Genomic DNA, 56597 nt, shown 5'->3' with positions numbered 1-56597 from the left:
ACCTGCTATGGATGTGGAAGCCATTCGAAATGGTGATTTTTCGAGCATCGAAGGAGATTGGGTGTCTGACAGTGGTCATGTTGTGACTATTACAAAATCTGGCCTCACAAAGTCTGAGGAGACGGGAAGCACTGATGGTAAGACTGTTATTAAGGATTTCAAAGGTCAACCCATGTTCTATTTTGCGGACAATAGTCCAGGTCATGGGGTTAATCCCTTTGTCCCTGTGCCAGCCAACCAAGCGGCACCGTCTCCGGACAATTCTGTCAAAGACACAGATCGTTTGGTTCAAATTCCAGAGTTCGCTGGACCAGGAGTGGTTTACACGTCCTATTACAGAGTGAAAAGCAAGAGCCAATCTAGCCAGAATAGCCCAACCAATACAACTGCCCTTTGGAATAGTGACAAGGCTGCCAAGCTTGCTAGTTATATGGTAGAGTTTGGCCACAAGATGAATCAAGAAAGTTATAGAAGGTTAACACCAAACGGAAGTGACGATTTCTATGGTGCCATGAGTTTTGCTAAAAATAACCGCATCACTGTAGGAGAAAAGACCGAACAGAATGCCCCAATGACCAACCAACAAAAGGTAGATGTTGCCTTCTCAGACGACGGTACAGGGACAGCGGACTATATCATCGTAGACAGTTACGGTTATGCAGGCTCAGCCATGATTCTCTACCATTTCACCATCCATAAAGGTCAACCAGTAGTCCTAGTTTCCATGCAAAATCAAGGTAATCCCGAAAACATGTATTACATGTATCCAACTAATAACAAGGACATTCAAGAAGCCTTCGCCAATATTGTGAATGACAAGTGAAGGTCTGAGAGACTAGAAAAGAAAAATTTGAAAAAGTGAAGAAAGTCTTGGTAACGAGGCTTTTTTCTTGTGGAGGAGCGTTTTGAGAAGGAGGAGTCCACAAAATCTGATATAATGAAGCCAAGGAGGCGCCTATGAAAATTTTGAAAAAACAGACGCTAATTCTTTTAACTATCTCTAACCTGCTACTTATTGGTCTAGCAGTTTTTGCACATATCCACAAAAAGGAGGAGCAGCCAAGCTACTCCAACCTTAATAGTAAGGCCAGTATTAGTGAGGTGCGTTCTATTCTCTCGAAACATTTGGACGAGGGGAGTGTGGATAGCTTTATCAATCTGGTCAAGGATTATAATGACACCGTTGGTTCTGTTGGTTTAACTGAAGATTTTAAACCATTTACTAAAACCGACTATGATGTGGAAAAAATCAGTAGCCTGTGGACAGCCAAGCATGGTGACTTTATCGGTACCAACTGCCGTATTAACACTTACATGCTACTGAAAGGAAAAATAAAGATTCCTCAAGTCAAAAGTGATAGTGAGCTCCTTTTCCAAGATAAGGATGCCATTGACAAGGGCAAGATTTTTGATGCCAAGGAGCAGGCAAACTTTGAAATTCTCTTTTCAAGGGTTAAGACTGAACCTACCCAAGATGTCAAGGTTCACGCCAAACATATGGAAGATTACTACAAGCAGTTCACCTTTGATGACAAGGCATGTATGCTGTCGGTTGTTGTCCATGATAATCTGGACGGAGATTCTCTTTTTGTTGGTCATGTTGGCGTCTTAGTTCCAACGACGGATGGCTACTTATTTGTTGAAAAGTTGACCTTCGAAGAGCCCTACCAAGCCATTAAATTTGCTAGCAAGAAGGACTGCTACAAGTATCTCACAACCAAGTACAAGGACTACACCGGACCGGGTCTAGCCAAACCCTTTATCATGGACAATGGCAAATGGGTGGATATGGACTAGGTTAACGTGCAACGAAAGTTTGAGTAGGGTAGAAACATGACACATGAGCTAGTCAATCCCTTGTCTCATCAGTCCCAATCAGTTGTATAATCTCATGTAAGAGTGTAAAATCTACTATATAAAGATTAAGAGGAATTAGTAATGAAATTAAAAGATTTTACTGAAAAAGAACAAGAACAAATCAACCAAGGGTTGAGTACAGCTGAGATTTCTGACAAGGAAGCTGCGAAGAAGTTGCTTGACTTGGTACCGCTAGAATGGATTAAACGCATTCCTTTCTTTGTAAGAGGCCATGCGACGACTAAGACAGTAGAGCGTGTAGCCAAGCAATATCCTGAGCTCTATGCAGTGGCTAAGCGCCAAGGGGACCTTCCTGAAAAAGAGAGAGAAGAGTTGCGTAAAATCATGACAGCTATTTTTGAAGAAAAAATGAACAAACACAAAATTAAGTAATGTTTTACCAAAAAAGGTATAAGTCTGCAAACTTATACCTTTTTCTTATCTTTACTTCCTATTTGACTTGGATAGACTAATGGCAACCACTGTCGCACCCAGATAAAATGCAGCTAGCAAACCTTTTGTAGTTATAAAAGGTTTGTCGAAGATAATATAATTATATACAGAAAATCCGAGTCCAATAAGAGTTACACTAATTGATAAAAGAATAGCGTCAACCATAATTGTCTTTGGGTCATCATCAGCCTCCTGTTTGTATCCGTTTTCTTTCTTGCAATAGTAAAACATAAAAAACTTAGCTAAATCAAGAGAGTGGTTTGGCTAAGGTATATGATATTATTTTGTTAAGATAATGGTATCATCTGAATCACGATCATCATCTTCAATAGTCAGCTGATTTCCGTCGAGTTTATAGTATTTGATATCATCCCCAATCGTTAGACTTTGATTGGCAGGGTTAACTGTTACAGACTTGCTATCCTTCTCGCCATCTGCTTCGTCCTCTTCCCAAGTACCAGTATTTCCAGAGATAGTAAGAGTAATACGATCGCTTTCATCAGTTCCTTTATAGGTGCCATCTAGCCCGTTAGTCTGTTTAGAAGCTTCAGAACTTTGTGAAGGTGAAACCTTACTTGAACTTTGTTGGGTACTAGCAGAGCTTTCAGGTGTTTGAGCTTTCTGGTTTGAGCAGGCTGCTAAAAGACCAAGAACTGCCATAGAGGCAAGAGAAAGTGTGAGTTTTTTGGACAATGTCATAGGCTTTGTCTCCTTTCTTTGATACCTTAAGTATAGCAAACGCTTATACATAAACCAAGCAAAACCCTTTTTCTGAAAATAGATACAACTATCCCTAGCAAATGACTCCCCACTAGCAAGATCATACTCTATTATCCCCATTTAAACTATGCTATGATGATAAAAAGTTATTAAGGAAGGTCCCTAATGACAACAAGAAATCCACGTCGCCAGTGAGAGCGACTTTGGGCAGTAAATAAGTACCTGGTGTTCAGTCATTCAAACAAGATTTACTTAGAAATCCGGAACTATCTCAAGAATGATGAGGTTAGTTTGGATTAGGCTCAAGCTTATATTAATCAAGCACTTGACCTTCCTGAAAATCCTGGTCAAGTCGTCAATTCCTTCCAACATATCTGCAGCTATTTTAAGAAAAGGGCGACTGCCAGCGAAAAGGAAATGTTTATGGTCCAGATGGATAGCTATAAGGTTGTAAGGGAAACTAGGATTCTAGGGGCTAATCTCGTCCAGTCTCTATTATTTGGGCTCATCCATGCGCTTATGTTTATCCAACTAATTGGCGCCCTAAAAGCTATGGCTACTTTTTACCTTCTCACTCATTGAGATAAATATAGCAGAAAATTATCATGGATGAATTAAAAGAAATCAAACTTAAAAACTATTAGTACTTAAATGAGGTCGCCATCAAGGGAGAGATATTCTTCACTGGCTTCTCTCTCATGGAGCTTTTTCCCATTTGTGAAATTGCTAGGAGTAGAGGTATTGACGATATCATCTATAATGGAGGCATCAGTGGTTTGAATACGGATGAATTTCTCCAGCATATCCTTCCCCTGATTTTGGATTTGCAACCGGCCAAGCTTTTCATCAGTATGGGTACTAATGTTATGACCTAGGAGACTTATGGAGACCATTGGTTACACCATATGATGGCAAATATCGGACAAATTCTGGAGCAACTACTAGCTATATTGCTAAATACCAAGATTTACCTGATAGCTTTTTCTCCAGCAAATCTTCATCTGCCTTGTCAGACCCGGGCATCTATCCAGTGGATGAAACTGCGGACCCCTGAAAACCTTGACCGTTCTAATAAGACTCCTGAGGAAATCGCCAAAACCTATGGTTGCCACTTCATTAATTGTAATGCTGAGCCGGTCGATGATATAAAAGAGCAGAAAGCAGAGCGTACCTATGACGGCGTTCACCTATATGCCAATGCTTACTGAAAGGTCTATGAAGCTCTTGAGCCCTACCTCTTGGATTAAGAAAATATGAGAGAATTTCCAGTTCTTACTCGCTTTTTTCCCTTGATTCCAGTACAATAGACGTCAAAAGTGAAAAATTGAAATGGGGTATCCCTATGTGGAAGTGGTTTAAACGATTCATTGTCCTTGTCATTGTGCTCTTTTTTGCAATGGTGGCTCTACTTATTCCGGATAAGATTGACAGTCAAGACCAATTAAAAAATGTACCAACACAAACATCTCTTGTTGATTTAGTCCAGGCTGGTATTGGTGGGACATCACTATCATCAGGGAGCCTTTCAACCGAGATTAATCTGGATAGTAATCAGTTTCGTCAAGTCCTAAAAGAAAGCATAGCTGAATCTAATGATGAGACCCTGCAAAACAGTACCGTAGAGTTGAATGATTCCTATCTAACAGCTAAGGTTCCCGTATCTCTTGGTCCTATCGAATCAACATTTAGCCTTGATTTTACGGTCAGCACTAACAAGGAAGTCATCCTACTAGATTTGGCAGGTGCCCACCTGGGTCGCCTTCCAGTTCCAAAATCACTGGTTCTGCCTTACCTCAAGAAGAGCATTGCCCAGTCCAGCAGTGGTGTTCGCGTGGTTAACAACCAGATTCAGCTCAAGCTTCCTGAAATCGGCTACGAAATTGAGCAAGCCACTATTAACAATAGCAAGATGAAGGTGAAGCTTAACATTCCGATTTCCTTGCCAACAAGTTGGTAATTTAAACTCCTTTGTTCAAAAATGAAATCCAAGACCAAGTCCAAGTTGACTTGGCTTTTTACATGAGCAAAGTCGTTAAAGGGAGTAGTATTTATATTTTTTCTAGATTTCGGAATGAAGTGAATAAAGTTGTTTAGATAAAAATAATATTAAATTGATTTTTTAAAACATAGATTATAGCGTTTACAAACACGGTTGTGAATTTTCAGATATTATTGTAAAATATTAGAAAAAAGCATAAGGAGATTCTTAAATGAGCGACTTAGTTTTAGGACTTGATATCGGTATAGGTTCTGTTGGTGTAGGTATCCTTAATAAAGTGACGGGAGAAATTATCCATAAGAATTCACGCATTTTCCCAGCAGCCCAAGCGGAAAATAATGTAGAACGTAGAACAAATCGTCAAGGAAGACGATTGACACGACGTAAAAAACATCGTAGAGTTCGTTTAAATCATCTATTTGAGGAAAGTGGATTAATCACCGATTTTACGAAGGTTTCAATCAATCTTAACCCATATCAATTACGGGTTAAGGGCTTGATCGATGAATTGTCTAATGAAGAATTGTTTATCGCTCTTAAAAATATGGTGAAACACCGTGGGATTAGTTATCTCGATGATGCCAGTGATGACGGAAATTCATCAGTAGGAGACTATGCACAAATTGTTAAGGAAAATAGTAAACAATTAGAAACTAAGACACCGGGACAGATTCAGTTGGAACGCTACCAAAAATATGGTCAATTACGTGGTGATTTTACTGTTGAGGAAGATGGAAAAAAACATCGCTTAATTAATGTCTTTCCTACATCAGCTTATCGTTCAGAAGCCTTAAGGATACTGCAAACCCAAAAAGAATTTAATCCACAGATTACAGATGAATTTATTAATCGTTATCTCGAAATTTTAACTGGAAAACGGAAATATTATCACGGACCAGGTAATGAAAAGTCTCGGACTGATTATGGAAGGTATACTACTAAGAAAGATTCTGAAAATGAGTACATAACTTTAGACAATATTTTTGGTATCCTAATCGGGAAATGTACATTTTATCCAGAAGAGTATAGAGCAGCAAAAGCATCCTACACGGCTCAAGAATTCAATTTGCTAAATGATTTGAACAATCTAACAGTTCCTACTGAAACCAAGAAGTTGAGCGAAGAACAGAAGAATCAAATCATTAATTATGTCAAAAATGAAAAGGCAATGGGGCCAGCGAAACTCTTTAAATATATCGCTAAACTACTTTCTTGCGATGTTGCGGATATCAAGGGATACCGTATCGACAAATCAGATAAGGCTGAGATTCATACTTTCGAAGCCTATCGAAAGATGAAGACGCTTGAAACCATTGATTTTGAGAAAATGTCAAGAGACCAACTTGATAAGTTAGCCTATGTCTTGACATTAAACACTGAGAGGGAAGGTATTCAAGAAGCCTTAGATCATGAGTTTGCTGATGGTAACTTTAGCCAGGAGCAAATTGACGAATTGGTTCAATTCCGCAAAGCAAATAGTTCCATTTTTGGCAAAGGATGGCATAATTTTTCTGTCAAACTGATGATGGAGTTAATCCCAGAATTGTATGCGACGTCAGAAGAGCAAATGACTATCCTGACACGACTTGGGAAACAAAAAACAACTTCGTCTTCAAATAAAACAAAATATATAGATGAAAAACTATTAACTGAAGAAATCTATAATCCTGTTGTTGCTAAGTCTGTTCGCCAAGCTATAAAAATAGTAAATGCAGCAATCAAAGAGTATGGAGACTTTGACAATATTGTCATCGAAATGGCTCGTGAAACAAATGAAGATGATGAAAAGAAAGCTATTCAAAAGATTCAAAAAGCAAACAAAGATGAAAAAGATGCAGCAATGCTTAAGGCTGCCAACCAATATAATGGAAGGGCTGAATTACCACATAGCGTTTTCCACGGTCATAAGCAATTAGCGACTAAAATTCGCCTTTGGCATCAGCAAGGAGAACGTTGCCTTTATACTGGTAAAACAATTTCGATCCATGATTTGATAAATAATCCTAATCAATTTGAAATAGATCATATTTTACCTCTTTCTATCACCTTCGATGACAGTCTTGCTAATAAGGTTTTGGTTTATGCAACTGCTAACCAAGAAAAAGGACAACGAACACCTTATCAGGCTTTAGATAGCATGGATGATGCATGGTCTTTCCGTGAATTAAAAGCTTTTGTACGTGAGTCAAAATCACTTTCAAACAAGAAAAAAGAATACCTTCTTACAGAAGAGGACATTTCAAGATTTGATGTTCGCAAGAAATTTATCGAACGAAATCTTGTAGATACAAGATACGCTTCAAGAGTTGTCCTCAATGCCCTTCAAGAACACTTTAGAGCTCACAAGACTGATACAAAAGTTTCCGTGGTTCGTGGTCAATTCACATCTCAATTGAGACGCCATTGGGGAATTGAGAAGACTCGTGATACTTATCATCACCATGCCGTAGATGCACTGATTATTGCTGCTTCAAGTCAGTTGAATTTGTGGAAAAAACAAAAGAATACCCTTGTAAATTATTCAGAAAACCAACTACTTGATATTGAAACTGGTGAACTTATTAGTGATGATGAGTACAAGGAATCTGTGTTCAAAGCCCCTTACCAACATTTTGTTGATACATTGAAGAGTAAAGAATTTGAAGACAGTATCTTATTCTCATATCAAGTGGATTCTAAGTTTAATCGTAAAATATCAGATGCCACCATTTATGCAACAAGACAGGCTAAAGTAGGAAAAGATAAGAAGGATGAAACTTATGTCTTAGGGAAAATCAAAGATATCTATAGCCAGACTGGCTATGATGCCTTTATAAAGATTTATCAGAAGGATAAGTCAAAATTCCTCATGTATCGTCACGACCCACAAACCTTTGAGAAAGTTATCGAGCCAATTTTAGAGAACTATCCTAATAAGGAAATGAATGAAAAAGGGAAAGAAGTACCATGTAATCCTTTCCTAAAATATAAAGAAGAACATGGCGACTATATTCGTAAATATAGTAAAAAAGGCAATGGTCCTGAAATCAAGAGTCTTAAATACTATGATAGTAAGTTAGGTAATCATATTGATATCACTCCCAAAGATAGTAACAATAAAGTTGTCTTGCAGTCAGTTTCTCCATGGAGAGCGGATGTCTATTTCAATAAGACTACTGGAAAATACGAAATCCTTGGATTAAAATATGCTGATCTACAATTTGAGAAAGGGACAGGAACATATAAGATTTCTCAGGAAAAATACAATGTCATTAAGAAGAAAGAGGGTGTAGATTCTGATTCAGAATTCAAGTTTACACTTTATAAAAACGATTTGTTGCTTATCAAAGATACGGAAACAAAAGAACAGCAGCTATTCCGTTTCTTATCTCGTACTAAACCTAATGTTAAACACTATGTAGAATTAAAACCTTATGATAAACAGAAATTTGAAGGAAATGAATCGTTAATAAATGTACTAGGAGCTGTAGCTAAAGGTGGTCAATGTCAAAAGGGAATAAACAAACCCAATATTTCTATTTACAAAGTAAGAACGGATGTTCTAGGAAATCAGCATATCATCAAAAATGAGGGTGATAAGCCTAAGCTAGATTTTTAATATTAATTGTTAAAAAGTGTTGCAATTATAGTTGTCATATACTATAATAATCGTGTAAGGGACGCCTTACACAGTTACTTAAATCTTGCAGAAGCTACAAAGATAAGGCTTCATGCCGAAATCAACACCCTGTCATTTTATGGCAGGGTGTTTTCGTTATTTAAAAAGGAGAAGAAATGACTTGGAGAGTTGTACATGTCAGTCAAAGTGAGAAGATGCGCTTAAAGCTTGATAACTTATTAGTGCAAAAGATGGGACAAGAGTTTACGGTGCCACTTAGTGATATTTCGATAATAGTTGCAGAAGGTGGAGATACCATTGTTACACTTAGATTATTAAGCGCCCTAAGTAAATATAATATTGCCTTAGTCGTTTGTGATAACGAACATTTACCAACAGGAATTTATCACTCACAAAATGGGCACTTTAGAGCTTACAAACGCTTGAAAGAACAGATGGATTGGTCTCAGAAACAAAAGGACAAGGCATGGCAGATTGTAACTTATTATAAAATCAATAACCAAGAGGATGTCCTAGCCATGTTTGAAAAAAGTCTAGATAACATTAGACTACTTTCAGACTATAAAGAGCAGATAGAACCTGGTGATAGAACGAATAGAGAGGGACATGCTGCCAAGGTCTACTTTAATGAGCTCTTTGGTAAACAATTTGTCAGAGTAACTCAGCAAGAAGCTGATGTCATCAATGCTGGCTTAAACTATGGCTATGCTATTATGAGGGCTCAGATGGCTAGAATAGTGGCGGGTTATGGTTTAAATGGTCTATTAGGGATCTTCCATAAAAATGAATACAATCAGTTTAATTTGGTTGATGACTTGATGGAGCCATTTAGACAGATTGTAGATGTTTGGGTTTATGATAATTTACGAGATCAAGAATTCCTTAAGTATGAGTATAGGTTGGGATTGACAGATTTACTCAATGCTAAAATCAAATATGGCAAAGAGACTTGCTCAGTGACAGTTGCTATGGATAAATATGTCAAAGGCTTTATCAAATATATTTCGGAAAAAGATAGTAGTAAATTTCACTGTCCGGTGGTATCAAGTTTAGAGTGGAGAAAATAAGATGAGGTATGAAGCATTGAGATTATTATGTTTTTTTGATTTGCCCATGGAATCCAAGGATGAAAAAAGAATCTATCGTAATTTTCGTAAAGAATTAATTTCAAATGGGTTTGAAATGTTACAATTTTCGGTCTACTATCGCACTTGTCCTAATAGAAGTTTTGCAAATAAATTTTATAAGAAGTTAAAGATGAGTAATCTACCTGCTGGAAATGTGAGACTTTTGGCGGTTACTGAAAAGCAATTTTCAGAAATGACGTTAATCATAGGTGGCAAAACTAAGCAAGAAGAAATCGTCAGTGATAATAAGTTGGTGGTTATATGAAATTTTTTGTACAACATCCTTACAAAGAACGTATTGAATTGAATATTGGGGTAATCACACAAATTGTTGGTCAGAATAATGAACTCAAATATTATACTTGGCAGATTTTGAGTTGGTATTTTGGTGGAAGAAAATACTCAAGTGAGGACTTAAGTATTTTTGATTATGAAGAGCCTACTATACTTGATGAGACTGGAGAAATAGTGAAGCGAAGTAGCTATCACTATATCGACATTTCAAGTTTTAAGGATTTACTTGAACAGATGGAATATAAGAAAGGCACACTTGCTCACGATTACCTTAGTAAAGTTGTCAATCAAGTGGATATAGTAGCCCATTTGGAGAGAATTAATGAACAAGTAGAGCTTATAGAAGAAACCATGAATCGGCATATAAACTTAAACTGTGGTCAGGTGGAATACCATTTAGAGAATCGCCCTCTAACACTAGACCAACTACTCACAAAAAATTTTAGTCCATTTTTTACCATTGAGAATATGAATCTATCTTTCGAATGGGTTTCAAATACTGATAAACTATCCCTCTTTTTAGAAATGTTAGACCGTCTTCTGTCACAAACAACAGAGAAATATCTCATCCTGCTAAAAAATATTGATAGTTTTATTTCAGAGGACTCATATGATAGTTTTTATAAGCAAATTGATCAGCTAGTCAAAAAGTATCCAAACCTAACCTTTATTTTATTTCCAAGTGACCAAGGCTATCTAAAGATTGATGAGGAAAATAGCAAGTTCGTCAATATTTTATCTGACCAGGTGGAGCATTTGTATGATGTTGAGTTTATGTATGAAAGTGTAGCGAAACATTATCCAAGTAATAATTTTCCAACGAGAGAGGATTTTAGGATATCCTTAGAGACCGTAACGCCTTATTTATTGACAAAAATGCTGAGACAACCTAGTCTCTCACTTGTTGATTCAGTAATATTGAATATCCTAAATCAGTTGTTTCATTTTAGTTACCGTATAAGATATTCCCAAACATCTGATGAAAAACTTTTACAGAAATTTTTAGAAAGTAAGGATTGACAAGGACAGTTATTGTTTTTATAATCACTATGTGGGTATAAAAACATCAAAATTTCATTTGAGGTTTTTGTACTCTCAAGATTTAAGTAACTGTACAACGTACTTCAAAGGTTCTAACTACATAACACAGTTTTTGTACTCTCAAGATTTAAGTAACTGTACAACTAAAACCAGATGGTGGTTCTTCTGATACTAGTTTTTGTACTCTCAAGATTTAAGTAACTGTACAACCATTTTCTTCAGTCAATTCGTTCTCAAGCGGTTTTTGTACTCTCAAGATTTAAGTAACTGTACAACAAAGGACGGGGGCAATGAACAAACGACAACGTTTTTGTACTCTCAAGATTTAAGTAACTGTACAACTAATATCATTGATAGCTTCATCAAAGGCTGTTTTTGTACTCTCAAGATTTAAGTAACTGTACAACTAAATTGTTCCTTGACTCCGAACTGCCCTGTTTTTGTACTCTCAAGATTTAAGTAACTGTACAACAAACAATCGTTTATCTATCCTCAAAGGATGGTTTTTGTACTCTCAAGATTTAAGTAACTGTACAACATAAAAAAACGCCTCAAAAACCGAGACAACGTTTTTGTACTCTCAAGATTTAAGTAACTGTACAACATAAAAAAACGCCTCAAAAACCGAGACAACGTTTTTGTACTCTCAAGATTTAAGTAACTGTACAGTTTGATTCAACTTAAAAAGCCAGTTCAATTGAACTTGGCTTTTTAAAATACGCGATAGACATAAGGATTGTCAGGCTGTCCGACCTCTTTAACTTCAGTCAAATTGAGGATAGGTAGGCTCTGTTTGAGATTTTGATAGTAATCCACAGTGATGGTACCAGTGACTTTTATCCAGGTATTATCCTTGAAGGTTTGGTCACTTCCTCTCGTCGCCAGTCCGTAAACACCTGAATCGGCGATACAGTGGATAATACCAAAACGGAAGATAAACTGATAACCTTTGGTTTGTGGGTCATTGTAAACAAAACCTGTATAGGTGACCTTCTTGCCTACGAAATCGTTAGGATAGAGGTAGATGAGCTCCATAACTTCCATGTAATTTTCTGTGGTAATCTGGATGGTCTCACGTCCCTTGTACTTGGCGAGCTCTCTGGTCATTTCCTTCTCATAAGCTGAGGAGGTGAAGTAGGAGCTGGTGTCTGGCTTCAAGTACTGAATAGTCGTTCCCTCTTGGTCGGCCTGATTAGGATCGCTCCCTGCCGCCAGTGGAAAATGGTAACCCTTAGCTGACACGGTATTGGCATCCAAGGTTACTGTTGGCACCAAGAGACCCGTGAGGACTGGAAAGGCCAATAGAACAATGCTGGCTACCTTGGCTACTCGACCTGACAAATGTGAGTGAACCTTCATTTGTTTCATCCAAACAATGAGTTGAACCACAGCGAGGATAAAGGAAAGTACCATGGAAATGTAGGCCAAGTAGGAGTAGTGGATGTTAATGTACTGGTTGAGCTTGCCGGAAACTTGTAAGTACATGACCAGCTCAAAATACCCAGATAAGATGAGAAAACGTAACATTAAATCACCCCCAATAGCAGACAATAAATGATTGTCACCAGACTTGCGGTTCCGACGAAGAGACCAACAAAGCGTGTCTTAAACTGGTGTTTCATCATAATCAAGTTCTTGATATCAACCATAGGACCAATGATGAGAAAGGCAACTGTTGGTGCCACTCCGAAACTAGAGAGTAGCGAAGCCCCGATAAAGGCATCCGCCTCCGAACAAAGTGAGAGGATAAAGGCCAGGAGCATCATGATGAGGATGGCTGTCACCGAATTATGACCGATAGTCGTTAGGATTCGGGTAGGTAGGTAGGTCTGCATCCCTGCAGCCACCAAGCTCCCGAAAATCAGATAACGCCCAGTGTCGAAAAATTCATCGACAGCATGAACTAGGGCTTGAAAAACTTTCTTACCAGCTGACAAACCACTAGAGTCGTGAACATGACTGGTCTTACGATTGTCCTTGAGAATCTGGTCATCCACCACAAAGCCAAGTAAGATTCCCAAAATCATGGCAATCAAGAAAGCCCCGAGGAAACGTAAAATCACGTAGTACCAAGAGTTCCCAAAGGCAGTATAGGTCGCAAAGAGAACGACTGGATTGATGATAGGAGCAGTTGCCATGAACGGAATAGCTGTGTAGCTAGGCACTTTTTTCTCTAAAAAGCGCGTGATAATGGGAACAATCCCACACTCACAAGAGGGGAAAATAAAACCAACCAGAGTTCCAAAGAGAATAGCCAGGACCTTATTTTTAGGGAGGAAGTTTTGGACCTTTTCAGGAGTCACGAAGACTTCGATAAAGCCAGACAGAATACTCCCCAGTAAAACAAAGGGCAGGGCTTCGATAATAATAGATAGAAAAACTGCCAGAAGCTGCAAAACGCTATCTGGTAGTTGATGAAAAATAGCCATAAAAATTATTTCTTCTTATCTTCTTGAAGACGTTTGTCCTTCTTAGGATCAGTTCCCGCCTTTTCAAAATCAGGGATAGCCGCAAAAGATGCCATCATGCTTTCAAGTTCATTTGTTTTTTTCTGAATAACTGCCATAAAAATCCTCCGAGTTAAAATAAGATACTAAGGGCGTCATTTCTAAGAGAAAATTAGGGCATCGGCCGAAGAAGCTCTGCTTCTAGGAAGATGTATCTATTTTCCGAAAGAAATAGCCCGAGTTCAGTTGCAATAAGATACTAAGGGCGACATTTCTGTTAGAAATAGCCCCTAACAATAGGTTTACTTTTCTATTATACTACCTCTTGCTTAAAAATTCTCGCTTCAGCTACAAGGTTTTCTGCCCAAGCAAATCTCCTCTCGTGGTATAATAGAGTTTATGGAAAATCGTAATTTAGAGATATTGGCTCAGGAATTGGGCCTAAAAAAACAACAAGTTGAAACTGTTTTGGAATTGACCGCAGAAGGCAATACCATTCCCTTCATTGCCCGTTACCGTAAGGAAAAAACCGGCAATCTGGATGAAACGCAAATCAAGGCCATCATTGATATGGACAAGTCCTTGACTGCTCTTCAAGACCGCAAGGAAACAGTTCTGGCCAAGATTGAGGCTCAGGGTAAATTGACTGACCAGCTCAAGGCAGCCATTGAAGCGGCTGAGAAGTTGGCGGACGTGGAAGAACTCTACCTCCCCTATAAGGAAAAACGTCGCACCAAGGCGACTATTGCCCGTGAAGCAGGCCTTTTCCCATTGGCTCGTCTTATCTTGCAAAGTAGTCCCAACCTCAAGGCTGAAGCTGAAAAGTTGACATCTGAAGCCTTTCCAACAGCTGATAAGGCTCTTGCGGGTGCTGTGGATATTTTGGTTGAGGCCTTTTCTGAGGACAATAGCTTGCGCTCTTGGACCTACAACGAAATCTGGAACAATAGTGACATCACTTCAACCCTCAAGGATCAATCTTTGGATGAAAAAGAAACTTTCAAAATCTACTATGATTTTGAGGACAAGGTGTCTAAACTTCAAGGTTACCGTACATTAGCCCTTAACCGTGGGGAGAAACTAGGCGTTGTCAAGGTAGCCTTTAAGCACAATCTTGAGAAAATGCACCGTTTTTACAGTGCCCGTTTCAAACAAAAAAATGACTATATCGAGGAAGTCATCAACCAATCTCTCAAGAAGAAAATCATTCCAGCTATGGAGCGTCGTATCCGTAGCGAGTTGACTGAAGCAGCAGAAGATGGTGCGATTCAACTTTTCTCTCAAAACCTTCGAAGCCTTCTCCTAGTCTCACCACTTAAAGGTAAGATGGTTCTTGGGTTTGACCCAGCCTTTCGTACAGGGGCTAAGTTGGCCGTGGTTGACCAAACTGGTAAGCTCATTACAACGCAAGTTATCTATCCAGTGGCTCCAGCCAGTCAGGCCAAGATTGCCCAAGCTAAGAAAGACTTGGCTGACCTCATTAAAAAGCATGCCATTGAGATTATCGCTATCGGTAATGGAACAGCCAGTCGTGAAAGTGAAGCTTTTGTGGCAGAAGTTCTCAAGGATTTTCCAGAGACTTCCTATGTCATTGTCAATGAGAGTGGTGCCTCTGTTTACTCTGCATCAGAGTTGGCCCGCCATGAGTTCCCAGACTTAACGGTCGAAAAACGCTCTGCCATTTCCATTGCCCGTCGTCTTCAAGACCCATTGGCTGAGTTGGTTAAGATTGACCCTAAATCAATCGGAGTAGGCCAATACCAGCATGATGTTAGTCAGAAGAAACTTTCTGAAAATCTTGACTTCGTAGTTGATACCGTGGTTAACCAGGTTGGTGTCAATGTCAATACGGCAAGTAGTACCCTCTTGTCACATGTCTCAGGTCTCAACAAGACTATCTCTGAAAATATCGTTGCCTACCGTGAGGAAAATGGTGAGATTGCATCGCGTGCTGAAATCAAAAAGGTCCCACGTCTCGGTGCCAAAGCCTTCGAACAAGCAGCTGGTTTCCTCCGTATCCCAAATGCTAAGAATATCTTGGATAATACAGGGGTCCATCCGGAGTCCTACCCAGCGGTAAAAGCCCTCTTCAAGCAGTTGGCTATCACAGACTTGGACGACTCTGCCAAAGCAAAATTGAAGGCTCTTAATCTTAAAGAAACAGCGGAAGGATTGGGACTTGGACAGGAAACCCTCAAAGATATCATTGCTGACCTCTTGAAACCAGGTCGTGACCTCCGTGATGATTTTGAAGCACCGGTGCTTCGTCAGGATGTTCTTGAACTCAAAGACTTGTCAGTCGGACAAAAACTTGAAGGGACAGTCCGAAATGTTGTGGACTTTGGTGCCTTTGTGGATATTGGTGTCCATGAGGATGGCCTTATCCATATCTCTGAGATGAGCAAGAGCTTCGTTAACCACCCAAGCCAGGTCGTTTCTGTTGGGGATTTGGTTACCGTATGGGTATCAAAAGTTGATTTAGAGCATGAAAAACTCAATCTTTCCTTGGTGAATCCACGTGAATCTAACTGATTATGTTAAGACTGTTTCTATAGAAGATTTTGGCTGGGAATTTAAGCACCAAGCCCTATGGAACAAGCGTCTCCGGACCACTGGAGGGCGGTTCTTTCCCAAGGATGGACACTTGGATTTCAACCCAAAACTCTATGAGGAACATGGTCTTGAAACCTTTCGAAAAATCGTCCGCCACGAACTCTGTCATTATCACCTTTACTTTCAAGGGAAGGGCTACAAGCATGCTGATAGAGATTTTAAGGACTTACTAGCTAAGGTCGATGGCCTTAGATACGCTCCAAAGATGCAAGGTCAAAAGGAGAAGTACTACCTCTATCAGTGCCAATCTTGTGGTCGTATTTACCGTCGCAAACGCCGTGTCAATACACAGAAGTTTGGATGCGGTCTGTGTCGAGGTAAGCTCATTTTTCTAAATCAGTCCTAGGGCTGATTTTTTTAGTTTAAAAAAATCATATAATTAAACCAAAGAAATGATGGGAGAAGTAGACCATGTCAAATCGTTTTTATAAGACACGAAAAAATAGACTCGTCGCCGGTGTTGTTGTAGGTTTGGCAGATAAGTTTGGCTGGGACCTGACTCTAGCTCGTATCTTGGCTATCATTCTCATGGTTTCAACACAGTTTGGAATCTTTCTATACTTGGTTTTAGCCTTTCTCCTTCCTTACAAAGAAGATATTTATCCCGAAATCAAACTTAAGGATGGACGTAAACGTAAAAACGCTGAACCTGTAGAAGACGAGTGGAACTGGTAAGCAAATTATAAGAGAAAAGATCTATGATTGGCCTTAGTGCTAGTCATAGGTCTTTTTTGCTTTGAGAACCGCATTGAAAACCTTTTTATGATACAATGAAACTAGTAAATAATCGGAGGAAATAATATGACAGTAACTGTTAAAATGTTGGTTGATAAGCTTAAGCTTAAGGTTGTCTATGGGAACGAAAAACTTTTGTCAAAACCAATAACAACCGCTGACATCTCTCGCCCTGGTTTAGAAATGACGGGTTATTTTGACTATTATTCACCAGAACGACTTCAGTTGGTTGGGATGAAGGAGTGGTCCTACCTTAAAACCATGACTGATAATAACCGTTATTCTGTTTTTGCTAATATGTTTAAAGCGGAAACTCCAGCTGTTATCGTGGCACGTGGTCTTGAGATTCCGGAAGAGATGCTTCAAGCTGCTAAGGAAAATGGTGTAGCAGTTCTTCAAGGACGCAATGGTACATCATCACTTTCAGGTGACATGTCTTGGTATCTCAACTCTCAATTAGCTGAACGTACTAGTGTCCATGGTGTTTTAGTAGATATCTATGGGATGGGTGTTCTCATCCAGGGTGATTCTGGTATCGGTAAGAGTGAAACAGGGCTTGAGTTGGTGAAACGTGGTCACCGTCTTGTCGCTGACGACCGTGTGGATGTTTATGCTAAGGATGAGGAGACTCTCTGGGGTGAGCCCGCAGAAATCCTCCGCCATCTTCTTGAAATCCGTGGGGTTGGTATCATTGATGTCATGAGTCTCTACGGAGCTAGTGCTGTCCGCAATTCATCTCAAGTTCAGTTGGGCATATATCTTGAGAATTTTGAAAATGGCAAGGTCTTTGACCGTCTTGGAAATAGCAATGAAGAGATTGAATTACAGGGCGTTAAGATTCCACGTATCCGCATTCCTGTTAAGACAGGACGTAACGTGTCAGTCGTTATCGAAGCTGCAGCAATGAACTATCGTGCTAAGCAAATGGGATTTGATGCAACCAAAACTTTTAATGACCGTTTGACTAACCTCATTAGTAAGAATGGTGAAGAATAATGTTAGCTACTATTGATCCAATTGCTCTAAGACTTGGTCCAATCAGTATTCATTGGTATGCCATCTGTATTGTATCTGGTCTTTTACTTGCCGTTTATCTGGCTCAGCGTTGGGCTCCTGAAAAGGGAATCGATCCTGAGCATATCTTAGATTTTATTCTTTTAGCCTTTCCTATAGCTATTGTTGGTGCTAGGCTCTACTATGTGATTTTCCAGTGGTCTTATTACAGCCAAAATCCATCGGAAATTTTTGCGATTTGGAATGGTGGAATTGCCATCTATGGTGGCTTGATTGGTGGTGCAGTTGTCCTTTATTGGTTTGCTAAACGTCATGCTATTTCGGTTTTAGATTTTCTAGATATTGCGGCCCCTGGGGTCATGATAGCTCAGAGTATCGGTCGCTGGGGAAATTTTGTCAATCAAGAGGCCTATGGAAAAGCAGTTAGTCATCTGAATTATCTTCCAGAAATTATCCGTCAGCAGATGTTTATTGATGGAAGCTACCGTGTACCTACCTTCCTTTATGAAAGTCTGTGGAATCTAGTTGGTTTTAGCATTATTCTAGGACTACGACGCTTTAATAAGGGATTGCGACAGGGAGATGTGACTTCATTTTACCTTATCTGGTATGGCCTTGGACGCTTTGTCATTGAAGGCATGCGTACGGATAGTCTCATGTTTGCTGGCTTGCGTGTTTCACAATGGGTCAGCATTTCCATCATTATCCTTGGAGCTATCCTCTTATATTTCCGTAAACAACGTCAAAAATCAGATTATAAAATGAAAAGCTAGTCATACTGTTCAGACTTTGTTATAATGAAATGAAAATTATAATAAAGGTCATAAGAAGCAGGAGTCAAACACTCAGTTTCTTTGAATTAACCTTTTAAGCAGGTCAAAGGAGTCTTAAACTATGGCAGAAATTGCATTTCTTATTATCGCAATCGCACTTGCTGCGTTCCTAATTGCATTAATCCCAACTCTACTTCGCACACGTCATGTTGTCAAAGAAGTTGAAGAAACGGTTGCTGTTCTTCGTACAGATATCAATGTGACCCTTCATCAAACAAATGAAATCTTGGCTAAGGCCAACGTCTTGGTTGAAGATGTTAATGAAAAAGTTCAAACAATTGATCCTCTCTTTGTAGCAGTAGCTGAGCTTTCAGAAAGTGTTTCTGACTTGAATACTGAAGCTCGTTACCTCGGTGCTAAGGCAAGTGCAGCAGGAGCAAGTGTCGGTAAAGCAGGCTCAGCCTTTGCTATCGGCAAGGTTGCTTCAAAACTATTTGGTAAAAAAGACAAGAAAAAATAAGGAGGTCTTTTCATGAGTAAATTTCTAAACACCCTAATTATTGGCGCAGCTTCTGGAGCTGCAGCAGCTTATTTTTTCACAACTGAAAAAGGTAAAGCAGTTAAAGTACGTATTGATGAAGAAATCGCTTCATTCAAAGAAGATCCTAAAGCTTACCAAAATCAAGTGGTGGGAAAAGCTAGTGACTATAAAGAATTGGCAGTCGATACTTTCCAAGATTATAAAACAAAATTTGAAAATGGCGACATCACTGTAGATGATTTGACAAAAGCTGTTCAAGAAAAAACAGCTCAAGTTGCTGACTTTGCAAAAGAGAGCTTTGAACTTATCAAAGAGAAAACAGCTCAAGTAACTTCTGAGCAAGCAGATGTTGAAGCAGAAACAAAAGCTATCGTTGATGATATCGTTATTGATATCAAAGATATCTCTGAAGAAGCAGCAGAAGCAAAATAAAAAAGAAAGCCCATGAGGCTTTTTTAGTACGACAAAAACGTTGACCAAGCAGTCAACGTTTTTGTGCTTTATAATATTCGATTAGGATATAAATGCCTATCTGACCAATGATGCTAATGGTAATTGCCCAAAAGAAGGCCCAGAAGGAAGCCACCTGTGCTACCAAGAAAAGGAAGGCAACTAGGACTGTTGAAACACAGAAGCTTGAGATACGTCCAAAGAAAATCATATCTTGTAGCTTAATACTATTATTATTTAAACCTTGATAATCTTGATAATTCGTCGTTTGAGGACGCTCAGTCTCGAAATCTTCGATGTGATCAAATTGACGGTGTAAGTTGTCAGCCATGTCTGCCTCCTTTCTATATAAAATACCTAAACCACTTTTCCATGTCGGTTAAAATATTTAGTCAGTATTTCACTATTTAGAATCTCATTAATGATACCATAAAAAAATTGGACTTGCAAAGTTTTTTTGTATTTTCTCTAAAATTAAGTATTTAAAAACTAAATATAAATATCTAAATACTCGTAAATAGGATAAAAATTATAAAATAATCAGGTCATTTGTGCTATAATGTAAGTTATGGAAAAAATAGTGATTACAGCGACTGCTGAGAGCTACGAGCAGGCACGTGAGCTCCTAGAACTTGGCGTAGATCGTATTTACATCGGCGAAAAAGCTTTTGGCCTTCGTTTGCCTAAGCCTTTTTCATTCGCAGAGATGCGAAAGATTGCAGAGCTGGTACATGAGTCTGGCAAGGAATTGACTGTTGCCGTTAACGCTCTCATGCACCAAGGTATGATGGATGCTCTTCCAGACTACCTTGATTTTCTTGAAGAAATCAAGGCAGATTATATCACGGTTGGTGATGCAGGAGTTTTCTACATCTGTAACCGTGACAAACGTCCCTTCAAAATGATTTATGATGCTTCAACCATGGTAACCTCTAGCCGTCAGATTAATTTCTGGGGCAAACAAGCAGGAGCATCTGAAGCGGTTTTGGCTCGTGAGATTCCGTCTGCGGAACTCTTCATCATGGCTGAAAATCTTCAGATTCCGGCCGAGGTTTTGGTTTATGGTGCAAGTATCATTCATCACTCAAAACGTCCACTTCTTCAAAATTACTACAACTTTATCAAAACGGATGAAGCTGTTACCAAAGAACGTGACCTCTTCCTTTCTGAGCCTGGTGACCCAGAATCTCACTACTCAGTTTATGAAGACTTGCATGGAACACATATCTTTGCCAACAATGACCTGGATATGATGACCAAGCTTTCAGAACTCATCGAACATGGCTTCGACCACTGGAAGTTGGACGGTGTTTATTGCCCAGGTGAAAACTTTGTAAAAATCACTGAGTATTTTGTGAAGGCTCGTGACCTCATCGTGGCTGGCGAATTTTCACAAGACCAAGCCTTCCTTTTTGATGAGGCTATTCACAAATTACACCCAGCCAACCGCGGTTTGGATACAGGTTTCTATGATTATGAACCTGACCGTGTAAAATAAACATACTTTCTCCTTCGTTTGAGAGTTTTCCATTTTCAGGGAACGAAGGAGCCTTATAAAAACTAAAATCGACAATCTTGCAAATTGGAGAAATTATGACTACAACTAAAAAACGCCCAGAGGTTTTGGTACCTGCTGGGACTTTGGAAAAATTGAAAGTCGCTGTAAATTACGGCGCAGATGCTGTTTTCGTTGGTGGACAAGCCTATGGTTTGCGTAGCCGTGCCGGAAACTTCACCATGGATGAACTTCGTGAAGGTATCGAATACGCTCACGCTCGTGGTGTTGATGTTCACGTTGCTTCAAACATGGTTACCCATGAAGGAAATGAAAAAGGTGCTGGTGAGTGGTTCCGTGAGTTGCGTGATATGGGGCTCGATGCCGTTATCGTATCTGACCCAGCCTTGATTGAAATTTGTTCAACCTACGCTCCAGGGCTTAACATCCACTTGTCAACGCAAGCATCTGCGACAAACGTTGAAACCTTCCATTTTTGGAAACAGTATGGTTTGACCCGTGTTGTTTTGGCACGTGAGGTAACTATGGAAGAATTGGCTGAAATCCGTAAACGTACGGATCTTGAAATTGAGGCCTTTGTCCATGGTGCTATGTGTATCTCATACTCAGGTCGCTGTACCCTTTCTAACCATATGTCAGACCGTGATGCCAACCGTGGTGGCTGCTCTCAGTCATGCCGCTGGAAATACGACCTTTACGACATGCCATTCGGTCAAGAGCGTAAGAGTATTCACGGTGAAGTTCCTGAAGAATACTCAATGTCAGCCGTTGACATGTGTATGATTGAAAATATTCCAGACCTTATCGATAATGGTGTTGATAGCCTGAAAATCGAAGGTCGTATGAAATCTGTCCACTACGTATCAACAGTTGCCAACTGTTACAAGGCTGCATGTGACGCTTACATGGAAAGTGCAGAAGCCTTCTATGCCATCAAAGATGATTTGATTAACGAACTCTGGAAAGTTGCCCAACGTGAATTGGCAACAGGTTTCTACTACAAGACACCAACAGAAAACGAACAACTCTTTGGTGCCCGTCGTAAGATTCCGCAATACAAATTCGTCGGTGAAGTCGTAGACTTTGATCCAGCAACTATGACAGCTACAATCCGGCAACGTAACGTTATCCTCGAAGGTGACCACGTTGAATTCTACGGACCAGGCTTCCGTCATTTCGAGTGTGAGATCAAAGATCTTCACGATGCTAATGGTAATAAGATTGACCGTGCACCAAACCCAATGGAACTTCTTACTATTACCGTGCCACAAGAAGTTAAACCTGGTGACATGATTCGTTCAACTAAAGAAGGTTTGATTAACCTCTACCAAAAAGACGGTTCAAGTAAGACTGTTCGTGCCTAATGACGAGAAAAATATATGGTCTCTTGGTAGATAATGAGAGCAGGTGCCAGCATTATCACACAGAGTTAGATATTGTTGCCCTAAAATGCTTCGATTGTCTGAAGTATTATGCCTGTTATCAGTGTCATGATAGCTTGGAGGAACATAGATTTCGAGCTTATCCTTGTCAGATCAAGCAGGACAAGGTCCTTATCTGTGGTGTTTGTAGGTACGAAATGACGATCGAGGAATATCAAGAGGTAGTAGCCTGTCCCAATTGTCACAGTGCCTTTAATCCAGCTTGTTCAAAGCACTATGACATTTATTTTGAAAAATAAAAAGATTGAAGATTCTGTTTACACGAACAAAGTCTTCAATCTTTTTTAGTTAAAGTAACTATGATTTTTAAGAGCTTTTAAGACTGGCTTAGTCACCAAAGCGACGATGAGACCTTTAATGAGGTCAGGAATGATAAAGGGTGTTAAACCAACAGCTACGGCTGTAGACCAACCCATCTTTCCAAGAAAGTGAAGGCTGAGGATACCACCGACAAAGACAAGTGCATCTCCCAAAACAAAAGCCAAAAAGCTTTTCCAGATAGGAGTATTAGCATGAGTCAGTACTGATGTGACAAGAGCAAAAAAAGGATAAGCCAACAAATAGCCAGCTGAAGGACCAAAGAAGGCTTGAAGCCCACCGCCACCTCCTGCGAAAACGGGTAGACCAATAGCGCCGAGGATAAGGTAGAGGGTAGCGGCAAGAGTTGCATCTCTTGGCTTAAGGATGGCAGCAACAAGTCCGACAGCGAAGGTTTGGAGAGTAATGGGTACTGCACCAATCGGAATGATGATTTGAGCCAGTGCAGCAATGATAGCAGCACCGAAGGCGGGAAGTATGAGTGACAGTGTACGATTTTGTGTCATTTTTTAGTTAACCTTTCGTAAATTAATAGTTAACTTATTATAACAAGCACTTCTGGAATAGTCAACCTCATAATAAAACAAGGTTAACTGATAAACTTAACCTCGTTGTGATATGATTTTTAGACGTTTAATGTCTTTTAGTTCAATCATGCTGATAACTTTGTCCTGCTCGATAAAGATAGCCTGACGCTGGCTGTCATAACGATTGATGTAGCCTTTATAGATCTTCTGATTAGAAGTCAGCATGACCATTTGTTTATTATCAATAGCACGATAGATATCGTTAATAAGATGATTTTGCATTAGGTGGATAGGTTTGCTGTGACCTGTTTCCACAAACTGATGAAGCTGATGCTTTACCGCTTCTAAAAAGTTTATCATGGTCATTTCCTTCATTTCTTGATAAAATAATTATAGCATGAAAGGTGAAATTTTGTGGATAACTTCTTTCTAAAACACACAATTTTCACAGAGAAAAACGAATAAAGCTAGTGGAGGTAAGCAAATGGCAGAATTTTCATTTGAAATTGAAGAAAAACTCTTGGTCTTGTCTGAGAATGACAAGGGCTGGACTAAGGAGCTTAATCGTGTGAGCTTTAACGGAGCACCAGCCAAGTACGATATCCGCACTTGGAGTCCAGACCATACCAAGATGGGCAAGGGAATTACCCTTAGCAACGAAGAATTTCAAGTTCTCGTTGACGCCTTCAAAAACTAAAACAAGGTCAGCATGGCGCTGACCTTATTTTGTTTAAAACGTATCAATGATAAGTTTGAGATTGAGAATGGTTAGGACAAGAGCGATGGCGTAACCAAGGAAGGTATTCCACTTGGCATTGACGTGTTTTCCCATAAGTGATTTCTTAGAAGTATAGTAAATCAAAGGGAAAATAGAGAATGGCAAGGCAAGTGAGAGGAAAACTTGTGAATAAACCAAGAGTTGATCTAGAGTCTTTTCTTGATCACCGTAGAGAATAGCTACAATGATAACAGGTAGCAAGGCGAAGAGACGTGTGAATAAACGAATTACCCACTGCGGTAACCTCATGTGGAGGAAGCCCTCCATAACAATCTGACCAGTCAAGGTCCCTGTAATTGTAGAATTTTGTCCACTAGCTAAGAGAGCCAAGGCAAAGAGAGTTGAAAGTGTCGAACTAGCTATCGCACCGGCAATCTTGGAGTCCTGAAGAGCATTGTACATTTGCGAGAAGGCTGAAATATCAGAAGCGTGACCAAAGAAGAGAGCAGCCCCCAAAATCAAGAGGAGGGAGTTTACCACAAAGGCCAAAGTCAGCTGGATGTTTGAATCCCAGGTCATGAAACGGACAGCCTTTGTTACATCATCACCATCAGAATGGTTAACCTTACGCGTTTGAGACAAGGACGAGTGCAAATAGAGATTATGTGGCATAACGGTCGCCCCCACAATCCCAAGTGCCAAAGTTAACTGGTTGGTATGTCCAGCGGCATGAGTCTCGAAGAGAGTTGGTGTAGGGAGATATCCTTCGAGAATCCCCGTAATACTCGGTTCAGACAAAACTACCAGATAGACAAAGATAACCAATATTGTCAAAATTAAGGTTGAAACGATAGCTTCGATTTTTTTGAACCCTAGCTTCATGATGAGTAGGAGTAAAAAGACGTCTAGGACCGTTACTAGGATGGCTACCATGATTGGAATACCAAAGAGTAGGTTTAGTGCGATGGCAGAACCAAGCACTTCAGCCAAGTCCGTGGCCATTAAGGCTAGCTCTAGGACTACCCAAAGCGTGTATCGCAACCATTTAGGCGAGTGATAGGCAGTCGCTTGAGCTAGGTCCATTTGGGTCACAATCCCTAATTTCCCAGCCATTTGTTGCAACTGCATAGCGATTAATGATGAAATTAAGATGACAAAGAGTAGGCTGTATTTGTAGGTCGCCCCACCGACGACACTAGTAATCCAGTTTCCTGGATCCATGTATCCCACGGCCACAAGTGCCCCAGGTCCCAAGAAAGCCTTAAGGTTTTGCCAAAAACGATTATTATTTGGTGTATCAATTGATTGGTTTACCTCCGAAAGGGAAACCTTTTTTAAAGATGTCATAAACACCTCTTTCTAAGTCACATCTGCGCAAGAATAGCCTTATTTCCGAGCAGACTGACAATTTTATTATAGCACTATGAAGAAGATGTGCAAGGTTTCGAAAGGTATTGACTTATCCTACATTGATATCATAGAGGACTTTTCAGAATTGACTTTTTATACTAAATTATAAGAGTAGATGATTTCATAGATGATGGAGAAAAAATAATTGAAAACATTTCAACTAACAGCTAAGAAAAAGATTACCCTGGTACTCTTAGTCGTCATCTCGGTTGCTCTTGTGATTTTTATCATCAACGTGCAGATGAATCAGCCAGACAATTTACTTGCAAATTACATGGAGCTCCTTAAAAATCCTGAAATGACAGGAGATTACATCGGTCTCTGGAAGTCTCGTTGGCATGAATAAAACAAAGCATGGCTTTATCCTGCTAAACAATATGCTATCTATGCAGAAGTAGCCCTAGCTTGTTTATCAGCTTGGATCGCAGCTTCAAAAGCAAAATTTTGGAAATAAGAAAATGCTTCTCTCGTTTTGAGAGAAGCATTTTTCATATTATTCGATGTGAGTCCTATATTGACTAAACATCTTGTCAATATCATCTTCAACCAAGTGATAGATTTTCCAGTCAAATTCAGTTCTAGCAACATCATCAACCAAGACTGTATAACAGAAATCCATGTAATCTTCATAAAAATCAGAGATGAAGGGAAGGAGAGTGTTACTGATATCAGTTGAATAGAGTTTTTTATCAAGATGTTTAAAGAGATAGTCTGTACCTGTAATCGTTTCATTCTTGAGTTTTTTGTATATCCTTAAGATTAAATCCATTACTTTGAGGATTTAAAAAATCATGTTTTGCTAGCCAGGCGACGAAGATACTGAGATGAAAAGCAGCTCTTTTATTAGTCTGTAGCATATCTGAATCCGTTAGCTTTTTTAAGGGATATTATTTTCTTCACAATAAAATACAAGTGCTTGGTAGAAAAAATAATCTGTGCGATCTATGGAAAAGTCGAATTGACTTTCTTCTTTCTTCGTCTCAGAATGTTCAACCACAGTTTATTCTTTCTTAAAAAGGGACTTCAGTTTTTGAACACGTTTATACCTCATATAAAAATATCCCATTATTTGACTAATGGGATATTTTTATTATTTCATCGTTGGGAACAACAAGACATCACGGATGGTTGTTGTATCAGTGAGAAGCATGCAGAGGCGATCGATACCGATTCCGAGTCCACCTGTTGGTGGCATACCGTATTCGAGGGCTTCGACGTAGTCGTAGTCGATACCTGTTGCTTCGTCATCACCGAGTTCTTTAGCAGCAGCTTGTGCTTCGAAACGTGACAATTGATCGATCGGGTCGTTCAATTCGGTGAAGGCATTTCCGTACTCTTTAGTCATGATGAAGAGTTCGAAACGGTCAGTGAAGCGTGGGTCTTCTGGGTTTTTCTTAGCGAGTGGTGATACAGCAACTGGGTGACCGTAAACGAATGTTGGTTGAATCAATGTTTCTTCAACGAATTCTTCGAAGAAGGCGTTGATGATGTGACCAACTTCAGTGTAGTGTTTTTCAACTGGAACATTCTTTTCAGCAGCGATAGCTTTGGCTTCGTCCAAAGTCATATCTTGCCAGAAGTCAACACCAGTGATTTCCTTGATAGCATCAACCATGTGGATACGTTTGAATGGTTCGTTAATCTTGATTTCAGTTCCTTGATAGTTAATAGGTCCGTCACCTTTAACGACTTTAGCAGCGTGTTGGATGATACCTTCAGTCAAGTTCATGATATCGTGGAAGTCAGCGTAAGCTTGGTAAACTTCGATAGATGTGAATTCAGGGTTGTGAGTGGCATCCATACCTTCGTTACGGAAGATACGTCCGATTTCGTAAACACGTTCCATACCACCAACGATGAGGCGTTTGAGGTGGAGCTCAGTCGCGATACGAAGCACCATGTCAATGTTTTGTGCATTGTGGTGTGTAATAAATGGTTTGGCAGCCGCACCCCCAGCTTCATTGTGAAGAACAGGTGTTTCGACTTCAAGAAAACCTTGAGCATCGAGGTAGCGACGGATTTCAGAAATGATTTTTGAACGTGTGACAAAGCGGTCAAAGCTTTCACGGTTAGAAATCAAATCGAGGTAACGTTTACGGTAGATGGTTTCAACGTCTGAAAGTCCGTGGAATTTTTCAGGCAATGGACGAAGAGCTTTAGATAAGTGTGTAATATGAGTAGCCTTGATAGAAAGTTCTCCCATATCTGTACGCATAACTTCACCTTCGACACCGAGGAAGTCACCAAGGTCAGCTTTCTTGAAGATTTCGTAGTTTTCTTCACCGACAGCATCTTTACGTACATAGATTTGGATTTGACCATCGCGATCTTGGATGTGGGCAAAGCCAACTTTACCTTTACCACGCTTAGTCATCAAACGACCTGCGATAGTAGCAGTTTCATTGATTTCGTGCAATTCTTCTTTTGTTTTATCAGCGTATTTTTCTTTTAATTGACCAGATGTAGCTGTACGTTCGAATCGCTTACCAAAAGGATCGACTCCTTGTTCAGCCAAGGCCGCCATTTTTTCACGACGGACAATCTGTTGATCGTTCAATTCTTCCATGTGTTGATTTGACATGTTAGTCCTCCATAAAATAGTCGTAAATATTGTATCATAAATCACCTTCTAAAGATAGGACAAATGACTAAATGTCAGATAAATAAAGGGGAAAGCCCTTTATTTTTAAGAAAAATAGCTAACTTGAATTAATGATTGATTAGGAAGTTATATAATTTATTGACAAATATAATAAAAAAGTGTATAATAGCAGGGTAGGATTCGTATGAAATTAAGGAGAATATACAATGAAAAAGAAAAATTATGTTGGTAAAGCTGTGATGCTTGGCGCTTTACTAGCGCCTATTGGGCTACCTACGGTATCTGTGTTAGCAGATGGCTTTTATCAAAATCAAACAAGTGCTCACGCTGCAGATATTACAAACTGGATTGCCAGCACACCGCAACAAATTACAAATAATTTGACAACTCAGAACATCAATCCACAACAGTTAGATGGTCAAAAATATGTAATTCAATGGGGTGATACCTTGTGGGGAATCTCTCAAGCGACGGGAATCTCTATTGAAAAATTAGCCTACGATAACAATATTCAGAATATTGATCTTATCTTTGCTGGTGATGTCCTTATTTTAAAACGTGATGGTGATGTACCAGCAGGTTATCATGTGACTGGTAATGGTCACCGTTGTGCACATTCTAAGATTGTTATCAACAACTATTATGGCGATAATAACCGAGTGATTATCAATAATAGTACTTTTGTATCTGATGACCACTCTAAGAATACAATGATTTACGCTCCAGATAATTCTGATAACAGCATTTCATTCTCCAATACCAATAATAGCGATAAAGATAAAGATTCTAAAGAAAGTAAGGAGTCATCTTCTTCATCATCAGAATCTAAAGACGCTTCATCAAGTTCAACAAGTTCTTCTTCATCATCAGAATCTAAAGATGCTTCATCAAGCTCAACAAGCTCTTCTGCATCAAGCTCAACAGCAAGTGGCAGTGAAAGTAAAGCAAGTACAGATACTTCTAAAGAGAAAGAATTGACTGAGGATGCTTTCCAAGACAAGGTTCAAGAAGAAGTTTCAAATATTTATCAACAAAAACGCTCAGGTAGACCTACATGGAAATTCTTCTCACATGTAGATGATAAGAATGATCTGAATGCTGATGCTAAGAAGGACACTGAAAGAACAGCGCTTTACCGTCAAGGCGAAACTGCTAAAGATGAAGACATTGCTAATGGTCCTAAAGATGGTGCCAGAACTGAAGCCAATGCCAAAGCACTCGCTGAAAAGATTTACGACACCCTTAACAAGGGTGGCAAAATGTCAGAGCTTATCAAGGCAAAATATGCCCAAATTAAGGTAACTTACAAGGGTGATAAGTGGGCCTTCAATGTTGATGTTTATAAAGAAAGTTCATCATCAAGCACTGAAACATCATCTGAATCAAAAGCTTCATCAAGTGATGATTCTCAAACAGAAACACGCATGAGTTCAAGTTCATCAAGTCGTACTGAAACAGACTCAGAGGCAAATTCCTCTGACCTAACTGGTGACGAATAGAGAGAGGTCAAGCATGTCAAAGAGAAATATCATTATTAGTGTTGTACTTGCTTGCCTCTTGGTTACGGGAGCTGGTTTCAGTGTCTTCTATTACTGGGGGTCACACCATTTGGATAGTGTTGTACCTGGTAAGGTTTACCAATATTCAAGTTCTTTAAATGGTGAGGTTAATAATCGTGTCATGTATGTAGCCTTCCAAGAGGGTGGTAACAAGGCACTAGTGAGTCAGGACCGTACGACAGTGGTTAATGCCGCTAAGAGCCAGACTGATTTTGACAAAGCCTATAGTGACCAAACAGCTAAATGGGAATATAACGTGACAAAAACAACTTTGACTCTCGGTAAAAAAGAGGATGATCAATTGTCACAATGGCAGTACAACAAGGTCTTTGCTTATGGAGACCATTTCACATCAAAGGATTTCTATTACCAGATTGCCAAAGGTGGTCAGGGTGAAGTGAAACAAAAAATGACCTTTAAAGAAATTAAATAATCATCTGATGATAAAAAGATACCTAAGGTTTGGAATATCATGTTTCAAACCTTTTTTCTATCTGAAATACTGGAAATCACGAATAATATTTTCCTAATTTTGCTCAAAAATTGAAATAAGAGGGCAAAAACGGTATAATAAGACTGTTTGGGCAATTTCATGCTAGTCAAAAAACAGATATGCATGACTGCTTATAGACAGTTGACTTAAAGCAACTTTTGCAAGACTTAGTCTTAGGGGCTGACTGCTTCATCAGTTTAGTTATCGGACCTTCTAGTTTGCTAAGTCTCTGGCAAGAGAACGATATAAGAAGGAACGGACAAATGATTACCTCTATTGTTTTTGACGTTGACGATACTATTTACGATCAACAGGCACCTTATCGTATTGCCATGGAAAAATGTTTCCCTGACTTTGATATAACCCATATGAATCAGGCCTACATTCGTTTCCGCCACTATTCTGACATCGGTTTTCCACGTGTAATGGCCGGTGAGTGGACAACCGAATATTTCCGTTTTTGGCGCTGTAAAGAAACACTTTTGGAGTTTGGCTACCGTGAAATTGATGAAGAAACGGGTAACCATTTCCAAGAGGTTTACGAGCATGAGTTGGAAAACATTACTATGCTTGATGAAATGCGCATGACCCTTGATTTCCTCAAGGAAAAAAATGTTCCTATGGGTATTATTACCAATGGACCAACAGAGCATCAACTTAAGAAAGTCAAGAAGTTGGGATTATACGATTACGTGGATCCCAAACGTGTCATCGTCAGTCAGGCGACAGGATTCCAAAAGCCTGAAAAGGAAATCTTCAATCTTGCGGCTGAACAATTTGATATGAATCCATCGACGACTCTCTACGTCGGAGATTCATACGACAATGACGTTATGGGTGCCTTTAACGGCGGCTGGCATTCTATGTGGTTCAACCACCGTGGACGTAGCCTTAAACCAGGTACGAAACCAGTCTTTGACTTGGAAATCGATAGTTTTGAGCAACTCTTTGGAGCTGTGAAAGTCCTTTTCGATCTTCCAAATAATAAATATATCTTTGATATTAACGATAAAGAAAATCCAGTGCTTCAACTGGGTATTAACAATGGTCTTATGATGGCAGCTGAACGTCTTCTTGAGAGCAATATGAGTATTGATAAGGTGGTTATTCTCCTTCGTTTGGATGCGAACCAGGAAAAGATTCTTCGTATGAAATATGGTAGATAAATAAAACGGCCTCGTTAGGCCGTTTTATTGTCTAGAATGTGATAAAGGGAGAAGTGAAATGGTGGAAACGGATAACTTAAAATATGATATTGAAGCACTAAGTACTGAGCGTGATGCTTTGAGAAAAGAGGTAGAAGCGTTCAACGCCAAACGAGATGATCTATTTGAGGGTGTTAGAGATGCGGAGCAGATGAAGCGAGTTGCCTGAGATTCCTATTATGCCTTAGAGGACCATCTTAATGCTGAAGAAAAGCAAAGAGGGTTTGCTAATAACTATCGGGAACATGTTCATAGAACTGTCAAAATAGACGTGGAATTTATTTTGAGTCGAGGTCTTCGTTTTAAGCGTTTATTGTCTGAAGGACAGTATGATCTTGTCTCACAGGAATTAGACGATTTTGAAAATGAACTAGAGGACTTGGCCCGAGACTTTGGTGTCGAATTAGATTGTTTGCCAGATGAACCGAAGTGGAAATAATGGAAGTGAAGCTCTTAAAGTAATAGATTTAAGGGCTTTTTGACTGCTAAAAAGCGACCCTGTTAAGGACCGCTTGTCTTATGAAGTCAGTCAATGATTTAGTTAATCTTGTTTTGTTCATCCATATAAGATGTATCATTCCAACATTTAAGAGTGAAGTGCTCGAAATCATTGGTTTCGAGAATAGTGACAGAAGCATTGTCAAGACCTCCTGCCTTACGAAGAAGACCAGGTTTAAAACCAAGGAGTGTACGGATAGAAGCCGTTAAGTTAGCTCCGTGACCGACGATGAGGACATTTTTAGCCTCACTATCTTTAAGTGTTTTGACAAATTCGGCTACACGTTTGGTTGTCTGGTAGACAGACTCAGCTTGGAAGTCATTAGCACGGAAGTTGGATAGGTTATGACGGAAGGCATCCATTTCTTTGGGATAGATAGCCTGAACGAGTGCAATTTTTCGCCCTTCCAGTTTGCCAAGTTGCCATTCACGCAAAGCTTTAGTGTAGGTAACCTTAGATTTAGGTTTTTGAGACTCCATGATGAGCTCTGTAGTTTTTTTAGCACGTGGTAAGTCACTTGAGAAGACCAAGTCAAAATGTGTGTCACTGAGATAGTGACCTAACTCACGTACTTGTTCGATAGATTCTTTAAGCAAAGGCGAGTCTCCCTTGGAACCTTGAAGGCGGCCTTCCAAGTTCCACTCGGTTTTACCGTGGCGTACAAAATACAGTTTCATGATTACTCCTTAATATCAGCAAATTCAGCATTAACAAAATCAGCAAGTTCTTGACTATTGATACGGATAGAACGCCCAATCTCTCCAGCTGAGACAATAAGAAAACCTGCTTCTTGGGCAGACTGATCGATATAAATGGGAAAATTGTGTTTTTGACGAATTCCCACTGGGTTGTTAGCCCCGTGAACATAGCCAGTTGTTTTTTGGAGATCCTTTTGTGGAATCATTTGAACTTTCTTATTGCCTGAAATTTTAGCTAATTTCTTTTCAGACAGGTGTTCGGTGATAGGGACGATACCAATGACTGGTCCTGTCTTATCCCCTTTAAGGGCTAGGGTTTTATAGATGCTCTCACGAGCCACATCCTCTGGAAGCTCTCCTTCTAAACCATTGAAGGATAAGCTATCATGGTCTATTTTAGCTTTATCAAGAATTTGGTCGACCAAGGTCTTCTTGACTTTGCTTTTCTTAGCCATTATGTTATCTCCTTTTCAAAGTTTTACATTTCTACTTTCCATTATAACACATTCGTCCAAATACGCCTAAGTCAATTGGGGCAAGAATAAAACCAGTGTCTGAAACACTGGTTTTTACTCACTACTTGATGAATTAGTCGAAGTAGTCTTCTTATTTTTAGTTGTTTTTTTCTTAATCTTTCCAAAGAGTTTTTCAAAGGTTTTACGTTTGTTTTTCTCAGGATTGATTTGATTAAGATCTAGGATATTGTCGAAACCAGGGAGGTTTCCTTGTGACGTATACTGGTGAAGGTCATAGTCGATTTCAGTATTTGGCAAAGCCTCATAGTAGCCCGAGTCGACACCATAGGCTGGAATCCAAACGGCATCGAAGTTTTTGGTTGAAACTTCTTGCTCAAGCATGAAATAGGCACCAATATAGAGGCCAATCTTCTCAGCTCCCAGACGTTTGAGTTCAGCACGAAAGGCTTGGACACCTTCCTCCATGTTAGACATGGTTTCCTCTTCAACGTCAATCCAGTAATAGGTAGGTTTGTATGGAGAAGCATTTTTGTAGAAAATACGAGCTTCTTCCTTCATCTCTTTGACGGAAGTACCTTGGGCGTAGGAATAGACGGCAACTGGAACGTCACGTTTTTTGAGTTCTTTGATATGTGTTTTAAAAGATTTGTCAACCCCATTTGAGCTGGCGGCATTGCTATCCTTACTAATCTGTGATCCACCGAAGACGCGGATAATAGCACCAGAAATATGATTTGACAAGACATCGTAATCGATATCCTGAGGAAGTTGCCAACCCGAAAGGTCAATAATGGGATTAAGTATCAGCTCCTCATCGGAACTGTCAGACGTACTACTGGTTGTTGTTTTTGGTGTAGTAGCAGAAGGAATAGCAGATTTCACGTTCTCGAGATGCGCCTGCTGTTTAGACGTATTGTGAATGTTTGCAATAACTAATGCTAATCCTAAAAGAGCTAGAACCACGTAAACAACGATCGGTTTAATTCTTTTTCTCATCACCTCCCATTCTACATTAAATAGCGTAAAAATGCAAAATAGAGTGTTTGTAAATTCTGTGAGAGATATTAAAGTAACTTATTTTTTAAAAGCTTAGTAATACTAGCTCAAACTGATTTAATGAAGGTATTACTAGGTGATTAGTTGTGAATTAAGTGAATATTTCATTTATTTAAGACGGATTTTTAGCCTTATTTGTCGGCTTTTTCCTTAAAACTAGCACCACTAGTGGTATCAGACCAGGCGGCAAGAGCTTGAGCAGAGTTATCCAGATAGGTCTTGAGAGGTTGTTTCAAATCATAAATGGTTTCCCAAAATCCTAGGACCTTTCCTTCGTTGTCGATAGCAGCTTGGTAGGTCTGGATGAGAATTTGATCAAAACTGTCAGTTGGAATCTGATAACTTCTTTCTTTGGTAGGAGACGCTAGAACTTCAGACATGATCCAATCGGGAAGATTTTCAGACTCACGGGGGAAGAAGCTACCGTCAGCACCACCATTGTCATAGAGAAAGGTTCCTGTAGCATCATAGGCTGCTAATTTATAGGGCAGGTGATTCAGTAGTGTTTTTAAATCATTCATACCTTCATCATAGCTTCTTTCAGGAGAAATGGCAATACTTTGGATTGGAGCAGTATCAGGAGATAATAAAGTAAAAGAATACTTGAGGTAATATCATGTCAAAACTTATTTTTTTAGATGTTGACGGGACATTGGTAGATTATCATAATCACATCCCAGAATCAGCCGTAAAGGCTATTCGTCAGGCCCGTGAAAACGGTCATCTGGTATATGTTTGTACTGGTCGTAGCAAGGCAGAAATGCAACCAGAATTATGGGACATTGGCTTGGATGGGACATTGGTGGCAATGGCTCTTATGGGGAGCATCATGGCCAGGTCCTTATGCATGAGCTGATTTCCAAGGAAGACACTGCTAAGGTTGTGGATTGGTTGACCGAACGTTATCTAGCCTTTTATCTTGAGAGCAATAATGGTCTCTTTGCTAGTTCTGATTTTCGTGAGCGATCAAGTGAGACACTTAAGACTTACGCTATTCAAAAGGGGCAATCTGCATAGTCTGTTGAGGGTAAGGAACCAGAAGATTTCATTCATGGACTTGAGTATAGTGGGGAACTCTATCGTGACGAGCTAAACAAGGTCAGTTTCGTTTTGGAATCCTATCAGGACCATCTAGATTCGAAAGAAGCTTTTCCACAGCTTGAGGCCCATACTTGGGGAGGGGAGAGGTGAAACGGCCCTATTTGGTGACTTGGGTGTTAAGGATATTAACAAGGCTCATGCTATTGATGTCATTTTGGAGCATTTGGGAGCCAAGCAATCGGACACTATTGCTTTTGGTGATGCCAAGATTGATATCCCTATGTTGGAATACTGTGAGATTGGTGTTGCCATGGAAAATGGTGGTCCAGAAATCTTAGCTATGGTAGACCTTGTAACAGACGATGTTGAAGCTGATGGCCTCTATAAGGCTTTTGATAAATTAGGCTTGTTGAAATAGAAAAAACTGAGTTCCTTTTGGAGCTCAGTTTGTATTTTATGCTGGTTTACGACCGATAAATTTTTTCAAGAGGTACAAGAGATAGCCGACAGCGATATACCCGGCACTGATGACTAGGACATTTACCAAAACCTTGTTCCAACCAAATTTATTGACATTGATAAAGAAGTAGGCGAAAGGGCTATCTTTGGCACCTGGGATTGGGAGTTTTAGAACCAAGCCATTTAGAAGGGCAAAGGCAAAGTAAGACAGAGGGACCACTGACCAGTAAATTGGTTCACGGAGACGGTAGGCTTTCTTAGCATCGAAAATGAGGGTATCAAGCACCAATCCCCAAGGGACAATATAGTGAACCAAGAAATTGCGGAGGGTCCAGAATTTCTCAGGTTCTGTAATAGGAGCCAAGAGGATGTGATAGATGACTCCAGTGATGAGGATGGCCATGGTTACGCCACCCTTGTAACGCAAGAGTTTTGTGTTAGTCGTCGCATCTCCTTTTTTGAAGTCATAGATGATAAAGAAAATCAAACTAGAAAAGACGAGGATATTGGACAAAACGGTGTAATAGAGTAGCATGCCCCAACCATCATCATGGATTTGGATAGAGACTCCTACCAGTCCACAAAGAGCTAGTAAAATACGGTAAAATCGTGAAATAGTCATAAGCTTCCTTTTCCTAATAAATAATCTCTCTTATCATATCACATTTTTCACTAACAATTTTTTGAAAATTCTAGTAAAATCAAAGTAAGAAAGACTTCAAGGAGATTACTATGTCCAATCTAATCGATTATCTTGAAAAGGTAAAGGAACTTACCTTTGATCAAGAGCCTCTAAATATCTTGGATAAGGTTTGCATCAATGAGATTGGCTACCTGACTTATGAAAAATGGCTCTCAGCAAGTGATTTGAAGGAAACCATCAATTTACATGACTATGCTGAAGGGAAGGACTTAAATCTAGACTACAGCTTCATGGTGACTAAGGAACGGGTAGATTTGGCTGAAGCCATGGTCAGGTCTAGGCGTTTCGCTGGACTTAATCTAAGTGACTACTGTAGTGTCTTGGACAAGGAAGTCGAAAAACAGTTTGCGGCTATGATTTTCAGTCTGCCTGAATTGGACTACCAGCAGATTGTCTTTCGTGGTACCGATGATAGCGTCATTGGTTGGAAGGAGGATTTTCAGTTGACCTACAGTCGGGAAATTCCTGCGCATCGCTCAGCCATGGCCTTTCTGGAGAAGCACTTGCCAAACCTCAGTGGCCATATCGCTGTTTCCGGACACTCCAAGGGTGGCAATCTTGCCCTCTATTCGGCTGTTCAGAGTTCGACTGTCTTGCGTGAGCAAATAGCAGAGCTCTTGCTTCTTGATTCTCCGGGCTTGATGAAGCCCCTCTTAGAGAAGCCTTCTTACCAAGAGTTGAAAGCCAGGATGACAGTTATTAGACCTCAAGATTCTGTTGTGGGGGTTATGCTCTATTGGGATAGGCCTGCCCAGCTAGTCGCAGCAGAAGGCATTGGATTTGCTCAACATAACGCCTTGACTTGGGAGGTTGATTTAGTGGCAAATGATTTTGTTTATGAGGACCAGCCAACAGAGTTGAGTCAACGTTTGGAAGAAACCTTCCAAGAGTGGATTGAGACCTTGCCAAATCAAGAACTCAAGCAGGTCTGTGATTTATTCTTTGATACCATTCTTGATTCTGGAATTGAGAGTCTAGACGATATTAGTATCAAAACTCTCCCTAAGATAGGTCAGTTGTTGCAAGAATTTGGCAACCTTACTGACCAACATCTTACTGACCAACAAAAAAAGATTCTTCAAGATGGTTTCAACCAATTACTCTGGATATTTTGGAAGTCAGGGAACAAGAAATCTAGCCTGCCCAAGCTTGAACTTCCTGATTTTATCAAGAAGTTGGGGGAATTGACAAATAACGATTAGGGTCAGCTGAACTATAGGAGTGGAGGATATCATGCCTAAAAACGTACTTATTACAGGATCAACATCAGGAATTGGCGAAGCAACGGCGCGTGCCTTTGCTAAAGAGGGGGAAAATGTCATCCTAACAGGTCGCCGTGTGGAGCGTCTTCAAGCCTTGAAAGAAGAGCTCCAAGCAACCTATCCCAATCAAAAAGTTTGGACTTTTGCACTGGATGTTACCGATATGGACATGGTCAAGGATGTTTGCCAAGCCATTCTCAAAAGTGTGGGGCAAGTCCATGTCTTGGTCAATAATGCAGGCCTGGCACTAGGCCTAACAGCCTATCAAGATTATGAAGAGTGGGATCTACTGACCATGCTCGACACCAATGTCAAGGGCTTGATGATGGTGACACGTCAGATTTTGCCAAGTATGGTTGCTGCCAATGAGGGCCATATCATCAATATGGGCTCTACAGCAGGCATCTATGCCTACGCGGGCGCCGCCGTTTACTCAGCTACCAAGGCCGCAGTGAAAACTTTCAGTGATGGTTTGCGTATTGATACCATTACCACAGATATCAAGGTGACAACCATTCAGCCCGGTATCGTTGAGACGGATTTTTCACAAGTTCGCTTTCACGGTGATAAGGACAAGGCAGCCAAGGTCTACCAAGGTTTGGAAGCCCTCCAAGCCCAAGATATTGCGGAAGCAGTCCTCTACGTCACCAAACAACCACGACGTGTCCAGATTTCAGACATGACCATCATGGCTAACCAGCAAGCCACAGGGTTTACGATTCATAGGGGGGAATAAATAGATGATAAAAACATGACCTTCGGGCCGTGTTTTTTTGTTTGAATTTTCCCAAAACTATGAAAGAAACTCTGAAAATGCTATAATGTAAGGGATTACGACAGGACGGAGAGGTGAAACAATGGTTTCTAGAAGAGAGTTTTCAGAATTAACTAGGGTTCAGATTCCAGCAGCCTTACACTTAATGCGTTTGGGGTATACATATCTTCCTCATAATGGTAAGGAGATTATGGGAAGAGATCCTGAAACAAATATTTTAATTTCAATCTTTAGAGAGCAATTTTTAAAGTTCAACAATTATGCAACTGATTTGGATGTTGAAAGAGAACTTAATAATATCAAGATTGAATTAGATCAAAATGATTTAGGACGTGCTTTTTATAAACGTATAGTAAGTAATAGTGGTCCAACTTATATTGACTGGGAAAACCCTGAAAGTAATACATTTCACCTTGCTTTAGAGGTAACCTGTCAAAATGGAGGAGACGAGTTTAGACCTGATATTGTCATTTTTATAAATGGCTTGCCACTTTCATATATTGAAGTGAAACAACCTAATGCCATTCGTGATGGTAAGACTGCTATTCGATCTGAGCAATCACGAACAGCCGTTAGATTTGAGAATAGGAGATTTCGTCGTTTCAATAATATTACCCAATTGCTTTCATTCTCAGATAATTTACCTTATATCAGTGGTCAAGGTCAACAAAAGCAAGGGTCCTTTTACTGTTCAAATGCATTCTCAAAAACTAAATTCAATGCATTTAAGGAAGAAAGAGAAGAGGAACTAATTTATTCTATACGTTCATTAGGTGAAGAGGAGATTGACGCAGTATTAAAAGATGTTAATCGATTTGCCTTGAAATCTCAGCCAGAATTTAAGACAAATCAAGATCCAAGTACACCTTGTAATACATTTATCTCATCACTCTATCAAAAGGAAAGATTATTGTTTTTGCTTCGCTATGGATTAGCTTATGTAGAAGAACGCTCAAAAGATGGCACTATTCAGTTGCAAAAACATGTGATGCGTTATCCACAGTTTTTTGCAACAAAAGCAATTGAGGATGCAATTGGAAAAGGAGTGAAGAAAGGTGTCATCTGGCATACACAAGGGTCTGGAAAAACTGCCTTGTCTTATTTTAATATCAGGTACCTTACAAATTATTTCTCAAAACAGGAAATTGTTCCTCAGTTTTATTTTGTAGTTGACCGCTTAGATCTTGCAGACCAAGCTACGCGAGAGTTTACGAAACGTGGCTTGAAAGTAAAAAGGATTAACCGTCCACAAGAATTGAATGAAAAGCATGATGCTTATCAAGTTGCTGTCGTCAATATTCAGAAATTTAAGGATAATTCAGATTTAACGGATCATTCAGGCTACGATTTAAATCGTCAAAATATCTATTTTATTGATGAAGCTCACCGTTCATATAATGAGAAAGGCTCCTATCTCCCAAATCTATACAATGCAGATAAAAATGCTATTAAGATTGCACTGACTGGAACGCCCCTAATAACATATAAAAAAGATGGTAAAACCAAGGAAAGTCATGCAACGACACGTGATATTTTTGGTGATTACATCCATAAATACTACTACAATCAATCGATTGATGATGGTTTTACACTTCGTCTGATGCGTGAAGATATTGAAACCTCTTATAAAGAGACTCTTCAAACCATCAATGAAGAAATCTTGCGTGGAGATCTTTCAAAAGATGATATTTTTGCTCATCCACGTTATGTCTCACCAATGTTGGATTTCATTCTGGAAGATTTCAATAGAGCACGTGATGTTGTCTTCGATGATGATTCCATCGGTGGAATGATTGTTTGTGATTCATCTAAGCAAGCTCGTGAGATTGAAAAGCAATTAGAAGAACGCAGAAGTCGTGGGGAGACAAATATCACATCAGCTTTAATCCTTCATGATGAAGGTGACAAAGAATACAAGAAAGATCGTGTAGAAAGCTATAAAGAAAGTAAAATTGATCTTGTTATTGTGTATTCGATGTTACTAACAGGATTTGATGCACCTAGGTTGAAAAGATTGTACTTAGGTCGCAAAATCAAGGCTCATAACTTACTTCAAACATTGACACGTGTTAATCGTCCATATAAGGATTATCAATTTGGATATGTGATTGACTTTGCGGATATTTCGAAAGAATTTGATAAAACCAATCGTGCGTATTTGGAGGAGCTCAATCAGGAGTATGATCTAAAAAACACAGGAGAAGATGTTGAAAATGTTTTTGGTTCCCTCTTTGTTTCAGCTGACGAAATTAGTAAACAACTTGAGAAATCAGAGACAATTTTGATGAATTATCCAACTGAGAATCTAGAGTTCTTCTCTCAAACAATTGATGAAGTGAGGGATAGACATCAACTTATCGAGTTACGAAAAGCGCTAGAAGCGATGAAGCAATTTTATAATGTTGCTCGACTTTTAGGACATCGTGAACTTCTAAGTAAGATTGACATTAACCATGTATCGACTTTGTTGAACGTGATTTCAAGACGTTTACTTAACCTCTCACTTATGGAAAAACCTGACGAATTTTCAAGTCGAACCTTGCTTAATCTAGCAATGTCTGATACGACATTTAGTTTCGTTAAAATCGCAGAAGAGGAGTTACGACTAGCAGCGAATGATCTCTACGAGCTTCGTAAAAGAGTGGCAGGTGGGATTAACGGTCGTCCAGATGAAAAAGACCCTGAATGGGTAAATCTCTATGAGGAATTCCGTAGAATCATGAAGAAACATATGATTTATGAGCAGGAAGGCCTCACAATGGAGAATATCAAAGAAACTCAGACTGAGTATCAAAATCTGTTTGACGCATTTGAAGATTATAAGAGCCGAATTCGACGACTAGCTATGAATTTCAATGGCGATGAAATGGCAGCTCGATCTTTCAAGCATGTTACCAACTCAACTGTGGTAAGTGAATTTCCAGTTATCTTCCATGTGATTAAAGGCTCAAAAGCCAATTTAGATTATCAAATTGGTCTAAATCAAGGTGTCCTTGATAACAATGATTTTTTAAAACGAATGATTCGTGAACAGGCACGCAAAGAAATGAAAAGTACAGAATCAGCAGGAAATGAAAAGTTGACAAAACAAGACTTCAATAATCTTGTTGAATCTTTATTTGAAGAATACGAACAGGAATATCAAAACTAATGAATGAACACTATAAGGTCCAAGTCCAAGACTTGGTAGACGATTTGAAAGCAGTCTTTACCCACGCTGGTTTAGGTGGTGAAGCAGGAGAGTACAAGCTCCTTACTCAATCTTTCTTGTACAAATTCTTGAATGACAAGTTTCTCTATGAAGCTCAAAATGTCGATTCGGAAAACACTTATGAGTATCTAGTATCTATGAGTGAAGAGGATTATGATTGGCTCCTAGAGGATATAGGAACGTCAACAGCTTGGATGAAGCCAAACCAATTCATCGAAACGCTCCATCGCAAGCAAAATGAATCTGATTTTTATGAGACGTTTGAAAACACACTCAACCAAATTGCCATTGACAACAACGATATCTTCTCTGTCCATACAGAAGGGGATACAACGGTTCGTCTTTTTGATGAGCGCCTGATTACCGATAACATTTCAGATTCAAGTAAGCGAAATGAAGTGGCTAAGGCGATTATCAATCTGTTGGCTAAGGTCAAATTCAATCAAGATATTTTTTCTCAAGGTTTTGACTTTTTCTCTACTCTCTTTGAGTACATGATTAAGGACTACAACAAAGACGGTGGTGGAAAGTATGCCGAGTACTACACACCCCATTCTGTTGCTAAGATTATCGCAGAGATCCTAGTAGGTAATGACAAACCTCAAAATGTGCGTATCTATGACCCATCTGCTGGTTCTGGAACCTTACTTATGAATCTCGCCAGTCGTATTGGTGTGGATAAGGCAACTGTATATAGTCAGGATATCTCACAAAAATCATCCAATCTGCTTCGTCTCAATCTAATCTTGAATGGACTTCAACACTCCATCCATAATATCGTTGAAGGCAATACCATTTTACGTAATCGTCATCCTGAAAAGATGGACTATATTGTCTCCAATCCTCCGTTCAAACTGGACTTTTCAAAATGGCGGGACCAAGTAGAGACTTTGCCAGAAGCTAGTGAGCGTTTCTTTGCAGGTGTGCCTAAAACTCTACCAAAATCTAAGGACAAGATGGCTATCTATGAGCTCTTTATCCAGCATATCATTTACTCCTTGAAGCCAGATGGCCAAGCAGCCGTTGTTTTGCCTACAGGATTTATTACGGCGCAAAATGGCATTGATAAGAAAATCCGTCAACACTTGGTAGACAATCAAATGATGGCAGGTGTCGTTTCCATGCCGTCCAATATCTTTGCGACGACAGGTACCAAAGTTTCCATCCTCTTTATCGATAAGAAAAACAAGGGCGATGTCGTCCTCATCGATGCTTCGAACCTCGGAACCAAGATCAAGGAAGGCAAGAACCAAAAAACTGTGCTGTCTCCTGAGGAAGAGCAGAAGATTGTCGAGACCTTTATCAAGAAGGAAGCCGTCGAGGACTTTTCTGTCACTGTCTCATATGAGGATATCAAAGAGAAAAACTACTCTCTCAGCGCAGGCCAGTACTTTGACATCAAGATTGACTATGTAGATATCACAGCAGAAGAGTTTGAAGCCAAGATGGCCGCCTTTCAAAGCAAACTCTCAGACCTCTTCCAGCAATCGCATGCATTGGAGAAGGAGATTGAAGAGCAATTGAAGGGGTTGAAGTATGAGTAAGTTGTCTAATGTATCATGTTATGTAACGGAAAAGATTTCTGTTGATAGTATTGATATTTCGGAGTATATTACAACAGATAATTTATTACAAAATAAAAAAGGGAGAGTAATAGCAGAAAAGTTACCCACTCAAAAAGTAACAAGATTCAAGAAAAATGATATTTTGATAGCAAATATACGTCCTTATTTAAAGAAAATTTGGCAAGCTGACATTGATGGAGGAGCATCATCTGATGTTTTAGTAGTTCGTCCTAATGATGTGATTGACTATAATTTTTTATACTATGCTTTGACTCAAGATTCGTTCTTTGAATATGTAATGAAGGGATCGAAAGGCACAAAAATGCCTCGTGGAGATAAGAGCCAAATCATGAATTTTGTTATCCCAGATTTAGAAATTGATGAACAAATAAAAATTGGTAAATTACTGAAGAGTATTGACCAAAAAATCCAAATCAACAACCAAATCAACCAAGAGTTGGAAGCTATGGCTAAGACCCTCTATGATTACTGGTTTGTGCAGTTTGATTTCCCAGACCAGAATGGCAAACCTTACAAATCATCAGGTGGAAAGATGGTCTATAACCCAGAACTCAAACGCGAAATCCCAGAGGGGTGGGGAGTTGAGAGTGTTGGTAACTTATTAGATAAAGTTACTAAAGCTGAAAAGATTGAAAATAATTCGATTGAATTTATTGGGGAAATACCTGTTATCGATCAGAGTCAAAAATTTATTGCAGGTTTTACGAATAATGAAAATGCCTTACTACAAGCTCAAGATGGGCATGTAATATTTGGTGATCACACTAGAGTAGTAAAATATATAAATTTTGATTATGCTAGAGGAGCTGATGGCACTCAAGTCTTAATTTCAAATAATGAGAATATTTCAAATGTATTACTTTATCACATGATTGAAGATTTTGATTTATCAAATTATGGATATGCTAGACATTTCAAATTTCTAAAAGAGAAAACTGTTATAGTTCCTGATAAAGAAGTATCGTCAAAATTTGAAACACAAGCAAATGTTATTTACGAAAAGATTAAGAACAATATTTTTGAAAACCAAGAACTCACCCAACTTCGCGATTGGCTCTTGCCAATGCTGATGAATGGGCAGGTGAAGGTGGAGTAGAGGATACAATTGTTAGAATTTTGAAGTTGAAAGAATTTGAGGGGAAATAAATGTCAGAGCTTACTTTTTCAATTTGGAAACCATTTATTGAAAGTGATCAAAGGGGGGAGAGGTGGTTACAACCTATTTTAAAGACATTTGATAAGTTGACTCCATGCAACTTACAACATGATAATGGGTTATACCATATAGAGGTTGATAAAAATAATCACTTTGTTTTTTTAGTAATAGAATCTGGAAAGTTAGAGCCAAGAGATACTACTGTAACGGACTACTATACGAATCAAAAACGGGAAAATCCCAAATCAGAAACAGAGTTGGAATTTTTGAAGCAATTTTTTGTCTTATTTGATTTAGATAATAATTTATTGTATTTTTCGGATGTAAGACACCGTAATTTGCTAGAAAAAATTCTCAAAGATACAACGGAAGTTAAGTTTAACATAAAGGGGTTTTATGAAGATAAAGAGGAGTTTTTTAAAATATTATCTAGTGTTGATGAAATTCAGTTTACTTCAAAAAATGATATTTTTTCATCTTTATCAGAAAAACGTGAAGCTCTATCTGATTTATTTGATACCGATGGCTTGGATGATTTAACGTTGAATGTAAAGCTATCTGGGATGAAAATAAATAAAATCAAAACATTTATCAAAAAAATTGTAAAAGAATCTGAGAATCATCAACTATCAGGTATCTTAATTCGAGGAAATGACGAAGCAGGATTTGAACATGTTTTTAATCGTGGTACGTTTATCAAAAAAATTACAATAAATGTCGAAAAACAACAAGCAACTGGGAAATTTTTAGGAGCAGAGGTAAAAGATATTTTGCTCAAAGAAATAGAGAGCCTGTCAAATGAGTAAGTTACGAAAAAAAGATAGAGTTATTTCTGGTTGTATTTTAGTGATTAGTTTGTTTATATCATATTTACTAAGGAATTATATTCTACTAAGTCATAGTGATACGGTATCATTTATTTCTGTAATCACAGGTTTCTTACTTTCCGCGATTGCTATATTGTATTCTTCTCCTATACGATCTGTATTGTATGATAAGAACTCAAACGAATACTCTTCAAAATGGGAAGAGATAATTGTTAGGTATTTCTATACATTTGTTGTTAGTTTATTATATATGGTGGAGTTATCTTTAGAAGTTAAATGTATTCCAGATTTTATAAATGTTGGTTTTTTACTAAGTATTGTAATCGTAATAATTGTAGTTACTAAAGGGCTATTTGAATTGCTTTTAGTTGAGATAAATGATTAATTTTCTTCATGTGAGTTTTCGCAGTTATTATATCTTTAATCATGTTACTGAGTTTTATGTGTTTGTATTTAATATTCTAGCCAAATCAACCTTTGGCTGGTTTTTATTTTCTTTGCATGATATAATTAAATTACCAAAAAGGTAATTTAAATCGAACGGAAAGGAATTTATGAAGCTTATCTATACAAATAAAACTGTTAAGAAACAGTGCACTGAGCTAAGGCGAGCGAAAAAGGATTTTTCAGATAGGGTTGCATTAAGGTTGCATCAGTTGATTAACCTTTTGGAAGCATCGGATTCTTTAGCTAGTATGACGGCTTTTCCTAAGTATCATTTTCACCAATTAAAGGGAAAGAGAAATGGACAGTTTGCTTTAGATATAGATGGTCGAAGGAGTTCCTATCGTTTGATTTTAGGATTTCGGGAGGAAGATCTGGAGAAGGTATTTTCTAGTCCGGTAGAAATCGAAATCATGAAAATAGAGGAGGTTAGCAATCATTATGAGTAAAAAAGTTGTTGAGTACAAAGACCTGATTGCTTTTCATCCGGGTCAGTATGTTGAAGACTTAATTGAGGACTATAACGTAACTCAGAAAGAATTTGCGGAGCGTTTGGGAGTCTCTGCCAAGACTGTCAGCAAGCTAGTTAATGCTGAGGAGTCTATTAGTAAGGAGACAGCTCATAAGTTAGCCAAGTTAAGTGGTGTTTCTATGCAGACTTGGCTCAACCTTCAAAGCATTTATGATGTGAAAGTGGCTGAAATTGTAGAACAAAGAGAGCTTGATCAAGGCCGAGAGAAGGAAATCTGCGAGATGATTGACTTTAAGTATTTTAAACAAAAAGGCTACGTTCCAGAGAAGCGCTATAGTATCGGTGAAAAGATTACAGAGCTTCGGAAGATTCTAGAAGTATCGAGTCTAGAATATCTCCTGACTTTTAACCATTTAGTGAGTTATCGTAATACACGTGACTTTACCGAAAAGAGTATCGTTAATTCCAATATCATGTTAGAGTTAGCATCTAAAAAAGCTCGTAATAAAACGACTATAAAGCTTAATCGCAGAAAGTTAGAGAGAAGCTTACCGACTTTGAGAGAATTGACGAGACAAGATCCAAAGGATTTTGCTCAAGAATTGACCGATATCTTGTTAGAGTGTGGGGTTGTCTTAGTGGGACTTCCTGCTTTAGCAAATGCCAATTTAAATGGTGCAACAAAGAAGTTTGGAAATGGTAGTGTCTTGTTGTTATTAACTGATCGTAATAAAGCATCGGATATTTTTTGGTTTTCACTTTTCCATGAGATTGGGCATATTCTGCAGAATGACTTTTCGTCTGATGAAGAAGCTAGCGACTCTTATCGACGTTCTGAGGAACAAGCAGACCAATTTGCGAAAGATTTACTAATTGCTCCTCAAGAATATCAAAGATTCATAGATGAGGCTTGCTTTGATAAACAAGCGATTAAGAAATTTGCTGATGAGATTGGTATTCATCCTAGCATTGTTTTAGGTCGCTTGCAGAATGATGAGTATTTGGGTTATGATCAATTTAGAGACTTGAAAGTGAACTATTATTTAGTTTCTTAATGGATCTTATAGTGCAATCAAAGGCTTTTTCCGAATAATAGAAGTAGAGGGGACAACCCTCTATTTTTGACTAAGGAGAAGTAGATGGAAAAAAGACACAAGCATGTCTCACCGACCTTGGATATTATGGCCAAGAAGATTTTTAGTCTGCCTGAAGTGACGGTGGCATTTATTCGAGATATTTTAGATTTGGATGTTGTAGATGCTCAGATTTTGGAGGGAACACAGCTTCATAAAAAGGACTTTGATGAGGATGAGCTCTTTTCAACCTCGGTGGATGTTCGAGCTAAGCTGAATGATGGAACTGAGGTTATCATTGAGATTCAGGTGCGTAAGCAGCATTATTTTCTCAATCGTTTTCATTATTATTTGGCTAACCAGCTGGTGGAAAATGTGCAGCAATTACGCCAACAAGGACAGACACACAAGATGTATGAGCAGATGGAGCCGATCTATGGTATAGCCATCTTGGAGAAGACCTTGTTGCCAGATGAGGAGTCCCCGATTAATACTTATTGGATGGCCAATAGTCGAACGGGGAGGCCTTTGAATGCCTACTATAAGGATGGAAAACAGCAGAACCTTCTTCAGATTGCCTTTTTAGAGTTGGATAAGTATAATAAAGATAAGCATATCAGGGATGAAGGGCGGCAGTGGCTAGAGTTCTTTGGAAATCTCCCATTTTCAATGGCACCTAGTCAAGCGGTCACGCATGCCGATTCATTACTGGATTCATCCAGCTGGACACAGGAGGAAAAGGCGATGATTGATGAACGCATACGTATTCAAGAAAATTATGACATGACCATGGAAACAGCAATTGATGAAGCGCGTGAAGAAGGCATGGAACGAGGTCGTCATGAGGAGCGCTTAGAGTTGATTCGTAAGATGCTCTCAAAAGGCCTACCTCTAGAAGTTGTATCAGATGTGACTGGTCTATCGCTTGAAGAACTAGAGGTATTGTGATCGTAAGATCTAGCCGATTAAATCATTTTTTTGAACAGAAAGAGGTATTTTTGCCTCTTTCTTATTTTTTGCTGTTTAACATTTGTAATACTAAAACATTCGAAAAATAATACTTTGAATCGTAAAATTAAAAAAGACTATCAAACGTTTGGCAGAAATCTGAGAAAAAGGATTTCAGGTATTTCCCAAATTTAATTTGATAGTTCTTACTAAATAGGGCTTTTTAAGGACTTGTTAAAATGGATTACTTAGCCTTTTATTTTGTTTTGAATTTAAAAACAGCATCATTAAATATATTTAATATTTGAGATTATCTGTTTCTAGTTTCAAGAATAGCTTGGGACTAAAATGGAGAGATTGTGAAAGTTGTCAGTCTTTTGCCAAATACTCAGGTCGCCTAGAACAACGACCTAAAAACCACTGTAACAAGCAGTCAGTTTACCTCAGAAGATATTCGCTTTAATTTCTTTTGAATGAGAAATCTGTGGATGTAATCTCAAGTAAAGTCATGGCGGTTATGGCATCTGAAACATTAGCTTCAGAAGCAGCTTCGTTTGCAAGCTCTGAAGATGTTGTCAAAGAGATTGGCAGTGATTTGTCAGAATTGGCGGAAGGCAAGAAGGATGACACACCTAAAAATATCGCCCGTATTTATAAAGTAATCGAGGCTAATCAGGTAGTTAAGTCTTCTGAAAGTCAGGGTGATTCTTCCAAAGAAAAAGGAAAATCTCAGACTTCAATGATTCTCTTCCTTGTCGGAGTTGCTGTTACACTAAGTATATCTACAATTTATTTTACTAAACAAGGTAAGAAAGCAGGGAAATAATAGGGAAGAAACATCCAGTTAGATAGGTGTTTTTACGTATGCCTAGCAATACCAACAAAGCAAATGTCGTTACAATGACAGAAGCAGATGCACTAGCCCAAGGAAAACGATACACGTCGAAAGAGTAATACAAAAGCTGGACATCTTGTCCAGTTTTTTTGTAAAACGGCTCACATTTTACCACTTTTATCTGAAAATTTGATATACTGAGACTATTAAAGATACTTGTAAGAGAAGTCGTACGGACTTTTTTAGGTATAAGAAAGGAATAAAAATATGATTTGGATTATTATTGCCATTATTGTTGTTCTTGTGATTTTTGTTATTGCAAGTTATAACGGCTTGGTTAAGAGCCGTATGCAAACCAAGGAGGCGTGGAGTCAAATTGATGTTCAATTGAAACGTCGTAATGACCTCCTTCCTAACTTGATTGAAACGGTTAAAGGTTACGCTAAATATGAGGGTTCAACGCTTGAAAAAGTAGCAGAACTTCGTAATCAGGTAGCAGCTGCGACTTCTCCTGCACAAGCTATGCGTGCCAGTGATGAATTGACTCGTCAGGTTTCTGGAATCTTTGCGGTAGCTGAAAGTTACCCTGATCTTAAGGCTAGTGCCAACTTCAGTCAGCTTCAAGAAGAGTTGACGAACACTGAAAATAAAATTGCCTATTCGCGTCAACTTTATAACAGTGTGACAAGTAACTACAATGTGAAATTGGAAACATTCCCAAGCAATGTTATTGCCAAGATGTTTAGCTTTAAGGCTGCTGAATTCCTTGAAACACCAGAAGAAGAAAAAGCTGTGCCTAAAGTTGATTTCAGTGGACTAGGTAACTAATATGTTATTTGATCAGATTGCTCGAAATAAGAGAAAGACTTGGCTTTTGCTTCTGGTCTTTTTCCTCTTGTTGGGCCTTGTTGGCTACGGTGTCGGCTATCTTTGGTTAGGTTCAGGATTTGGTGGTCTGATTCTTGCCTTAGTTATTGGTTTTATCTATGCCGTTACCATGATTTTCCAATCAACTAATGTCGTTATGGCTATGAACGGTGCACGAGAGGTTGATGAACAAACAGCTCCAAACCTTTATCATGTGGTCGAGGACATGGCTATGGTGGCCCAAATCCCAATGCCACGTGTCTTTATTGTCGATGATCCTTCAATGAATGCTTTTGCGACCGGATCAAGCCCTAAGAACGCGGCAGTAGCTGCTACGACAGGTCTTCTTGCGGTTATGAATCGTGAGGAACTTGAAGGAGTTATCGGACATGAAGTAAGTCATATTCGCAACTACGATATCCGCATCTCTACCATAGCAGTTGCCTTAGCATCTGCCATTACCATGCTAGCTGGGATGGCTCGTAATATGATGTTCTGGGGTGGAGGTCGTCGTAGAAATGATGATGACCGTAATGGAAGTAGCGGTTTGGAAATTATTCTTCTCATTATTTCTTTGATTGCCATTATTCTGGCGCCTTTGGCAGCTACTTTGGTTCAGTTGGCTATTTCACGCCAGCGTGAATTTTTAGCTGATGCTTCTAGCGTCGAATTGACACGTAACCCACAAGGTATGATTAACGCTCTGCTCAAACTTGATAATAGTGCGCCAATGCAACATCACGTGGATGATGCTAGCGCAGCCCTCTTTATCAATGACCCTAAAAAGGAATCTGGTTTGCAGAAGCTCTTTTATACCCACCCACCAATTTCAGAACGGGTGGAACGTTTGAAACAAATGTAATACGGGAGAGGCTAATCGTGTGATTGGTCTCTTTCTTTTAGCAGTTATTTTCTTTTTTATTAAATAAGTAAGTATTATACCTAGCCAAGTCAACATATTTCTGGCATAATAGATATATGAAACTAACGATTCAACGAATGGCTCGGATAGCTATTCTGTCAGCTCTGGCAGTAGGATTGCGGTCAGCATTTATAGGGTTGCCAAATATTCAGCCTATTACAGCTATGTTTTTTGTGGCTGTTCTTTATTTGGGGTTACTAGATGGTCTCTTGATTATGGCTTTGACCATGTCAATCTCAGGATTCATCTTTGGCTTTGGTCCCTGGGTTTTTAATCAAATCTTGGCCTTCGGCATTTTGATGGCTCTTTGGAGCTTGATTGCACCTAGGTTATCACTTGTTTGGCAGATTGCTTTGGTAACTACTTTGTCCTTTCTCTACGGAGTTCTCCTGGATTATAGTTATGGCCTCCTATTTAAGAGCGGTCTTACCTTTGTTGTTTCTGGCCTTCTTTATGATACCTATCATGCAGTATCGACGCTTCTATTCTATCCATTTATTCAGTCTGTTTTTAGGAGATTTTTGAAATGAAAAAATTATTGATATATTTAGCTCTTGCCTTTTCTCTTGTTACTTTAGCTGCTTGTGGAAAAAATGAGGCTGCTAAACCTACTAATAGCACAAACAATCATCAGTCTAAGGTTCAAGGTCAGGTTACTTTGATTTTAAAAACTGAAAAGGAAAGTAAGAAAAAATCTGTAGAATTCAAAAAAGGTGATACGGTCCTTGATGTTTTAAAAGAAATATATCCTGTTCAAGAAAATGATGGTTTTATTACTGAAATTGATGGAATTTCTCAAGACAAGGAGAAGGGGATTTATTGGATGTTTGATGTCAATGGAAAAATCGGTGAGAAAGCCGCTAATCAACTTAAAGTTCAAGATGGTGATGAAATTAAATTCTATCAAGAAAAGTATAATTAAGATTTTAGACTCTAATTCAGAGTCTTTTTTTATAAAGTTCGGAAATAGGTCTAATAATTTTTTCAAAAAAGTCGGAAAATTGCAAAATAACTGACGATTTACAGAAAAATAGTTTACTTTTGTTTTAAAAGTGATATCATAAAAGGGTACTACATAAAGTAAGGAGAATACGGTTTGGCTTTTAACAAATTGGAAAGCAGTAACAACCAGGAAATCATCTCTGAAGAAGTTGGTATCTTGAAAGAATTGTTGGATGATGCAACACTAGGAATGGCTGGAGAGCAAGGCCTCACAACTATCCAACATTTGGTTGAACTTTATGATGAAGGTGACTATGTGGCCCTTACACAAGCCATTTCAGAAATGACAAATGACGATATGGTCGTTGCATCACGTTATTTCTCTTTGTTACCTCTCTTGATTAATATCTCTGAGGACGTGGATTTGGCTTATGAAGTCAACCACAAAAATAATATTGATGAATCTTATTTAGGTAAGTTGTCTGAAACCTTTGATGTTGTCGCTGAAAGCGACAATGCGCGTGACATTCTTGAAAATGTTAATGTCGTGCCGGTATTGACAGCTCACCCAACTCAGGTTCAACGTAAAACCATGCTTGAATTGACTAACCACATTCACGAACTTCTCCGTAAACATCGTGATGTTAAGGCTGGTCTTATTAACAAGGATAAATGGTATGCGGATTTGCGTCGTTATGTAGAAATTATGATGCAAACGGATATCATTCGTGAGAAGAAACTTAAGGTTAAAAACGAAATCACTAACGTTATGGAGTATTACAACTCCTCATTGATTAAGGCGATTACCAACTTATCGCATGAATTCAAACGTTTAGCGGTTGAAAAAGGTATCGAACTTAATAATCCAACACCTATTACAATGGGAATGTGGATTGGTGGTGACCGTGACGGGAACCCATTTGTAACGGCAGAAACTCTTAAACTTTCTGCGACAGTACAAAGTGAAGTTATCCTCAATTACTATATTGAAAAAGTTGATAACCTTTACCGCTCATTCTCACTCTCATCACGTTTGACTGAAGTTTCAGAAACAGTAGCAGAAATGGCGAAACTTTCTCCAGATACATCTGTTTACCGTGAAAATGAACCATACCGTCGTGCTTTTAGTTACATTCAATCTAAATTGATTCAGACGTTTCTTTTCTTCAAAGAAGGTAACTTTAGCAAGGAAAGAGTTGCTAAGCGTCTTTCTGAAAATGTTCGTCTTGGATCAGTATCAACAGGCGAAGTAGTAGCTGATTTTGTGCAAGAACGTCTCAGCCAAAGTCTTCAAGCTGTCTCACAACAAACTACCGAGTTTTATGAAACAGCTGAAGCTTTCCATGATGATCTTTTGGCAATTAAAAATTCACTTCTCGAAAATGATGATTCTGTCTTGATTTCCGGTGATTTTGAAGAGCTTCTTCAAGCCGTTGAAGTCTTTGGATTCTACCTTGCAACAATTGATATGCGTCAGGATTCAAGCGTTCATGAAGCTTGTGTGGCAGAGTTGCTTAAATCTGCAAACATTGTTGACAACTATAGTGAATTGACAGAGGTTGAAAAGGTTGCTGTTCTTCTCAAAGAATTGCAAGAAGATCCACGTACCTTATCATCAACAAATGTATCTAAGTCTGAAACACTTGAAAAAGAATTGGCTATCTTCCGTACTGCTCGTCTTTTGAAGGACTATATTGGTGAAGAAGTCATCAAACAACATATCATCTCTCACACTGAGAGCGTCTCAGATATGTTTGAGTTAGCCATCCTTCTTAAAGAAGTTGGTTTAGTTGATACTGAGCGTGCGCGTGTCCAAATCGTTCCACTATTTGAAACCATCGAAGACTTGGAAAACTCTAATGAAATCATGAAACAATACCTTGGCTATGATATTGTTAAACGATGGATTAAGAACAGTAATAACTACCAAGAAATCATGTTGGGTTACTCAGATTCAAACAAAGATGGTGGTTACCTTTCTTCGGGTTGGACACTCTACAAAGCTCAAAACGAATTGACCAAGATTGGTGAAGAGCGCGGCATTAAAATTACTTTCTTCCATGGCCGTGGTGGCACTGTTGGTCGTGGTGGTGGACCATCTTACGATGCTATTACATCTCAACCATTTGGTACTATTAAAGACCGTATCCGTTTGACAGAGCAAGGTGAGGTTATCGGTAATAAATATGGTAATAAGGATGCAGCATACTACAATCTTGAGATGCTTGTTTCAGCTGCTCTTGACCGTATGGTGACACGTCAAATTGCCGATCCAGAAGAATTGGTTGATTTCCGTGAAATTATGGACGGAATCGTTCACGATTCAAATGTTATTTATCGTGACCTTGTCTTTGGAAATGAACATTTCTACGATTACTTCTTTGAAGCAAGTCCAATTAAAGAAGTATCAAGTTTAAATATCGGTTCTCGTCCAGCAGCTCGTAAGACTATTACTGAGATTTCAGGGCTTCGTGCCATTCCTTGGGTATTCTCATGGTCACAAAACCGTATCATGTTCCCAGGTTGGTATGGTGTGGGTTCTGCCTTTAATCACTATATTAAAGCCGAAGAAGGAAACCTTGAAAAACTTCAACACATGTTTGAAACATGGCCATTCTTCCGTTCACTTTTGTCTAACGTGGATATGGTGCTTTCAAAATCAGATATGAATATTGCCTTCCACTATGCACAGTTGGCAGAGAGTGAAGAAGTTCGTAGTGTCTTTAACATCATTTTGGATGAGTGGCAGCTAACTAAGAATGTCATTCTTGCGATTGAAAAACATGATGACTTCCTTGACGAAAGCCCATCTCTTAAAGCAAGTTTGGATTTCCGCTTGCCATACTTCAACGTCTTGAACTACATCCAAATTGAATTGATTAAACGTCTTCGTAATAATAATCTGACTGATGACGAAATTAGTCTTATTCATATTACTATCAACGGTATTGCAACAGGACTTCGTAACTCTGGTTAATAAAGTGAAGTTCATCGCTTCGGTGGTGAGCTTTTTGTTATAATGAAAATTCTGATATAATATAACCATGATTGCTATGGAAACGATTGAAAAGCTGAACAGAGAAAAACTCCCTATGATAACTGTCTTGGCTGGCGAGGATTTAGGTCAGTATAGTCAAGCTAAAGAAAAATTTTTAAAACAAATTGGATTTGATCCAAGTGACTTGACCTATTCCTATTTTGATATGTCCGAGACTGATTATCAAGATGCTGAGCTCGATTTGGAAAGTATGCCTTTTTTTGCAGATGAAAAGGTAGTTATTTTTGATCATTTCGAAGATATGACTACTGCTAAAAAGTCTTATCTAGATGAAAAAGCATTGAAACGTCTTGAAAATTATCTTCAATCACCTGTAGAAACAACACGTCTTGTCTTAATGGCTTCTGGAAAGCTCGATGGAAAGCGTCGGTTGGTTAAACTCCTAAAACGTGATGCTTTGGTACTTGAAGCTAACCCTTTAAAGGATGCAGAGCTTAGGACTTATTTTCAAAAACAGGCACATCAAGAGGGACTCATTTTTGAAAAAGGGGTTTTTGAGGAGCTCTTAATCAAGTCAAGTTTTGATTTTTCAGATGTTCAGAAAAATCTGGCGTTTTTAAAAGGCTATAAAACTGAAGGGAATATCTCATCGCAAGACATTGCAGAGGCTATTCCTAAAAGTTTGCAAGATAACATTTTTGATATGACTCAACTTCTTTTGAGAGGACAGATTCAGGGGGTTCGTGAATTGGTTCATGATTTACGATTGCAAGGAGAAGATGAGATTAAGTTGATTGCTGTTATGTTGGGCCAATTCCGTACCTATCTACAAGTCAAATTGTTATCTGCTCAAGGCAAAAGCGAGCAACAAATTGTTTCAAGTCTTTCAGACTATCTAAGTCGGAAAGTTAATCCATTTCAGGTTCGCTATGCTATAAGAGATAGCCGTCATTTATCAGTTGCATTTTTAAAGACAACGATTAAGATTCTGGTTGAGACAGACTACCAGATAAAAACAGGAACTTTAGATAAAGATTATTTATTTGATTTAGCACTTTTAAAAATAGCGTCAAACCGCTAAAAAATGGAGCTTTCCAAGATTTTGTAATCAAAATTTTTGAAAGCTCTATCATTTTACGGTAAAATAAAGAAAAAATGAAAAGAGGACCCTTACTATGGCTATTATCCTTCCTGATCTTCCTTACGCTTACGATGCTTTGGAACCATACATTGATGCTGAAACAATGACTCTGCACCACGACAAACACCATGCAACTTACGTGGCAAATGCTAATGCTGCGCTTGAAAAATATCCTGAAATTGGTGAGGACCTTGAAGCGCTTTTGGCTGATGTAGAAAAAATTCCAGCAGACATCCGTCAAGCACTTATTAACAATGGTGGTGGACATCTTAATCACGCACTATTCTGGGAACTTTTGTCACCAGAAAAACAAGAACCAACTGCAGAAGTAGTAGCCGCTATTAACGAAGCATTCGGTTCATTTGAAGCTTTCCAAGAAGTTTTCACTGCGGCAGCGACAACTCGTTTTGGTTCAGGTTGGGCATGGCTTGTGGTTAATGCAGAAGGTAAACTTGAAGTTGTTTCAACTGCCAACCAAGATACACCTATCTCAGACGGTAAAAAACCAATCTTGGCACTTGATGTTTGGGAACATGCTTACTATCTAAACTACCGTAACGTACGTCCAAACTACATCAAAGCTTTCTTTGAAATCATCAATTGGAATAAAGTTGCTGAGCTTTACGCAGCAGCTAAATAAGTCTAGAATCATCCTCAGTCTTGAGGGTGTTTTTTTGTAATATGGTTGTAAAATCTCCTTGCTTTTTAGGTTATTATAGCTTAAACTATTACT

60 protein-coding genes, 4 pseudogenes and 1 CRISPR repeat array (1 of these 65 only partly in view) are annotated in these 56597 nt (G+C 38.9%); of the genes and pseudogenes, 47 read left to right on the top strand and 17 right to left on the bottom strand.

Annotation, left to right across the window (positions count from 1 at the left end; all coding sequences use genetic code 11):
• The 3 genes from HMPREF9425_RS06075 to HMPREF9425_RS06065 all read left to right on the top strand — a co-directional run.
• Positions 1–823 carry the 3' portion of a DUF4767 domain-containing protein gene (locus HMPREF9425_RS06075; protein ID WP_037621723.1) on the top strand. The gene continues 416 nt to the left of window position 1, outside the view, so only the last 823 of its 1239 coding nucleotides appear in the window; the start codon falls outside the window, past its left edge; its stop codon occupies positions 821–823.
• Positions 824–957: 134 nt separating this feature from the next.
• Positions 958–1797 (top strand): DUF4300 family protein, encoded by an 840-nt coding sequence (locus tag HMPREF9425_RS06070; protein WP_003093813.1) that lies wholly within the window; start codon positions 958–960, stop codon positions 1795–1797.
• 141 nt (positions 1798–1938) lie between these two features.
• The gene (locus tag HMPREF9425_RS06065; RefSeq protein WP_003094237.1) at positions 1939–2250 is read left to right on the top strand and encodes a hypothetical protein; all 312 of its coding nucleotides are present in this window, start codon (positions 1939–1941) and stop codon (positions 2248–2250) included.
• 51 nt (positions 2251–2301) lie between these two features.
• On the opposite strand, the pseudogene HMPREF9425_RS10715 reads toward HMPREF9425_RS06065, so the two are convergent.
• Together HMPREF9425_RS10715 and HMPREF9425_RS06055 are read right to left on the bottom strand one after the other, a co-directional pair.
• Positions 2302–2492, bottom strand: a pseudogene (locus tag HMPREF9425_RS10715) (bacteriocin immunity protein).
• 97 nt (positions 2493–2589) lie between these two features.
• Entirely contained in the window at positions 2590–3009 is a 420-nt protein-coding gene (locus tag HMPREF9425_RS06055; protein ID WP_003094396.1) for an SP_0198 family lipoprotein, read from the bottom strand.
• Between the two features lie 243 nt (positions 3010–3252).
• Here HMPREF9425_RS06055 and HMPREF9425_RS10710 point away from each other — a divergent pair.
• Positions 3253–3612 (top strand): annotated as a pseudogene (locus HMPREF9425_RS10710) (DUF1722 domain-containing protein).
• 65 nt (positions 3613–3677) lie between these two features.
• On the opposite strand, the gene HMPREF9425_RS10375 reads toward HMPREF9425_RS10710, so the two are convergent.
• Positions 3678–3923 carry a hypothetical protein gene (locus HMPREF9425_RS10375; RefSeq protein WP_037621523.1) on the bottom strand — a complete coding sequence of 82 codons (246 nt, stop codon included), beginning with the start codon at positions 3921–3923 and terminating at the stop codon, positions 3678–3680.
• Between the two features lie 15 nt (positions 3924–3938).
• On the opposite strand from HMPREF9425_RS10375, the gene HMPREF9425_RS10370 reads away from it, so the two are divergent.
• The 6 genes from HMPREF9425_RS10370 to csn2-St all read left to right on the top strand — a co-directional run bounded on the left by HMPREF9425_RS10370 (position 3939) and on the right by csn2-St (position 11089).
• Complete coding sequence (locus tag HMPREF9425_RS10370) at positions 3939–4238, top strand: SGNH/GDSL hydrolase family protein (protein WP_248687985.1); 300 nt, start codon at positions 3939–3941, stop codon at positions 4236–4238.
• 134 nt (positions 4239–4372) lie between these two features.
• Positions 4373–4987 (top strand): hypothetical protein, encoded by a 615-nt coding sequence (locus HMPREF9425_RS06040; RefSeq protein WP_003097516.1) that lies wholly within the window; start codon positions 4373–4375, stop codon positions 4985–4987.
• A 253-nt stretch (positions 4988–5240) separates the two neighbouring features.
• A complete protein-coding gene (cas9, locus tag HMPREF9425_RS06035; protein ID WP_003097512.1) occupies positions 5241–8627 on the top strand; it encodes a type II CRISPR RNA-guided endonuclease Cas9 in 3387 nt (1128 codons plus the stop codon).
• 176 nt (positions 8628–8803) lie between these two features.
• Entirely contained in the window at positions 8804–9715 is a 912-nt protein-coding gene (cas1, locus tag HMPREF9425_RS06030; protein ID WP_003097497.1) for a type II CRISPR-associated endonuclease Cas1, read from the top strand.
• 1 nt (position 9716) lies between these two features.
• Positions 9717–10040, top strand: a complete 324-nt coding sequence (gene cas2 / locus HMPREF9425_RS06025; protein WP_002946754.1) for a CRISPR-associated endonuclease Cas2 — start codon at positions 9717–9719, stop codon at positions 10038–10040.
• The gene (gene csn2-St / locus HMPREF9425_RS06020; protein WP_003097495.1) at positions 10037–11089 is read left to right on the top strand and encodes a CRISPR-associated protein Csn2-St; all 1053 of its coding nucleotides are present in this window, start codon (positions 10037–10039) and stop codon (positions 11087–11089) included. The genes cas2 and csn2-St overlap by 4 nt, the downstream gene beginning before the upstream one ends.
• Positions 11090–11152: 63 nt before the next feature.
• A CRISPR array of direct repeats spans positions 11153–11780; the repeat unit is 36 nt; unit sequence GTTTTTGTACTCTCAAGATTTAAGTAACTGTACAAC.
• A gap of 41 nt (positions 11781–11821) precedes the next feature.
• On the opposite strand, the gene HMPREF9425_RS06015 is transcribed toward csn2-St, so the two are convergent.
• From HMPREF9425_RS06015 to HMPREF9425_RS10525, 3 genes are read right to left on the bottom strand one after another with little or no spacing between them, the layout of a single operon-like run.
• Positions 11822–12637: a TIGR03943 family putative permease subunit gene (locus HMPREF9425_RS06015; RefSeq protein WP_003097494.1), complete on the bottom strand. Its 816-nt coding sequence runs from the start codon at positions 12635–12637 to the stop codon at positions 11822–11824.
• Positions 12637–13539: a permease gene (locus HMPREF9425_RS06010; RefSeq protein WP_003097492.1), complete on the bottom strand. Its 903-nt coding sequence runs from the start codon at positions 13537–13539 to the stop codon at positions 12637–12639. Before HMPREF9425_RS06010 ends, HMPREF9425_RS06015 begins: the two co-directional genes overlap by 1 nt.
• A 5-nt stretch (positions 13540–13544) precedes the next feature.
• Positions 13545–13676 carry an SPJ_0845 family protein gene (locus HMPREF9425_RS10525; protein ID WP_002885949.1) on the bottom strand — a complete coding sequence of 44 codons (132 nt, stop codon included), beginning with the start codon at positions 13674–13676 and terminating at the stop codon, positions 13545–13547.
• A 280-nt stretch (positions 13677–13956) separates the two neighbouring features.
• Between HMPREF9425_RS10525 and HMPREF9425_RS06005 the strand changes: the two genes are divergently transcribed.
• The 7 genes from HMPREF9425_RS06005 to HMPREF9425_RS05975 all read left to right on the top strand — a co-directional run bounded on the left by HMPREF9425_RS06005 (position 13957) and on the right by HMPREF9425_RS05975 (position 19665).
• The gene (locus HMPREF9425_RS06005) at positions 13957–16089 is read left to right on the top strand and encodes a Tex family protein (protein ID WP_003097490.1); all 2133 of its coding nucleotides are present in this window, start codon (positions 13957–13959) and stop codon (positions 16087–16089) included.
• Entirely contained in the window at positions 16076–16516 is a 441-nt protein-coding gene (locus HMPREF9425_RS06000; protein WP_003097487.1) for a SprT family protein, read from the top strand. Before HMPREF9425_RS06005 ends, HMPREF9425_RS06000 begins: the two co-directional genes overlap by 14 nt.
• A gap of 65 nt (positions 16517–16581) precedes the next feature.
• Complete coding sequence (locus HMPREF9425_RS05995) at positions 16582–16845, top strand: PspC domain-containing protein (RefSeq protein WP_003097486.1); 264 nt, start codon at positions 16582–16584, stop codon at positions 16843–16845.
• Positions 16846–16971: 126 nt separating this feature from the next.
• Positions 16972–17901 carry an HPr(Ser) kinase/phosphatase gene (gene hprK / locus HMPREF9425_RS05990; RefSeq protein WP_003093297.1) on the top strand — a complete coding sequence of 310 codons (930 nt, stop codon included), beginning with the start codon at positions 16972–16974 and terminating at the stop codon, positions 17899–17901.
• Positions 17901–18692: a prolipoprotein diacylglyceryl transferase gene (gene lgt / locus HMPREF9425_RS05985; protein WP_003097485.1), complete on the top strand. Its 792-nt coding sequence runs from the start codon at positions 17901–17903 to the stop codon at positions 18690–18692. Before hprK ends, lgt begins: the two co-directional genes overlap by 1 nt.
• A gap of 121 nt (positions 18693–18813) precedes the next feature.
• On the top strand, positions 18814–19212 hold the full coding sequence (locus HMPREF9425_RS05980; RefSeq protein WP_002885965.1) for a DUF948 domain-containing protein: 399 nt from the start codon (positions 18814–18816) through the stop codon (positions 19210–19212).
• 12 nt (positions 19213–19224) lie between these two features.
• The gene (locus tag HMPREF9425_RS05975; RefSeq protein WP_003097484.1) at positions 19225–19665 is read left to right on the top strand and encodes a YtxH domain-containing protein; all 441 of its coding nucleotides are present in this window, start codon (positions 19225–19227) and stop codon (positions 19663–19665) included.
• A gap of 52 nt (positions 19666–19717) precedes the next feature.
• Here HMPREF9425_RS05975 and HMPREF9425_RS05970 read toward each other — a convergent pair whose 3' ends face one another.
• A complete protein-coding gene (locus HMPREF9425_RS05970) occupies positions 19718–20014 on the bottom strand; it encodes a DUF3270 domain-containing protein (RefSeq protein ID WP_003097483.1) in 297 nt (98 codons plus the stop codon).
• Between the two features lie 237 nt (positions 20015–20251).
• On the opposite strand from HMPREF9425_RS05970, the gene HMPREF9425_RS05965 reads away from it, so the two are divergent.
• The 3 genes from HMPREF9425_RS05965 (at position 20252) to HMPREF9425_RS09475 (ending at position 22880) form a co-directional block, all read left to right on the top strand.
• Entirely contained in the window at positions 20252–21181 is a 930-nt protein-coding gene (locus tag HMPREF9425_RS05965) for a peptidase U32 family protein (RefSeq protein ID WP_003097482.1), read from the top strand.
• Positions 21182–21276: 95 nt separating this feature from the next.
• Positions 21277–22563 (top strand): peptidase U32 family protein, encoded by a 1287-nt coding sequence (locus tag HMPREF9425_RS05960; RefSeq protein WP_003094356.1) that lies wholly within the window; start codon positions 21277–21279, stop codon positions 22561–22563.
• On the top strand, positions 22563–22880 hold the full coding sequence (locus HMPREF9425_RS09475; RefSeq protein ID WP_081448737.1) for a CHY zinc finger protein: 318 nt from the start codon (positions 22563–22565) through the stop codon (positions 22878–22880). Before HMPREF9425_RS05960 ends, HMPREF9425_RS09475 begins: the two co-directional genes overlap by 1 nt.
• Positions 22881–22925: 45 nt before the next feature.
• Here the strand turns inward: HMPREF9425_RS09475 and HMPREF9425_RS05955 are convergent, their stop codons facing one another.
• Both HMPREF9425_RS05955 and HMPREF9425_RS05950 read right to left on the bottom strand, forming a co-directional pair.
• Complete coding sequence (locus HMPREF9425_RS05955; RefSeq protein WP_003097481.1) at positions 22926–23465, bottom strand: biotin transporter BioY; 540 nt, start codon at positions 23463–23465, stop codon at positions 22926–22928.
• A gap of 96 nt (positions 23466–23561) precedes the next feature.
• Positions 23562–23846: a hypothetical protein gene (locus HMPREF9425_RS05950; RefSeq protein ID WP_037621520.1), complete on the bottom strand. Its 285-nt coding sequence runs from the start codon at positions 23844–23846 to the stop codon at positions 23562–23564.
• Between the two features lie 124 nt (positions 23847–23970).
• Here HMPREF9425_RS05950 and HMPREF9425_RS05945 point away from each other — a divergent pair, with 124 nt between their 5' ends.
• A complete protein-coding gene (locus HMPREF9425_RS05945; protein ID WP_002886106.1) occupies positions 23971–24183 on the top strand; it encodes a YdbC family protein in 213 nt (70 codons plus the stop codon).
• Positions 24184–24216: 33 nt separating this feature from the next.
• Here HMPREF9425_RS05945 and HMPREF9425_RS05940 read toward each other — a convergent pair whose 3' ends face one another.
• The gene (locus HMPREF9425_RS05940) at positions 24217–25551 is read right to left on the bottom strand and encodes an Nramp family divalent metal transporter (protein WP_003097479.1); all 1335 of its coding nucleotides are present in this window, start codon (positions 25549–25551) and stop codon (positions 24217–24219) included.
• Between the two features lie 208 nt (positions 25552–25759).
• On the opposite strand from HMPREF9425_RS05940, the gene HMPREF9425_RS05935 reads away from it, so the two are divergent.
• On the top strand, positions 25760–25960 hold the full coding sequence (locus HMPREF9425_RS05935) for a hypothetical protein (protein ID WP_003097478.1): 201 nt from the start codon (positions 25760–25762) through the stop codon (positions 25958–25960).
• A gap of 147 nt (positions 25961–26107) precedes the next feature.
• Here the strand turns inward: HMPREF9425_RS05935 and HMPREF9425_RS10365 are convergent, their stop codons facing one another.
• A complete protein-coding gene (locus HMPREF9425_RS10365) occupies positions 26108–26383 on the bottom strand; it encodes a hypothetical protein (RefSeq protein WP_037621518.1) in 276 nt (91 codons plus the stop codon).
• A gap of 321 nt (positions 26384–26704) precedes the next feature.
• Positions 26705–28195 carry a lysine--tRNA ligase gene (lysS, locus tag HMPREF9425_RS05925; RefSeq protein ID WP_003094420.1) on the bottom strand — a complete coding sequence of 497 codons (1491 nt, stop codon included), beginning with the start codon at positions 28193–28195 and terminating at the stop codon, positions 26705–26707.
• 227 nt (positions 28196–28422) lie between these two features.
• Here lysS and HMPREF9425_RS05920 point away from each other — a divergent pair, with 227 nt between their 5' ends.
• The 5 genes from HMPREF9425_RS05920 (at position 28423) to HMPREF9425_RS09795 (ending at position 31912) form a co-directional block, all read left to right on the top strand.
• Positions 28423–29715: a LysM peptidoglycan-binding domain-containing protein gene (locus tag HMPREF9425_RS05920; RefSeq protein ID WP_003097476.1), complete on the top strand. Its 1293-nt coding sequence runs from the start codon at positions 28423–28425 to the stop codon at positions 29713–29715.
• 13 nt (positions 29716–29728) lie between these two features.
• Positions 29729–30208: a hypothetical protein gene (locus HMPREF9425_RS05915; protein WP_002952755.1), complete on the top strand. Its 480-nt coding sequence runs from the start codon at positions 29729–29731 to the stop codon at positions 30206–30208.
• A gap of 323 nt (positions 30209–30531) precedes the next feature.
• On the top strand, positions 30532–31434 hold the full coding sequence (locus HMPREF9425_RS05910) for an HAD family hydrolase (RefSeq protein ID WP_003097475.1): 903 nt from the start codon (positions 30532–30534) through the stop codon (positions 31432–31434).
• 58 nt (positions 31435–31492) lie between these two features.
• Positions 31493–31642: a hypothetical protein gene (locus HMPREF9425_RS09945; protein ID WP_003093815.1), complete on the top strand. Its 150-nt coding sequence runs from the start codon at positions 31493–31495 to the stop codon at positions 31640–31642.
• 102 nt (positions 31643–31744) lie between these two features.
• On the top strand, positions 31745–31912 hold the full coding sequence (locus HMPREF9425_RS09795; protein ID WP_003097474.1) for a hypothetical protein: 168 nt from the start codon (positions 31745–31747) through the stop codon (positions 31910–31912).
• A 98-nt stretch (positions 31913–32010) separates the two neighbouring features.
• On the opposite strand, the gene HMPREF9425_RS05905 is transcribed toward HMPREF9425_RS09795, so the two are convergent.
• The 4 genes from HMPREF9425_RS05905 to HMPREF9425_RS05890 form a co-directional block, all read right to left on the bottom strand.
• Positions 32011–32649 carry a histidine phosphatase family protein gene (locus HMPREF9425_RS05905; RefSeq protein WP_003097473.1) on the bottom strand — a complete coding sequence of 213 codons (639 nt, stop codon included), beginning with the start codon at positions 32647–32649 and terminating at the stop codon, positions 32011–32013.
• 2 nt (positions 32650–32651) lie between these two features.
• The gene (locus tag HMPREF9425_RS05900; RefSeq protein WP_003097472.1) at positions 32652–33125 is read right to left on the bottom strand and encodes an aminoacyl-tRNA deacylase; all 474 of its coding nucleotides are present in this window, start codon (positions 33123–33125) and stop codon (positions 32652–32654) included.
• A gap of 114 nt (positions 33126–33239) precedes the next feature.
• Positions 33240–34142, bottom strand: a complete 903-nt coding sequence (locus HMPREF9425_RS05895; RefSeq protein WP_003097471.1) for a glycoside hydrolase family 25 protein — start codon at positions 34140–34142, stop codon at positions 33240–33242.
• Positions 34143–34333: 191 nt separating this feature from the next.
• Entirely contained in the window at positions 34334–34723 is a 390-nt protein-coding gene (locus HMPREF9425_RS05890; protein ID WP_003097470.1) for a hypothetical protein, read from the bottom strand.
• 95 nt (positions 34724–34818) lie between these two features.
• Here HMPREF9425_RS05890 and HMPREF9425_RS05885 point away from each other — a divergent pair.
• Positions 34819–35661: pseudogene (locus HMPREF9425_RS05885) on the top strand (HAD family hydrolase).
• 36 nt (positions 35662–35697) lie between these two features.
• On the opposite strand, the gene HMPREF9425_RS05880 reads toward HMPREF9425_RS05885, so the two are convergent.
• Positions 35698–36324 (bottom strand): Pr6Pr family membrane protein, encoded by a 627-nt coding sequence (locus HMPREF9425_RS05880; RefSeq protein WP_002890606.1) that lies wholly within the window; start codon positions 36322–36324, stop codon positions 35698–35700.
• Between the two features lie 110 nt (positions 36325–36434).
• On the opposite strand from HMPREF9425_RS05880, the gene HMPREF9425_RS05875 reads away from it, so the two are divergent.
• From HMPREF9425_RS05875 to sodA, 19 genes and pseudogenes are all read left to right on the top strand, one after another.
• Entirely contained in the window at positions 36435–37607 is a 1173-nt protein-coding gene (locus HMPREF9425_RS05875) for an Mbeg1-like protein (protein ID WP_003097467.1), read from the top strand.
• Positions 37608–37638: 31 nt separating this feature from the next.
• Positions 37639–38403: an SDR family NAD(P)-dependent oxidoreductase gene (locus HMPREF9425_RS05870; RefSeq protein WP_003097466.1), complete on the top strand. Its 765-nt coding sequence runs from the start codon at positions 37639–37641 to the stop codon at positions 38401–38403.
• A 121-nt stretch (positions 38404–38524) separates the two neighbouring features.
• A complete protein-coding gene (locus tag HMPREF9425_RS05865; RefSeq protein ID WP_003097465.1) occupies positions 38525–41593 on the top strand; it encodes a type I restriction endonuclease in 3069 nt (1022 codons plus the stop codon).
• Entirely contained in the window at positions 41593–43197 is a 1605-nt protein-coding gene (locus HMPREF9425_RS05860) for an HsdM family class I SAM-dependent methyltransferase (protein WP_003097464.1), read from the top strand. The genes HMPREF9425_RS05865 and HMPREF9425_RS05860 overlap by 1 nt, the downstream gene beginning before the upstream one ends.
• Positions 43190–44335, top strand: a complete 1146-nt coding sequence (locus HMPREF9425_RS05855; protein ID WP_003097463.1) for a restriction endonuclease subunit S — start codon at positions 43190–43192, stop codon at positions 44333–44335. Before HMPREF9425_RS05860 ends, HMPREF9425_RS05855 begins: the two co-directional genes overlap by 8 nt.
• Before the next feature lie 50 nt (positions 44336–44385).
• Entirely contained in the window at positions 44386–45201 is an 816-nt protein-coding gene (locus tag HMPREF9425_RS05850; protein WP_003097462.1) for a hypothetical protein, read from the top strand.
• Complete coding sequence (locus HMPREF9425_RS05845) at positions 45194–45607, top strand: hypothetical protein (RefSeq protein WP_003097461.1); 414 nt, start codon at positions 45194–45196, stop codon at positions 45605–45607. Before HMPREF9425_RS05850 ends, HMPREF9425_RS05845 begins: the two co-directional genes overlap by 8 nt.
• Before the next feature lie 169 nt (positions 45608–45776).
• A complete protein-coding gene (locus tag HMPREF9425_RS05840) occupies positions 45777–46115 on the top strand; it encodes a type II toxin-antitoxin system RelE/ParE family toxin (protein ID WP_003097460.1) in 339 nt (112 codons plus the stop codon).
• The gene (locus HMPREF9425_RS05835) at positions 46108–47193 is read left to right on the top strand and encodes a HigA family addiction module antitoxin (protein ID WP_003097459.1); all 1086 of its coding nucleotides are present in this window, start codon (positions 46108–46110) and stop codon (positions 47191–47193) included. Before HMPREF9425_RS05840 ends, HMPREF9425_RS05835 begins: the two co-directional genes overlap by 8 nt.
• Positions 47194–47277: 84 nt before the next feature.
• Entirely contained in the window at positions 47278–48159 is an 882-nt protein-coding gene (locus HMPREF9425_RS05830; protein ID WP_003097458.1) for an Rpn family recombination-promoting nuclease/putative transposase, read from the top strand.
• A gap of 469 nt (positions 48160–48628) precedes the next feature.
• Positions 48629–48985 (top strand): hypothetical protein, encoded by a 357-nt coding sequence (locus tag HMPREF9425_RS05825; protein WP_232009675.1) that lies wholly within the window; start codon positions 48629–48631, stop codon positions 48983–48985.
• 38 nt (positions 48986–49023) lie between these two features.
• A pseudogene (locus HMPREF9425_RS10360) lies at positions 49024–49113 on the top strand (deoxyribonuclease); the annotation flags it as partial.
• A 148-nt stretch (positions 49114–49261) separates the two neighbouring features.
• The gene (locus tag HMPREF9425_RS05820; protein WP_003097456.1) at positions 49262–49822 is read left to right on the top strand and encodes a LemA family protein; all 561 of its coding nucleotides are present in this window, start codon (positions 49262–49264) and stop codon (positions 49820–49822) included.
• A gap of 1 nt (position 49823) precedes the next feature.
• Positions 49824–50723 carry a zinc metalloprotease HtpX gene (gene htpX, locus HMPREF9425_RS05815; RefSeq protein ID WP_002890638.1) on the top strand — a complete coding sequence of 300 codons (900 nt, stop codon included), beginning with the start codon at positions 49824–49826 and terminating at the stop codon, positions 50721–50723.
• 116 nt (positions 50724–50839) lie between these two features.
• The gene (locus HMPREF9425_RS05810) at positions 50840–51313 is read left to right on the top strand and encodes a hypothetical protein (protein WP_003097455.1); all 474 of its coding nucleotides are present in this window, start codon (positions 50840–50842) and stop codon (positions 51311–51313) included.
• A complete protein-coding gene (locus HMPREF9425_RS05805) occupies positions 51310–51705 on the top strand; it encodes a DUF4430 domain-containing protein (RefSeq protein WP_003097454.1) in 396 nt (131 codons plus the stop codon). The genes HMPREF9425_RS05810 and HMPREF9425_RS05805 overlap by 4 nt, the downstream gene beginning before the upstream one ends.
• Positions 51706–51879: 174 nt before the next feature.
• On the top strand, positions 51880–54702 hold the full coding sequence (gene ppc / locus HMPREF9425_RS05800; RefSeq protein ID WP_003094056.1) for a phosphoenolpyruvate carboxylase: 2823 nt from the start codon (positions 51880–51882) through the stop codon (positions 54700–54702).
• A gap of 67 nt (positions 54703–54769) precedes the next feature.
• Entirely contained in the window at positions 54770–55804 is a 1035-nt protein-coding gene (gene holA, locus HMPREF9425_RS05795) for a DNA polymerase III subunit delta (protein ID WP_003097453.1), read from the top strand.
• A gap of 94 nt (positions 55805–55898) precedes the next feature.
• A complete protein-coding gene (sodA, locus tag HMPREF9425_RS05790) occupies positions 55899–56504 on the top strand; it encodes a superoxide dismutase SodA (protein WP_003097452.1) in 606 nt (201 codons plus the stop codon).
• Positions 56505–56597 lie beyond the last annotated feature (93 nt).

Origin of the sequence: Streptococcus vestibularis ATCC 49124, assembly GCF_000188295.1 — a bacterium.
GTDB lineage: Bacteria > Bacillota > Bacilli > Lactobacillales > Streptococcaceae > Streptococcus > Streptococcus vestibularis.
The sequence above is the reverse complement of the archived record's forward strand: the minus strand, read 5'-3'. Positions and strand labels throughout refer to the sequence as shown.

Coding starts and splice junctions, on each gene's coding strand:
- HMPREF9425_RS06070 (WP_003093813.1), top strand. CDS start 958: ATGAAAATTTTGAAAAAACAGACGCTAATTCTTTTAACTATCTCTAAC.
- HMPREF9425_RS06065 (WP_003094237.1), top strand. CDS start 1,939: ATGAAATTAAAAGATTTTACTGAAAAAGAACAAGAACAAATCAACCAA.
- HMPREF9425_RS06055 (WP_003094396.1), bottom strand. CDS start 3,009: ATGACATTGTCCAAAAAACTCACACTTTCTCTTGCCTCTATGGCAGTT.
- HMPREF9425_RS10375 (WP_037621523.1), bottom strand. CDS start 3,923: ATGGTCTCCATAAGTCTCCTAGGTCATAACATTAGTACCCATACTGAT.
- HMPREF9425_RS10370 (WP_248687985.1), top strand. CDS start 3,939: ATGGCAAATATCGGACAAATTCTGGAGCAACTACTAGCTATATTGCTA.
- HMPREF9425_RS06040 (WP_003097516.1), top strand. CDS start 4,373: ATGTGGAAGTGGTTTAAACGATTCATTGTCCTTGTCATTGTGCTCTTT.
- cas9 (WP_003097512.1), top strand. CDS start 5,241: ATGAGCGACTTAGTTTTAGGACTTGATATCGGTATAGGTTCTGTTGGT.
- cas1 (WP_003097497.1), top strand. CDS start 8,804: ATGACTTGGAGAGTTGTACATGTCAGTCAAAGTGAGAAGATGCGCTTA.
- cas2 (WP_002946754.1), top strand. CDS start 9,717: ATGAGGTATGAAGCATTGAGATTATTATGTTTTTTTGATTTGCCCATG.
- csn2-St (WP_003097495.1), top strand. CDS start 10,037: ATGAAATTTTTTGTACAACATCCTTACAAAGAACGTATTGAATTGAAT.
- HMPREF9425_RS06015 (WP_003097494.1), bottom strand. CDS start 12,637: ATGTTACGTTTTCTCATCTTATCTGGGTATTTTGAGCTGGTCATGTAC.
- HMPREF9425_RS06010 (WP_003097492.1), bottom strand. CDS start 13,539: ATGGCTATTTTTCATCAACTACCAGATAGCGTTTTGCAGCTTCTGGCA.
- HMPREF9425_RS10525 (WP_002885949.1), bottom strand. CDS start 13,676: ATGGCAGTTATTCAGAAAAAAACAAATGAACTTGAAAGCATGATGGCA.
- HMPREF9425_RS06005 (WP_003097490.1), top strand. CDS start 13,957: ATGGAAAATCGTAATTTAGAGATATTGGCTCAGGAATTGGGCCTAAAA.
- HMPREF9425_RS05995 (WP_003097486.1), top strand. CDS start 16,582: ATGTCAAATCGTTTTTATAAGACACGAAAAAATAGACTCGTCGCCGGT.
- hprK (WP_003093297.1), top strand. CDS start 16,972: ATGACAGTAACTGTTAAAATGTTGGTTGATAAGCTTAAGCTTAAGGTT.
- lgt (WP_003097485.1), top strand. CDS start 17,901: ATGTTAGCTACTATTGATCCAATTGCTCTAAGACTTGGTCCAATCAGT.
- HMPREF9425_RS05980 (WP_002885965.1), top strand. CDS start 18,814: ATGGCAGAAATTGCATTTCTTATTATCGCAATCGCACTTGCTGCGTTC.
- HMPREF9425_RS05975 (WP_003097484.1), top strand. CDS start 19,225: ATGAGTAAATTTCTAAACACCCTAATTATTGGCGCAGCTTCTGGAGCT.
- HMPREF9425_RS05970 (WP_003097483.1), bottom strand. CDS start 20,014: ATGGCTGACAACTTACACCGTCAATTTGATCACATCGAAGATTTCGAG.
- HMPREF9425_RS05965 (WP_003097482.1), top strand. CDS start 20,252: ATGGAAAAAATAGTGATTACAGCGACTGCTGAGAGCTACGAGCAGGCA.
- HMPREF9425_RS05960 (WP_003094356.1), top strand. CDS start 21,277: ATGACTACAACTAAAAAACGCCCAGAGGTTTTGGTACCTGCTGGGACT.
- HMPREF9425_RS09475 (WP_081448737.1), top strand. CDS start 22,563: ATGACGAGAAAAATATATGGTCTCTTGGTAGATAATGAGAGCAGGTGC.
- HMPREF9425_RS05955 (WP_003097481.1), bottom strand. CDS start 23,465: ATGACACAAAATCGTACACTGTCACTCATACTTCCCGCCTTCGGTGCT.
- HMPREF9425_RS05950 (WP_037621520.1), bottom strand. CDS start 23,846: ATGATAAACTTTTTAGAAGCGGTAAAGCATCAGCTTCATCAGTTTGTG.
- HMPREF9425_RS05945 (WP_002886106.1), top strand. CDS start 23,971: ATGGCAGAATTTTCATTTGAAATTGAAGAAAAACTCTTGGTCTTGTCT.
- HMPREF9425_RS05940 (WP_003097479.1), bottom strand. CDS start 25,551: ATGACATCTTTAAAAAAGGTTTCCCTTTCGGAGGTAAACCAATCAATT.
- HMPREF9425_RS10365 (WP_037621518.1), bottom strand. CDS start 26,383: ATGGATTTAATCTTAAGGATATACAAAAAACTCAAGAATGAAACGATT.
- lysS (WP_003094420.1), bottom strand. CDS start 28,195: ATGTCAAATCAACACATGGAAGAATTGAACGATCAACAGATTGTCCGT.
- HMPREF9425_RS05920 (WP_003097476.1), top strand. CDS start 28,423: ATGAAAAAGAAAAATTATGTTGGTAAAGCTGTGATGCTTGGCGCTTTA.
- HMPREF9425_RS05915 (WP_002952755.1), top strand. CDS start 29,729: ATGTCAAAGAGAAATATCATTATTAGTGTTGTACTTGCTTGCCTCTTG.
- HMPREF9425_RS05910 (WP_003097475.1), top strand. CDS start 30,532: ATGATTACCTCTATTGTTTTTGACGTTGACGATACTATTTACGATCAA.
- HMPREF9425_RS09945 (WP_003093815.1), top strand. CDS start 31,493: ATGGTGGAAACGGATAACTTAAAATATGATATTGAAGCACTAAGTACT.
- HMPREF9425_RS05905 (WP_003097473.1), bottom strand. CDS start 32,649: ATGAAACTGTATTTTGTACGCCACGGTAAAACCGAGTGGAACTTGGAA.
- HMPREF9425_RS05900 (WP_003097472.1), bottom strand. CDS start 33,125: ATGGCTAAGAAAAGCAAAGTCAAGAAGACCTTGGTCGACCAAATTCTT.
- HMPREF9425_RS05895 (WP_003097471.1), bottom strand. CDS start 34,142: ATGAGAAAAAGAATTAAACCGATCGTTGTTTACGTGGTTCTAGCTCTT.
- HMPREF9425_RS05890 (WP_003097470.1), bottom strand. CDS start 34,723: ATGAATGATTTAAAAACACTACTGAATCACCTGCCCTATAAATTAGCA.
- HMPREF9425_RS05880 (WP_002890606.1), bottom strand. CDS start 36,324: ATGACTATTTCACGATTTTACCGTATTTTACTAGCTCTTTGTGGACTG.
- HMPREF9425_RS05875 (WP_003097467.1), top strand. CDS start 36,435: ATGTCCAATCTAATCGATTATCTTGAAAAGGTAAAGGAACTTACCTTT.
- HMPREF9425_RS05870 (WP_003097466.1), top strand. CDS start 37,639: ATGCCTAAAAACGTACTTATTACAGGATCAACATCAGGAATTGGCGAA.
- HMPREF9425_RS05865 (WP_003097465.1), top strand. CDS start 38,525: ATGGTTTCTAGAAGAGAGTTTTCAGAATTAACTAGGGTTCAGATTCCA.
- HMPREF9425_RS05860 (WP_003097464.1), top strand. CDS start 41,593: ATGAATGAACACTATAAGGTCCAAGTCCAAGACTTGGTAGACGATTTG.
- HMPREF9425_RS05855 (WP_003097463.1), top strand. CDS start 43,190: ATGAGTAAGTTGTCTAATGTATCATGTTATGTAACGGAAAAGATTTCT.
- HMPREF9425_RS05850 (WP_003097462.1), top strand. CDS start 44,386: ATGTCAGAGCTTACTTTTTCAATTTGGAAACCATTTATTGAAAGTGAT.
- HMPREF9425_RS05845 (WP_003097461.1), top strand. CDS start 45,194: ATGAGTAAGTTACGAAAAAAAGATAGAGTTATTTCTGGTTGTATTTTA.
- HMPREF9425_RS05840 (WP_003097460.1), top strand. CDS start 45,777: ATGAAGCTTATCTATACAAATAAAACTGTTAAGAAACAGTGCACTGAG.
- HMPREF9425_RS05835 (WP_003097459.1), top strand. CDS start 46,108: ATGAGTAAAAAAGTTGTTGAGTACAAAGACCTGATTGCTTTTCATCCG.
- HMPREF9425_RS05830 (WP_003097458.1), top strand. CDS start 47,278: ATGGAAAAAAGACACAAGCATGTCTCACCGACCTTGGATATTATGGCC.
- HMPREF9425_RS05820 (WP_003097456.1), top strand. CDS start 49,262: ATGATTTGGATTATTATTGCCATTATTGTTGTTCTTGTGATTTTTGTT.
- htpX (WP_002890638.1), top strand. CDS start 49,824: ATGTTATTTGATCAGATTGCTCGAAATAAGAGAAAGACTTGGCTTTTG.
- HMPREF9425_RS05810 (WP_003097455.1), top strand. CDS start 50,840: ATGAAACTAACGATTCAACGAATGGCTCGGATAGCTATTCTGTCAGCT.
- HMPREF9425_RS05805 (WP_003097454.1), top strand. CDS start 51,310: ATGAAAAAATTATTGATATATTTAGCTCTTGCCTTTTCTCTTGTTACT.
- holA (WP_003097453.1), top strand. CDS start 54,770: ATGATTGCTATGGAAACGATTGAAAAGCTGAACAGAGAAAAACTCCCT.
- sodA (WP_003097452.1), top strand. CDS start 55,899: ATGGCTATTATCCTTCCTGATCTTCCTTACGCTTACGATGCTTTGGAA.